Annotated in this window: 53 protein-coding genes (2 of these 53 cut by a window edge); 30 read left to right on the top strand and 23 right to left on the bottom strand. The window is 58.0% G+C overall.

What is annotated here, in order from left to right; genetic code table 11:
* Both J1C59_RS14395 and J1C59_RS14390 read left to right on the top strand, forming a co-directional pair.
* Positions 1-180 carry the final stretch of a DUF4810 domain-containing protein gene (locus J1C59_RS14395; RefSeq protein ID WP_128086869.1) on the top strand. Its footprint begins 180 nt before the window's first position, so 180 of the gene's 360 nt are visible here — the last part of the coding sequence; its start codon lies beyond the left edge, outside the window; it ends in the stop codon at positions 178-180.
* Positions 177-830: a DUF799 domain-containing protein gene (locus tag J1C59_RS14390; protein ID WP_128086870.1), complete on the top strand. Its 654-nt coding sequence runs from the start codon at positions 177-179 to the stop codon at positions 828-830. The genes J1C59_RS14395 and J1C59_RS14390 overlap by 4 nt, the downstream gene beginning before the upstream one ends.
* A gap of 29 nt (positions 831-859) precedes the next feature.
* On the opposite strand, the gene J1C59_RS14385 is transcribed toward J1C59_RS14390, so the two are convergent.
* Both J1C59_RS14385 and sbcD read right to left on the bottom strand, forming a co-directional pair.
* On the bottom strand, positions 860-4,534 hold the full coding sequence (locus J1C59_RS14385; RefSeq protein ID WP_140917124.1) for an AAA family ATPase: 3,675 nt from the start codon (positions 4,532-4,534) through the stop codon (positions 860-862).
* Positions 4,531-5,730 carry an exonuclease subunit SbcD gene (gene sbcD / locus J1C59_RS14380; protein WP_128086877.1) on the bottom strand — a complete coding sequence of 400 codons (1,200 nt, stop codon included), beginning with the start codon at positions 5,728-5,730 and terminating at the stop codon, positions 4,531-4,533. Before sbcD ends, J1C59_RS14385 begins: the two co-directional genes overlap by 4 nt.
* Before the next feature lie 197 nt (positions 5,731-5,927).
* Here sbcD and phoB point away from each other — a divergent pair, with 197 nt between their 5' ends.
* The 6 genes from phoB (at position 5,928) to proY (ending at position 13,288) form a co-directional block, all read left to right on the top strand.
* Complete coding sequence (phoB, locus tag J1C59_RS14375; protein WP_003852491.1) at positions 5,928-6,617, top strand: phosphate response regulator transcription factor PhoB; 690 nt, start codon at positions 5,928-5,930, stop codon at positions 6,615-6,617.
* A 14-nt stretch (positions 6,618-6,631) separates the two neighbouring features.
* Positions 6,632-7,945: a phosphate regulon sensor histidine kinase PhoR gene (phoR, locus tag J1C59_RS14370; protein WP_128086876.1), complete on the top strand. Its 1,314-nt coding sequence runs from the start codon at positions 6,632-6,634 to the stop codon at positions 7,943-7,945.
* Positions 7,946-7,964: 19 nt separating this feature from the next.
* Complete coding sequence (locus J1C59_RS14365) at positions 7,965-8,885, top strand: PstS family phosphate ABC transporter substrate-binding protein (protein ID WP_140917125.1); 921 nt, start codon at positions 7,965-7,967, stop codon at positions 8,883-8,885.
* A 163-nt stretch (positions 8,886-9,048) separates the two neighbouring features.
* Entirely contained in the window at positions 9,049-10,155 is a 1,107-nt protein-coding gene (locus tag J1C59_RS14360) for a cobalamin-independent methionine synthase II family protein (protein ID WP_128086154.1), read from the top strand.
* 390 nt (positions 10,156-10,545) lie between these two features.
* Entirely contained in the window at positions 10,546-11,865 is a 1,320-nt protein-coding gene (brnQ, locus tag J1C59_RS14355) for a branched-chain amino acid transporter carrier protein BrnQ (protein WP_128086155.1), read from the top strand.
* A gap of 70 nt (positions 11,866-11,935) precedes the next feature.
* The gene (gene proY, locus J1C59_RS14350) at positions 11,936-13,288 is read left to right on the top strand and encodes a proline-specific permease ProY (protein ID WP_128086156.1); all 1,353 of its coding nucleotides are present in this window, start codon (positions 11,936-11,938) and stop codon (positions 13,286-13,288) included.
* A 512-nt stretch (positions 13,289-13,800) separates the two neighbouring features.
* Here the strand turns inward: proY and J1C59_RS14345 are convergent.
* The 3 genes from J1C59_RS14345 to J1C59_RS14335 form a co-directional block, all read right to left on the bottom strand.
* The gene (locus tag J1C59_RS14345) at positions 13,801-15,057 is read right to left on the bottom strand and encodes a histidine-type phosphatase (RefSeq protein ID WP_128086157.1); all 1,257 of its coding nucleotides are present in this window, start codon (positions 15,055-15,057) and stop codon (positions 13,801-13,803) included.
* A complete protein-coding gene (locus J1C59_RS14340) occupies positions 15,058-15,870 on the bottom strand; it encodes an inositol monophosphatase family protein (protein ID WP_128086158.1) in 813 nt (270 codons plus the stop codon). It lies immediately after the preceding gene.
* A gap of 205 nt (positions 15,871-16,075) precedes the next feature.
* Entirely contained in the window at positions 16,076-16,657 is a 582-nt protein-coding gene (locus tag J1C59_RS14335) for an ACP phosphodiesterase (RefSeq protein ID WP_128086159.1), read from the bottom strand.
* A 103-nt stretch (positions 16,658-16,760) separates the two neighbouring features.
* On the opposite strand from J1C59_RS14335, the gene queA reads away from it, so the two are divergent.
* The 5 genes from queA to secF all read left to right on the top strand — a co-directional run bounded on the left by queA (position 16,761) and on the right by secF (position 22,242).
* Positions 16,761-17,831 (top strand): tRNA preQ1(34) S-adenosylmethionine ribosyltransferase-isomerase QueA, encoded by a 1,071-nt coding sequence (queA, locus tag J1C59_RS14330; RefSeq protein WP_128086160.1) that lies wholly within the window; start codon positions 16,761-16,763, stop codon positions 17,829-17,831.
* Between the two features lie 78 nt (positions 17,832-17,909).
* Complete coding sequence (tgt, locus tag J1C59_RS14325; RefSeq protein WP_111140010.1) at positions 17,910-19,058, top strand: tRNA guanosine(34) transglycosylase Tgt; 1,149 nt, start codon at positions 17,910-17,912, stop codon at positions 19,056-19,058.
* Positions 19,058-19,390, top strand: a complete 333-nt coding sequence (yajC, locus tag J1C59_RS14320; RefSeq protein WP_009091760.1) for a preprotein translocase subunit YajC — start codon at positions 19,058-19,060, stop codon at positions 19,388-19,390. The genes tgt and yajC overlap by 1 nt, the downstream gene beginning before the upstream one ends.
* Positions 19,391-19,415: 25 nt before the next feature.
* Complete coding sequence (secD, locus tag J1C59_RS14315; protein ID WP_128086161.1) at positions 19,416-21,263, top strand: protein translocase subunit SecD; 1,848 nt, start codon at positions 19,416-19,418, stop codon at positions 21,261-21,263.
* 10 nt (positions 21,264-21,273) lie between these two features.
* The gene (gene secF / locus J1C59_RS14310) at positions 21,274-22,242 is read left to right on the top strand and encodes a protein translocase subunit SecF (protein WP_128086162.1); all 969 of its coding nucleotides are present in this window, start codon (positions 21,274-21,276) and stop codon (positions 22,240-22,242) included.
* 62 nt (positions 22,243-22,304) lie between these two features.
* On the opposite strand, the gene J1C59_RS14305 is transcribed toward secF, so the two are convergent.
* Positions 22,305-22,883, bottom strand: coding sequence for a SadB/YajI family lipoprotein (locus J1C59_RS14305; protein WP_128086163.1), 579 nt, complete (start codon positions 22,881-22,883; stop codon positions 22,305-22,307).
* A 16-nt stretch (positions 22,884-22,899) separates the two neighbouring features.
* Positions 22,900-23,337 carry a peptidoglycan-binding protein LysM gene (gene lysM / locus J1C59_RS14300; protein WP_128086164.1) on the bottom strand — a complete coding sequence of 146 codons (438 nt, stop codon included), beginning with the start codon at positions 23,335-23,337 and terminating at the stop codon, positions 22,900-22,902.
* Positions 23,338-23,523: 186 nt separating this feature from the next.
* On the opposite strand from lysM, the gene nrdR reads away from it, so the two are divergent.
* From nrdR to pgpA, 6 genes are all read left to right on the top strand, one after another.
* Complete coding sequence (gene nrdR, locus J1C59_RS14295; RefSeq protein ID WP_009091750.1) at positions 23,524-23,973, top strand: transcriptional regulator NrdR; 450 nt, start codon at positions 23,524-23,526, stop codon at positions 23,971-23,973.
* Between the two features lie 3 nt (positions 23,974-23,976).
* The gene (ribD, locus tag J1C59_RS14290) at positions 23,977-25,077 is read left to right on the top strand and encodes a bifunctional diaminohydroxyphosphoribosylaminopyrimidine deaminase/5-amino-6-(5-phosphoribosylamino)uracil reductase RibD (protein WP_140917126.1); all 1,101 of its coding nucleotides are present in this window, start codon (positions 23,977-23,979) and stop codon (positions 25,075-25,077) included.
* A gap of 90 nt (positions 25,078-25,167) precedes the next feature.
* Positions 25,168-25,638: a 6,7-dimethyl-8-ribityllumazine synthase gene (gene ribH / locus J1C59_RS14285; protein ID WP_111140005.1), complete on the top strand. Its 471-nt coding sequence runs from the start codon at positions 25,168-25,170 to the stop codon at positions 25,636-25,638.
* 19 nt (positions 25,639-25,657) lie between these two features.
* Positions 25,658-26,077, top strand: coding sequence for a transcription antitermination factor NusB (gene nusB, locus J1C59_RS14280; protein ID WP_009091744.1), 420 nt, complete (start codon positions 25,658-25,660; stop codon positions 26,075-26,077).
* 55 nt (positions 26,078-26,132) lie between these two features.
* Positions 26,133-27,110: a thiamine-phosphate kinase gene (thiL, locus tag J1C59_RS14275; protein ID WP_128084910.1), complete on the top strand. Its 978-nt coding sequence runs from the start codon at positions 26,133-26,135 to the stop codon at positions 27,108-27,110.
* Between the two features lie 25 nt (positions 27,111-27,135).
* Complete coding sequence (gene pgpA, locus J1C59_RS14270) at positions 27,136-27,594, top strand: phosphatidylglycerophosphatase A (protein ID WP_242281391.1); 459 nt, start codon at positions 27,136-27,138, stop codon at positions 27,592-27,594.
* A gap of 60 nt (positions 27,595-27,654) precedes the next feature.
* Here pgpA and J1C59_RS14265 read toward each other — a convergent pair whose 3' ends face one another.
* The 4 genes from J1C59_RS14265 to xseB all read right to left on the bottom strand — a co-directional run bounded on the left by J1C59_RS14265 (position 27,655) and on the right by xseB (position 31,737).
* A complete protein-coding gene (locus J1C59_RS14265) occupies positions 27,655-28,629 on the bottom strand; it encodes an aldo/keto reductase (protein WP_128084909.1) in 975 nt (324 codons plus the stop codon).
* Between the two features lie 81 nt (positions 28,630-28,710).
* Entirely contained in the window at positions 28,711-30,576 is a 1,866-nt protein-coding gene (gene dxs, locus J1C59_RS14260; protein ID WP_128084908.1) for a 1-deoxy-D-xylulose-5-phosphate synthase, read from the bottom strand.
* Between the two features lie 19 nt (positions 30,577-30,595).
* Entirely contained in the window at positions 30,596-31,495 is a 900-nt protein-coding gene (gene ispA, locus J1C59_RS14255) for a (2E,6E)-farnesyl diphosphate synthase (RefSeq protein WP_140917127.1), read from the bottom strand.
* Complete coding sequence (gene xseB / locus J1C59_RS14250; protein WP_111139998.1) at positions 31,495-31,737, bottom strand: exodeoxyribonuclease VII small subunit; 243 nt, start codon at positions 31,735-31,737, stop codon at positions 31,495-31,497. Before xseB ends, ispA begins: the two co-directional genes overlap by 1 nt.
* A 232-nt stretch (positions 31,738-31,969) precedes the next feature.
* Here xseB and thiI point away from each other — a divergent pair, with 232 nt between their 5' ends.
* The gene (gene thiI, locus J1C59_RS14245) at positions 31,970-33,418 is read left to right on the top strand and encodes a tRNA uracil 4-sulfurtransferase ThiI (protein ID WP_128084907.1); all 1,449 of its coding nucleotides are present in this window, start codon (positions 31,970-31,972) and stop codon (positions 33,416-33,418) included.
* A gap of 59 nt (positions 33,419-33,477) precedes the next feature.
* On the opposite strand, the gene yajL is transcribed toward thiI, so the two are convergent.
* Together yajL and panE are read right to left on the bottom strand one after the other, a co-directional pair.
* On the bottom strand, positions 33,478-34,074 hold the full coding sequence (yajL, locus tag J1C59_RS14240) for a protein deglycase YajL (protein ID WP_128084906.1): 597 nt from the start codon (positions 34,072-34,074) through the stop codon (positions 33,478-33,480).
* Positions 34,028-34,948, bottom strand: a complete 921-nt coding sequence (gene panE, locus J1C59_RS14235) for a 2-dehydropantoate 2-reductase (RefSeq protein ID WP_128084905.1) — start codon at positions 34,946-34,948, stop codon at positions 34,028-34,030. The genes yajL and panE overlap by 47 nt, the downstream gene beginning before the upstream one ends.
* A gap of 135 nt (positions 34,949-35,083) precedes the next feature.
* Between panE and J1C59_RS14230 the strand changes: the two genes are divergently transcribed.
* The gene (locus J1C59_RS14230; RefSeq protein WP_111142254.1) at positions 35,084-35,575 is read left to right on the top strand and encodes a YajQ family cyclic di-GMP-binding protein; all 492 of its coding nucleotides are present in this window, start codon (positions 35,084-35,086) and stop codon (positions 35,573-35,575) included.
* Between the two features lie 163 nt (positions 35,576-35,738).
* On the opposite strand, the gene J1C59_RS14225 is transcribed toward J1C59_RS14230, so the two are convergent.
* From J1C59_RS14225 to J1C59_RS14190, 8 genes are all read right to left on the bottom strand, one after another.
* Positions 35,739-37,103: an MFS transporter gene (locus J1C59_RS14225; RefSeq protein WP_128084904.1), complete on the bottom strand. Its 1,365-nt coding sequence runs from the start codon at positions 37,101-37,103 to the stop codon at positions 35,739-35,741.
* Between the two features lie 132 nt (positions 37,104-37,235).
* Entirely contained in the window at positions 37,236-38,123 is an 888-nt protein-coding gene (gene cyoE, locus J1C59_RS14220) for a heme o synthase (RefSeq protein ID WP_111142256.1), read from the bottom strand.
* A 13-nt stretch (positions 38,124-38,136) separates the two neighbouring features.
* On the bottom strand, positions 38,137-38,466 hold the full coding sequence (locus tag J1C59_RS14215) for a cytochrome o ubiquinol oxidase subunit IV (RefSeq protein ID WP_008924889.1): 330 nt from the start codon (positions 38,464-38,466) through the stop codon (positions 38,137-38,139).
* Positions 38,466-39,083: a cytochrome o ubiquinol oxidase subunit III gene (locus J1C59_RS14210; protein WP_111140969.1), complete on the bottom strand. Its 618-nt coding sequence runs from the start codon at positions 39,081-39,083 to the stop codon at positions 38,466-38,468. The genes J1C59_RS14215 and J1C59_RS14210 overlap by 1 nt, the downstream gene beginning before the upstream one ends.
* The gene (gene cyoB / locus J1C59_RS14205; protein WP_128084903.1) at positions 39,083-41,065 is read right to left on the bottom strand and encodes a cytochrome o ubiquinol oxidase subunit I; all 1,983 of its coding nucleotides are present in this window, start codon (positions 41,063-41,065) and stop codon (positions 39,083-39,085) included. The genes J1C59_RS14210 and cyoB overlap by 1 nt, the downstream gene beginning before the upstream one ends.
* A gap of 4 nt (positions 41,066-41,069) precedes the next feature.
* The gene (cyoA, locus tag J1C59_RS14200; protein ID WP_111140967.1) at positions 41,070-41,996 is read right to left on the bottom strand and encodes a cytochrome o ubiquinol oxidase subunit II; all 927 of its coding nucleotides are present in this window, start codon (positions 41,994-41,996) and stop codon (positions 41,070-41,072) included.
* 445 nt (positions 41,997-42,441) lie between these two features.
* Positions 42,442-43,932, bottom strand: coding sequence for a muropeptide MFS transporter AmpG (ampG, locus tag J1C59_RS14195; RefSeq protein WP_128084902.1), 1,491 nt, complete (start codon positions 43,930-43,932; stop codon positions 42,442-42,444).
* Between the two features lie 54 nt (positions 43,933-43,986).
* Positions 43,987-44,565, bottom strand: coding sequence for a lipoprotein (locus tag J1C59_RS14190; protein WP_128084901.1), 579 nt, complete (start codon positions 44,563-44,565; stop codon positions 43,987-43,989).
* Positions 44,566-44,850: 285 nt separating this feature from the next.
* On the opposite strand from J1C59_RS14190, the gene bolA reads away from it, so the two are divergent.
* From bolA to J1C59_RS14145, 9 genes are all read left to right on the top strand, one after another.
* Positions 44,851-45,165: a transcriptional regulator BolA gene (bolA, locus tag J1C59_RS14185; protein ID WP_008924895.1), complete on the top strand. Its 315-nt coding sequence runs from the start codon at positions 44,851-44,853 to the stop codon at positions 45,163-45,165.
* Positions 45,166-45,458: 293 nt separating this feature from the next.
* On the top strand, positions 45,459-46,763 hold the full coding sequence (gene tig / locus J1C59_RS14180) for a trigger factor (protein ID WP_128084900.1): 1,305 nt from the start codon (positions 45,459-45,461) through the stop codon (positions 46,761-46,763).
* A 335-nt stretch (positions 46,764-47,098) separates the two neighbouring features.
* A complete protein-coding gene (clpP, locus tag J1C59_RS14175; protein ID WP_111140963.1) occupies positions 47,099-47,722 on the top strand; it encodes an ATP-dependent Clp endopeptidase proteolytic subunit ClpP in 624 nt (207 codons plus the stop codon).
* Between the two features lie 134 nt (positions 47,723-47,856).
* Positions 47,857-49,128 carry an ATP-dependent protease ATP-binding subunit ClpX gene (gene clpX, locus J1C59_RS14170; RefSeq protein WP_111140962.1) on the top strand — a complete coding sequence of 424 codons (1,272 nt, stop codon included), beginning with the start codon at positions 47,857-47,859 and terminating at the stop codon, positions 49,126-49,128.
* Between the two features lie 186 nt (positions 49,129-49,314).
* Positions 49,315-51,669 carry an endopeptidase La gene (gene lon / locus J1C59_RS14165; RefSeq protein WP_128084899.1) on the top strand — a complete coding sequence of 785 codons (2,355 nt, stop codon included), beginning with the start codon at positions 49,315-49,317 and terminating at the stop codon, positions 51,667-51,669.
* A 213-nt stretch (positions 51,670-51,882) separates the two neighbouring features.
* The gene (gene hupB / locus J1C59_RS14160) at positions 51,883-52,155 is read left to right on the top strand and encodes a nucleoid-associated protein HU-beta (protein ID WP_033731763.1); all 273 of its coding nucleotides are present in this window, start codon (positions 51,883-51,885) and stop codon (positions 52,153-52,155) included.
* Positions 52,156-52,402: 247 nt separating this feature from the next.
* Entirely contained in the window at positions 52,403-54,271 is a 1,869-nt protein-coding gene (gene ppiD / locus J1C59_RS14155; protein WP_128084898.1) for a peptidylprolyl isomerase, read from the top strand.
* A gap of 140 nt (positions 54,272-54,411) precedes the next feature.
* The gene (locus tag J1C59_RS14150) at positions 54,412-54,771 is read left to right on the top strand and encodes a ComEA family DNA-binding protein (protein WP_128084897.1); all 360 of its coding nucleotides are present in this window, start codon (positions 54,412-54,414) and stop codon (positions 54,769-54,771) included.
* 100 nt (positions 54,772-54,871) lie between these two features.
* A complete protein-coding gene (locus J1C59_RS14145) occupies positions 54,872-55,270 on the top strand; it encodes a YbgC/FadM family acyl-CoA thioesterase (RefSeq protein ID WP_128084896.1) in 399 nt (132 codons plus the stop codon).
* A gap of 49 nt (positions 55,271-55,319) precedes the next feature.
* On the opposite strand, the gene queC is transcribed toward J1C59_RS14145, so the two are convergent.
* Positions 55,320-56,015 carry a 7-cyano-7-deazaguanine synthase QueC gene (queC, locus tag J1C59_RS14140; protein ID WP_128084895.1) on the bottom strand — a complete coding sequence of 232 codons (696 nt, stop codon included), beginning with the start codon at positions 56,013-56,015 and terminating at the stop codon, positions 55,320-55,322.
* A 28-nt stretch (positions 56,016-56,043) separates the two neighbouring features.
* Positions 56,044-56,446, bottom strand: the end of a protein-coding gene (locus J1C59_RS14135; RefSeq protein WP_128084894.1) for an SgrR family transcriptional regulator. Its footprint extends 1,328 nt past the window's final position; 403 of the gene's 1,731 nt are visible here — the last part of the coding sequence; its start codon lies off the right edge, out of view; it ends in the stop codon at positions 56,044-56,046.

Below are 56,446 nucleotides of genomic sequence, written 5' to 3'. Positions count from 1 at the left end.
GCGCGCGCGGCGGCCCAGCCCGTGCCGCCAGGCCTGCATGCGCAGCTCGGCCTGCTCTATGCCCGAACCGGCGACACCGGCAAAGCCTTCACCCAGTTCGCCACCGAGAAGCAGCTGTTTCCGGAAGCGGCCCCCTACATGGACTTTCTGATGAGTAAAAAACAAGGAGTGGTGCAGTGAATAAACTGATTGCCCTGAGTGGCGTGCTGATGGTGCTGCTGCTGACCGGCTGTGCGCAGCCGAAAAAAAGCTATGACTACAGTGCGTTCCGCGCCAGCAAGCCCGCCTCGATTCTGGTGCTGCCGGCAGAGAACCGGTCTCCGGATATTAATGCCGCACACAGCCTGGCCTCGCTGGTCACGCGTCCGCTGGCCGAAGCCGGTTACTACGTCTTCCCGGTGGCGGTGGTCGAAGAGACGTTTCAGCAGAACGGCCTGACCAGCGCCCGCGACGCCCAGGCGGTCAGCGCGAAGCGTCTGAATGAGATTTTCCATGCCGACAGCGCGCTTTACATCGACATCAGCGAATATGGCAGCAGTTACCGGGTCATTGACAGTATGACCACCGTGTCGGCGAACGCGCGGCTGGTGGATCTGCGCAGCGGCAAACAACTCTGGCAGGGGTCCGCCACCGCGACTGACGATAATCAGCAGAACGGCAACAACGGTCTGGTCGGGATGCTGGTCAGTGCGGCGATTAAGCAGATTGCCAACAATGTGACGGACAAGGCGCACACCATCGCCGGGCTGACCAGCGATCGTCTGCTGGCGCACAACGAGCAGGGCGGATTGCTCACCGGCCCACGCTACAGGCTTGTCAGCGCCCGCTGATCCATGACCAACGGGCGCAGCCGCGCCCGTTACCCCTGCGGCAGCTCCAGCTGGCTGTAACCCAGCCCGTTCATTTTGCGGACTTTAATCTGCACCGGAATACGCTCTTTCATCGCCTCGACGTGGCTGATCACCCCGATCGTTTTGCCGCTGGCGTTGAGGGCATCCAGCGCATCCAGCGCGGTGTCCAGCGTCCGGGCATCCAGCGTGCCAAACCCTTCATCAAGAAACAGCGATTCGATGCGCGTTTTATGGCTGACCAGATCGGACAGCGCCAGCGCCAGTGCCAGGCTGACCAGGAAACTCTCGCCACCCGACAGCGTGCGGGTATCGCGCGCCGCATCTGCCTGCCAGGTATCGACCACGTCCAGCTCCAGCTGATCCTGAGCCCGGCGCTGCAGCAGATAGCGGCCGTGCAGCCGGTCGAGCTGGCGGTTCGCCAGCGCCACCAGGTGATCCAGCGTCAGTCCCTGAGCGAAACGCCGGAACTTATCGCCGCTGGCGGAGCCAATCAGGTCGTTGAGCAGGCTCCACTGCGCCAGCGTCGCCCCCTCCTGTTCGATCTGCGTCATCAGGCTCTGCTGTCGGGCGCGCAGGCTGGCATCGCTGTTTAGCTGCTGCTGAATCTGCCCCTGCTGACTGGCGTTGTCGCGCAGGGCCAGCCGCAGCTGCTCCAGCTGATCTGCCAGCCCCACGGCCGACGCCGGCAGCGCGGCGGGCCTGGCCTGCTGATGGGCCGCCAGCCGCTGCTCCAGATCCGCCAGGCGGGCCTGCTGCTGCTGACATTGCTGGTCGAGCTGCTGCAGCTGCTGACGCAGTTGCCGGGCCGTCTGCTCATCCAGCAGCGCCGCGCGCAGGTGCTCTTCATCCGCGAAACCGGCGTCCGCCAGGGCCTGACGCAGCGCGGTGTCCGCCTCTGACCGTTTGTGGCTGAGGCTCTGCCGCTGCGCTTCCAGCGCCGAGCACTCACCCTGCAGGCGACTGACCTCCGCCTGAGCCTGCTGCAGGGCATTCAGCTGCTGCGCCAGCTGGTCATCGCACTGCTGAACCCGCGCCTGCATCTGCTGACGCGCGTGCGCGACGTCGCGAGCGCCAAACAGCGTCTGGCGCTGCTGCCGCATTTCGCTGAGCTGCGTCTGACTCTGCTGCTGCTGTTCCAGACGGGCGGCGAGCTGCTGCTGTTCCTGCGCTGCCTGCTGCTGCAGGGCGGCGAGCTGGGTTTCTCCCTTAAGCAGCTGCGGCTGCAGGTTAGCGAGCAGTTGCTCACTTTCCTGCCAGCGCTGCCAGCGACTCTGCTGCGTCGCCAGCCACGCGTCACGATCGGCGGCGGCGGGCAGGGTCAGATCGTGGGCGCTGAACTGCTGCGCCAGGCGGCTCTGCAGCGCCTGCCACGCCTGCTGCTCCTGCTGCTGCCGCTGTTGCAGCGCCTCCAGCGACTGCTGCAGGCTGGCCAGCGACTGCTGAGCGAGCTGTTCCGCCTGCTGATGCTGCTGCCAGGCCTGCGCCTGCTGCAGGTAGTGATCTTTCGCGGCCTGCCGCGCCTGTTCTGCGGCCTCCTGCGCCTGGCGCTGCTGCTCAAGCTGGCTTTCCCGTTCGCTCTGCTGCTGCTGCCACGCGGCCAGCGCCTCGCTATCGGCAATCGGGAAGGTGAGTGCCAGCTCACTGCTCAGCGCCTGCCATTGCTGCTCAAGCCGGTCGAGCTGCTGCTGCGTCTGCGCGATCTCTTCACGCAGGGTCTGCTGCTGCAGCGCGGACTGTTTCAGCTGCTCCCCTCTGGTGGTGCCCGCTTCGCGCAGCGCCTCGGTCTGCTGCTGCAGCGCCGCCCGACGCTGCTGGTTAGCACTTACTTCCAGCGAACGGTAGGCGTCCACCGCGGGATGTGTACAGGAGCCGCAGAGCGGACAGGGCTGATCGGCGGTGAGGCGGGCGCGGTAATCGCTGAGGTCGGCGATCTGCTGCTCCAGCGCACAGATTTTTTCGACATCGTCCAGCTGCTGCTTTTCACGTTTCCACGTCTCGCGCAGGGTCTGCAGCTCCGCCTCGCTCTGCTGATGTGCTTTTTCCAGCGCGCTCAGGCGCTGCTGACGCTGACCGAGCTGCTGGTGCAGCGGCTGCCACTGCGTGGCGAGCAGCAGCAGTTGCTGATGCGCCGGACGGTTATGCTGCAGCTGGCTCAGCGCCGCGCGCAGCGCTGCCGGCGGATGCTGCTCCTGAAGCGAAGTCAGTACTTGCTCCGCCTGCGACAGCGCCGCGCGAGCCTGCTGTTCCGCCTGCTGACGCGGCAGCGCCTGCTCAGCCTGCTGCTGTTGCTGCGCCTGCTGCGCGGCGATCTGCCGTTGCTGCTGTTCCGCCTGCTGTGCCAGGCCCGCCAGCGTCGTCTCACGCTGAGCCAGCAGCGCAAAGTTCTCCTGCCAGACGGGCAGGGAGGCACCCCACTGCGCCAGATCGGCCAGCTGCCGTTGTAACTGCTGCTGTTCAGCCAGCGCCTGCTGCCACCCGGCGACCTGGCGCGTCTGCGCCGTCAGGGCGAGCTGCGTCTGGTCCAGATGCTGCTGCTGGCGGCTGTTCTCCTGCTGCTGTTCTGAGAGCTGCTGCTGGCGTGTCGCAATCTGCTGATCCAGCGGCAGCACCTGGTCTGTCAGCAGACGCTCCTGCTGCTGCTGGTCCTGCAGCGCCTGCTGACGGGCGGTCTGGATGGCGGTGTAGTGCTGCTGATGCTGCTGCTGTTGCTGCTGCGCCTGCCCGGCGGCGGCCGTGAGCTGCTGACAGCGGCTGTCCGCCTGCTGCTGATCGGCGTGCAGCGTGTCGCGCTGCTGCAGGATGCCGCGCAGTTTTTCTGCCGGTTCGCTGCGGGCCAGCCGCTGGCGGTCACCCTCTGCCGCCTGCGAGGCGGCCTGTGCCTGCTGAACCGCGGCCTCCGCCTGCTCACGTTCCTGCTCAAGCTGCTGCGTCTGCTGCAGCCACTGCTGCTGCTGTTGCGCCTGCTGATAGTCTGTGCTGAGCCGCTGTTCGGCGTCGGTCAGATCGGCGAGCTGCTGCTGCAGCGCCGCACGCGCCTCGTCATCCAGCAGGGCCATCGCGCCCGCCTGACTGCGCAGCAGATCCAGCTGGGTCTTCGCCTCTTTGTGGCGCTCATAGATCGCGGTGGAGATCAGGCCGTAGATCTCCGTGCCGGTCAGCTCCTCCAGCAGTTCGGCGCGTTCGCTGGCCTTTGCGTTGAGAAAGGCGGCGAACTGCCCCTGAGAGAGCATCATCGAGCGGGTAAAACGCTCAAAATCGAGCCCGGAGAGGGTTTCGATCAGCTTAAGCTTGTCGCCAACCTTATCGGCGACAATCACGTTGTCGGCGCAGCGCGCCAGCTCCACGCGCGGGGCCTGCAGCTTGCCGTCGGCGGTGCCGCGTGCGCGGTTCTGGCTCCAGAAGGCGCGCCAGGCCTCGCCTTTAATTTCGAACTCCACTTCGGCCAGGCATTCCGCGCAGTCGCGGGTCATCAGCGCATTCTGGCTCTGGGATATCGCCCCCAGGCGCGGCGTCTGGTGATAGAGCGCCAGACAGATGGCGTCGAGCAGGGTAGTTTTACCGGCCCCGGTGGCACCGGTAATGGCGAACAGGCCGTTGCTGGCAAAGGGTTCGGCACGGAAGTCGATGAACCATTCACCGCGCAGGGCATTGAGGTTTTTAAACCGGAGCGTGAGGATCTTCATTGGGTCTCTTCCATGGCGGCCAGCGTCTGGCGGAACAGGGTGGTCATCTCGTCAATCTGCGTCTCATCCAGCGCCTCATCCAGCGCCAGGCGGCGGGCGAAGACCTCCTCCACCTTCAGCTCGTTCAGGGTTTCATTATCGAGCCGCGCCAGGCTCTGCTGACGCTGTTCCCGGCTGCGGCGAAGCAGCAGAACCTCCACCGGCAGCGCGGCGGTCAGGCTCTCAACCTGCCGCTGCAGGTCGCTGAGGTACTCCTGGGTGGTGACCTCGATGTCGAGCCAGGTGGGCTTCGCCTGCGCAACCGGACTGAGGGCGTTGAGCTGATCGGCGATCTGCGCCAGCGATCCTTTCAGCATTCGCATCGGCTGCGTCTGCGGCACCACCAGCGGCGTGACAGATTGCAGGCCGCTGGCCGCCAGCGCCACCAGGAAGACGCTCTTTTCGCTGCCCAGTTCATCAAAACTCAGCGGGATCGGCGAGCCGCTGTAGCGGATATGCTCGCTGCCCGCGACGCGCTGGGCGCGATGGATATGGCCCAGCGCAATATAGTCAGCCGCCGGGAAGGCGCTGGCGGGGAAGGCGTCCAGCGTGCCGATATAGATGTCGCGCACTGAATCGCTCTGGCTGACGCCGACGGTGGTGAGATGGCCGGTCGCGATGATCGGCAGCGCATGGCCCAGCGCCTGCGCGGCGGCGAAACGCTGTTGATAGTGCTCGGCGATCGCCTCCAGCAGCGAGGTCTGCTTGTCACGTCCCGACTGGCCCGCCCGGCTGCGCAGGATGTCGCGCGGACGCAGGTAGGGAATGGCGCAGAGCAGCGCGCCCGGTTCGCCCTGGCGGGTCGTGAGCAGCAGCACGTCGTCGTTCTCCTGCGGTGTGGCGATCACCCGCGTATTAAGGCAGGCCAGCAGTTCACGCGACTCGTTCAGCGTGGCAACGGAGTCGTGGTTGCCGGCCAGCACGATCAGCTGGCAGCCCGTAGGCTGCAGCGCCACCACAAAGCGGTTGAACATCTCGCGGGCATAGCTGGGTGGCGTTCCGGTGTCGAAGAGATCGCCCGCAATAATCAGCGCATCCACCTGATGCTGTTCAATCTGGATCAGCAGCCAGTCGAGAAACGCCTGATGTTCCGCCGCCCGGCTTTTGTTGTAGAAGAACTGCCCCAGATGCCAGTCCCCAGTATGAATAATGCGCATGATGAGTCCCTGCCGTTGTGATTCGCCCGGCGATTATACGGGCTCTGCGGCCAAAGCAAAAAAATGTCGTGGCCCTGTCATAAATGATTACCCACGAGGTTACAGGCAGGTTATGTTTTTCATAAAAGTGTCACAAATCTGACGCATAATGGCGCCGCGAATCTCAGTGACAGCCGTCATAATCTGCAGGAGTAATAATGGCTAAGCGCATTCTGGTTGTGGAGGATGAAGCCCCCATCCGCGAAATGTTGTGTTTTGTTCTGGAGCAGAACGACTATCAGCCGATTGAGGCGGAAGATTATGACAGCGCCGTGGGCAAGCTGATTGAACCCTGGCCCGACCTGATTTTACTGGACTGGATGTTACCCGGCGGCAGCGGCATTCAGTTTATCAAACACCTGAAACGCGAAGCGATGACGCGCGATATTCCGGTGATGATGCTGACCGCGCGCGGTGAAGAGGAAGATCGGGTTCGCGGGCTGGAAGTCGGCGCCGATGATTACATCACCAAGCCATTTTCGCCGAAAGAGCTGATGGCGCGGATCAAGGCGGTGATGCGGCGTATTTCGCCGATGGCCGTGGAAGAGGTGATTGAGATGCAGGGGCTGAGTCTGGATCCCTCCTCGCATCGCGTGATGTCCGAAACCACGCCGCTGGAGATGGGCCCTACCGAATATAAGCTGCTGCACTTCTTTATGACTCACCCGGAACGGGTTTACAGCCGCGAACAGCTGCTCAACCACGTCTGGGGCACCAATGTCTATGTGGAAGATCGCACGGTCGATGTCCACATTCGCCGTTTACGTAAAGCGCTGGAAGTCTCCGGCCACGATCGCATGGTACAAACCGTTCGTGGAACAGGGTATCGTTTCTCTGCCCGCTACTGAACGGAGTTTTCACCGTGCTGGAACGCCTCTCCTGGAAGAGATTACTTGCAGAACTGCTGCTGGCCTGCCTGCCGGGGCTGCTGCTGGGCCTGCTGTTCGGCGGCCTGGCCTGGTGGCTGTTGCTGAGCGTGCTGGCGGTACTGTTGTGGCACTTTCACAATCTGATGCGGCTGTCGCACTGGCTGTGGCTTGACCGCACCATGACCCCACCCACCGGGCGCGCCAGCTGGGAACCGCTGTTTTATGGCCTCTATCAGATGCAGCTGCGAAACCGGCGGCGGCGGCGTGAACTGGGTAATCTGATCAAGCGGTTCCGCAGCGGGGCCGAATCGCTGCCGGATGCGGTGATCCTGACCACCGAAGAGGGAACGATTTTCTGGTGCAACGGGCTGGCGCAGCAGCATCTTGGCCTGCGCTGGCCGGAAGATAATGGCCAGAATATCCTCAATCTCCTGCGCTATCCGGAGTTCTCCCGCTATCTCCGTCAGCGCGATTTTGACAAGCCGCTGACGCTGGTGCTCAACAACAAACTGCACATGGAATTTCGCGTGATGCCTTACAGCGAAGGACAGTGGCTGCTGGTGGCGCGCGATGTCACGCAGATGCACCAGCTGGAGGGCGCGCGCCGCAACTTCTTTGCCAACGTCAGCCATGAGCTGCGCACACCGCTCACGGTGCTGCAGGGCTATCTGGAGATGATGAACGATTCGGTGATGAGCGAACCTTCGCGCAGCAAAGCGCTGCACACCATGTCGGAGCAGACGCGGCGGATGGACAGTCTGGTTAAGCAGCTGCTGACGCTGTCGCGCATTGAGGCCGCGCCAGCCATCGATCTCAAAGAGAAGGTGGATGTGCCGGTGATGCTGAAACTGCTGCAGCATGAGGCGGCGACGCTGAGCGGCGGGCGGCACGAGATCCATTTCCATACCGATCCCCATCTTAAGGTGTTCGGCAACGATGAGCAGTTGCGCAGCGCCATCTCCAATCTGGTTTACAACGCCGTCAATCACACGCCAGCGGGCACGCGGATCGACATCAGCTGGCTGCGCAGCAAGCAGGGGGCGACTCTGCGGGTGTGCGACAACGGGCCGGGCATCGCGCCGGAGCATATTCCGCGCCTGACCGAGCGTTTCTATCGCGTCGATAAAGCGCGCTCCCGGGCCACCGGCGGCAGCGGGCTGGGGCTGGCGATTGTGAAACATGCGCTGAGCCACCATAACGCGCGGCTCGACATCACCAGTGTGCCGCACAGCGAGACCTGTTTTACCTTTACGCTGCCAGCGAGGTTGATTGTCAGCGGCGTGATGCAGGAGAATGCCGTACATTAATCGCCGCCGGATCTTGCTGATGCGCCTCCTTCTTTTACTGTTCATGACACTGCTGCCGGGCCTGGCGATCGCCCAGCCCGGCCCGCTCGCCGGTAACCTCAGCAGCGTGGGCTCCGATACGCTCGGCTATCTGATGACGCTGTGGAGCGAAGATTTCAGCCGTCAGGTGCCGGGCGTTAACGTGCAGGTGCAGGCCTCCGGCTCTTCGACCGCCCCGACCGCGCTGGCGGCGGGGGCGGCGCAGCTGGGGCCGATGAGCCGCCCGATGCAGGCCGATGAACGCCAGGCCTTCGAGGCGCGCTACGGCTATCCGCCGCTGGCCGTACCGGTGGCGATGGATGCGCTGGTGGTGGTGGTCAATCAGCGCAACCCGCTGCAGCAGATTGCGCCGCGTCAGCTCGACGCCATCTTCTCGGTGACCCGCCTGTGCGGCGCACGCGATGTGCCGCTGCGCTGGGGCGATCTCGGCCTGACCGGGGCGCAGTGGCGCAGCCGCCCGATTCAGCGCTATGGCCGCAACTCCGCCTCCGGCACCTGGGGATTTTTCAAGCAGCAGGCGCTGTGCCGGGGCGATTTCCGCAGCGACGTCGCGGAGTTTCCTGGCTCGGCCGCGGTGGTGCAGGCCGTCGCCGGCAATCCACGCAGCATTGGCTACGCCAGTTTCGGCTTTCACCTCAGCGGCGTAAAAATGCTGGCGGTGAGCAGCGATCAGGGACAGGCGATCGTTCCGGATGCCGACGCCATCCGCAGCGGCCGTTACCCCTGGGCGCGTCCGCTCTACCTCTACGTCAATAAAGCGCCCGGTAAACCGCTGCCGCCGCTGGTGGCGGCCTTTCTGCAGCAGGTGCTCTCGGTGCAGGGACAGCGGCGCGTCAGCGAGGCCGGTTATCTGCCGCTGTCGGAAAGTCAGATCGCTCAGGCGCAGGCCTCCCTGAAATAACCCCGAACATGAATTAATTTCATCATCGCTGAATTTTCTTCAGTTGCAGCGGCGTCCCGTGCGTGCCACTCTGTGCGCAGACATTTAGCCATCCAGATGGCTATTTATATCAGAATGCAACTATTTCCTGCCGTCATTACCGGCAGGCGAGAAAGGAGTGATCATGCAAAGAGAAACCGCCCCGTTCCGTGCCGACACCGTCGGCAGCTTCCTGCGACCTGCCGCCATCAAACAGGCGCGCGAACAGTTTGCCGCCGGTGAGATCGCTGCCGCTGCGCTGCGTGAGGTCGAAGATGCGGCGATCCGCGATGTGGTCGCGAAACAGCGTGAAAACGGCCTGAAGGTGGTCACGGATGGCGAGTTTCGTCGCGGCTGGTGGCACTTCGACTTCTTCTATGGCCTGCAGGGCGTTGAGCGTTATGAGGCGGAGCAGGGCATTCAGTTTAATGGCGTGCAGACCAAAGCGCACGGCGTGAAAGTGGTCGGCAAGCTGGGCTTCCCGGCGGATCACCCGATGCTCGACCATTTCCGCTTCCTGCAGAGCATTGCCGGCGATGCGGTGCCGAAGATGACCATTCCCAGCCCCAGCGTGCTGCACTTCCGTGGCGGCCGCAAAGTCATCGACGCGGAGGTTTATCCGGACCTGGCCGACTACTTCAGCGATCTGGCGCAGACCTACAAAGCGGCCATCAGAGCGTTTTATGACGCGGGCTGCCGCTATCTGCAGCTGGACGACACCGTCTGGGCTTACCTCTGTTCTGAGGATCAGAAGCGCGATATCCGGGCGCGCGGCGACGATCCGGAGCAGCTGGCGCAGACGTATGCTCAGGTGCTGAATACCGCGCTGGAAGATAAGCCTGCCGACCTGACCGTGGGCCTGCATGTCTGTCGCGGCAATTTCCGCTCCACGTGGATTTCAGAGGGGGGCTACGGACCGGTGGCGGAGATCCTGTTCGGCCGCGTCAACGTGGATGCGTTCTTCCTGGAGTATGACAACGCCCGCTCCGGCGGCTTCGAGCCACTGCAGTTTATCAGGCCCGGCCATCAGCAGGTGGTACTGGGGCTGATCACCACCAAGGTGGGTGAACTGGAGGATCCGGCGCAGGTGAAAATCCGGCTGGAGGAGGCGGCGCAGTATGTCAGTCTGGATCAGATCTGCCTCAGCCCGCAGTGCGGTTTTGCCTCGACGGAGGAGGGCAACAGCCTGAGCGAAGCCGAGCAGTGGCAGAAGATCCGTTTAGTAGTCGATATCGCGAAACAGGTCTGGTAGGGCTGTAACGTTGTGCAGACAGGCGCGTAAAACGCGCCTTTTGTGTATCTGAACGGGAGTTTATGCGGGGATTTCTCACGCCCTGGCGACTTTCCAGGCACATCATCTGGTGTGCCTGCTGCAAAAATTAACGCTATCCTCTGCCTTTTGGAAAAATGGCGGGATAACCTTCTGGTTTTCCGATCCCGTATTGCCTTTCACCGCTATAAACGTTTTACTTAGCGCCGTTGTCGAATCACCCCTCTGTAACCAGAATAACAGCAGATTAAACCACCTGCGCGCCAGCCCGTGACGGACACCGTGCTCTGCCCGTGTCAGTCGTCGCGGTTCAGACGCAGCGAGGGGGACAACACAAACTCAACTTCCACCGCAACATCAGTGACAGGCCGTATGACACATCGTTTAACTTCGAAGGACATTCTCGCGCTGGGCTTTATGACATTTGCCCTGTTCGTTGGCGCGGGTAACATCATTTTCCCGCCTATGGTTGGTATTCAGTCTGGTGAACACGTCTGGACTGCCGCAATAGGCTTCCTGCTGACCGCTGTCGGCCTGCCCGTTATGACCGTGATCGCGCTGGCCCGTGTGGGCGGCGGCGTGGATGCGCTCAGCACCCCGATTGGCAAAGTGGCGGGCATCGTGCTGGCGACCGTCTGCTATCTGGCTGTTGGGCCGCTGTTTGCCACCCCGCGCACCGCGACGGTCTCTTTTGAGATGGGGATCGCCCCGCTGACCGGTGAAGGCCCGCTGCCGCTGTTTATCTACAGCCTGATCTACTTCGTGCTGGTCATTGGCGTGTCGCTCTATCCCGGCAAACTGCTGGATACCGTGGGCCATTTCCTGGCACCGCTGAAAATTATCGCCCTGACCGTGCTCGGTGTGGCCGCGCTGCTCTGGCCGGCAGGCGGAACCATTACGGCGACCGCCGACTATCAGCGCGCGGCCTTCTCCAGCGGTTTCGTTAATGGTTATCTGACCATGGATACCCTGGGCGCCCTGGTCTTCGGCATCGTGATTGTGAACGCGGCCCGCTCCCGTGGCGTGGAAAATGCGGCGCTGCTGACCCGCTATACCGTGCTGGCGGGCCTGATCGCCGGTCTGGGCCTGACGCTGGTCTACCTCTGCCTGTTCAAACTGGGGGCAGGCAGTGGCGCGCTGGTGGATCAAAACGCCAACGGCGCCGCGATCCTGCATGCCTATGTTCAGCACACCTTTGGTGATATGGGCAGCTTCTTCCTGGCCGCGCTGATCTTCGTCGCCTGTATGGTGACCGCTGTGGGCCTGACCTGTGCCTGTGCGGAATTTTTTGCGCAATACCTGCCATTGTCGTATAAAACGCTGGTATTTATTCTGGGTCTGTTCTCAATGGTGGTGTCGAACCTCGGCCTGAGCCACCTGATTCAGATCTCCATCCCGGTACTGACGGCGATCTATCCGCCCTGTATCGTGCTGGTCGTGCTGAGTTTCACCCTGAACTGGTGGAACAAAAGCAGCCGGATTATCGCACCGGCGATGCTGGTCAGCCTGCTGTTTGGCATTGTTGATGCGATTAAAACCACCGGGTTTAAAGATATGCTGCCCGCTTTCAGTCAGCATCTGCCGCTGGCCGACCAGGGTCTCGCCTGGCTGCCGCCGTCGCTGGTGATGCTGCTGATTGCCGCTGTTGTCGACCGGGTGAAGGGACCTGAACAGGTTGCCGTTCACTCGTAACAGAGAGCGCTGATTCTTCTTTAACCACGGGCTTGCCCGTGGTTTTTTCATTTCACAGGTACAGGTTGTTATGCAAGAAACCAACAAGCTCAAACGCGGACTGAGCACGCGCCATATCCGCTTTATGGCACTGGGATCGGCGATTGGCACCGGGCTGTTTTACGGTTCCGCTGATGCGATAAAAATGGCCGGACCGAGCGTGCTGCTCGCCTATATCATCGGCGGGGCAGTGGCTTACATCATCATGCGCGCACTGGGTGAGATGTCAGTGAACAACCCCCAGGCCAGCTCCTTCTCCCGCTACGCGCAGGACTACCTGGGGCCGATGGCGGGCTACATCACCGGCTGGACATACTGTTTCGAAATCCTGATTGTGGCGATAGCGGATGTTACCGCTTTCGGCATCTATATGGGCGTCTGGTTCCCTGAGGTGCCGCACTGGATTTGGGTGCTGAGCGTGGTGCTGATCATCGGCGCGGTCAACCTGATGAGCGTGAAGGTGTTCGGCGAGGTGGAGTTCTGGTTCTCCTTCTTCAAAGTTGCCACCATCATCGTGATGATTCTGGCCGGTTTTGGCATGATCATCTGGGGGATCGGCAATGGCGGTCAGCCGACCGGCATCCACAATCTCTGGACTAACGGCGGCTTCTTCGCGCACGGCGTGGTGGGGATGCTGCTGTCGCTGCAGATGGTGATGTTTGCCTATGGCGGCATTGAGATTATCGGTATCACCGCCGGTGAAGCGAAAGATCCGGAGAAGTCTATTCCGCGTGCGATTAACTCCGTACCCTGGCGCATCCTGGTGTTCTACGTCGGCACACTGTTTGTGATTATGTCGATCTATCCGTGGAATCAGGTTGGCACTGCGGGCAGCCCGTTTGTTCTGACCTTCCAGCATCTGGGGATCGCGGCAGCGGCTTCCATCCTCAATTTCGTGGTGCTGACGGCCTCGCTCTCGGCCATTAACAGCGATGTGTTTGGCGTGGGCCGAATGCTGCACGGGATGGCACAGCAGGGTCATGCGCCGAAGATCTTTATGAAAGTCTCTTCGCGCGGCATTCCGTGGGTGACGGTGGTGGTGATGATGTTCGCCATGCTGATCGCCGTCTACCTTAACTACCTGATGCCGGAAAAAGTGTTCCTGGTCATTGCGTCCCTGGCGACCTTCGCAACGGTGTGGGTCTGGATCATGATTCTGCTGTCGCAGATAGCGTTTCGTCGCAAAATCGGCAAAGAGGCGGCCAGCAAGCTGCACTTTGCCCTGCCTGGCGGCAGCTGGACGGCTGGCGTTGGCGTCGCTTTCCTCTGCTTTATTATCGCGCTGATTGGCTACTTCCCTGATACCCGCGTTTCGCTCTACGTCGGTATGGTGTGGATCGTGCTGCTGCTGGCAGGCTACAGGCTGGTGCGTAAGCCTCGTTGATCCTCTGTTCTGCTCTCCCGATACCGGGGGAGCAGATCCGGTTATTTCCCGCCTCTGCGTTATCCTCTGTTATTTCTGTGATCCCCTGCACAGCCTTTCATTTTTTAGCCGATACGACACGCCGCAGAAATATTATCGCTTCGCGATCTGCGGGGTATTTTCGCGCCGCTGTGCGGAAGCGTTTATTTCATTACCTGATTATTATCACAGACGCAGAATCCGGATAGCCGGACAGGCGTAATCGCGCGGCAGGGCGCGGCGGGCGGGAGTTGAACAGCAGTGGAGTGGACAGAGAAAATAAAAAACGGCGAAACCAGTCGCCGAAAGATTCAAAGAATTACAGGAAAAAATAATTATAAAGGGATGATTGACGTACTTATCGTAAAACAAAAAAGAGAGGGCTGATAGCCAGCGCGTTTTAAATAAGAAAAGGTCGGAATGACGTTATTAACGGCGGTTAACCTTATTCAGACCGCCGCGAAGCAAGGGGCTGAATTTGATTAGCCACAGACTCAGGGCAATATAACCGAAACCGGCAGCGTAGCGCGGTTATCCAGGTGTTTGCGCAGCTGATTCAGCGTGGATTGATAAGGGCAGAGCAGGCCCACCTCTGTGACCCTGCAGTCGGGCTGATGCCACTCCTGACGTAACAGCGGATGTTGTTCATCAACCGGCTGCAGCTGACGGATCGCATCCAGACTCTGCGCCTGAAAATAGAGGCGCAAAAACCGTTCGCCGCTGCGGGTATCACGCCAGCGCTCCAGCACCAGACTGCTGCCGGGCGGGATGTTGCCGCGTGCATAGCCGGGAAGCTGCCAGCTAAAGCCCATCAGAGTGCGCACCATCGCGATATTGGTGTCGTGGGCGACCAGAATGAACCAGCGGGTGGGCGAATCGTCATCGGCGATGCTCTCCAGCAGGGCGTTAAGCAGGATTGAGCCGCGACGCTGAGCCAGATAGAGGAGATCATTGCTGAGATCGTAGTTGGCGGTCAGCAGGGGCAGCAGCGCGGTAATCTGCGCGGCGGAAGTGATATGCCCCCAGGCGAGCTGATCGAACGGCAGATTTTCGCTGTAACCCAGCCGCAGCGTCTCTACCATGCTCGCCATCGCGCTCAGCCCGTAGACGTAACTGCCGCCGCTGCGGGTCTGCCGGATCGACCAGGGCTGATCGAAGAAGGTGCAGGCACGGCCGGGCGCACAGACGGCGGCTTTCAACTGCTGAATCGCCGGTTGCAGCTGCTGCCGGAGCCGCGCCAGATCGCCCGCTTTCTGCTGTTTAGCGGCCAGCTCCAGAGCCGGGTCGCCGTGGGTGATCGCCAGTTTATCGCTCTGAAACAGCGGATCGGCGTCTCCCGCCACGGAATGCACCGGCACGCCGCAGCCCGGAAAGGCCCCGTCAGTCAGTGCCGCGCCGGTGGCGCGGGTGCGCTGCAGCGGACTGGCGCGCACGTAGACCTGGCTCGCCTCCGGACAGCCGGGTGTCAGCAGGCCGAGCTGGCGATAGTGATCGCCCTCCCAGCGCCCTTTATTGACCACCGCGCTGTAGCCATGACCGGTCAGCTCACCATCGGCCGTACTCCACTGTGTCCAGGGCTGCTCGCTGGCGGCCTCAATCTCTTTGCGGTTACCCGGCGTCGGCGGGCGGACGCCGTGACGGCTCAGTTCGACCACTTTCTCCAGCTGATACGTCGCCGCCTGCGCCGCCGGGCTTGCCAGCCAGAGAGAGGTGAGGATCAGCGCGCAGCGGTACAGCGCGGGCAGCGTCATCTACTCATCCAGCGCGCTGTTGCCGGTCAGCGCCTTAATCTGTGGATAGAGCGTCGCGTTAGCCAGCAGCACCGGATTGCCGTTTTTCAGCCCCTCGTTACGCAGGTAATCGTTGGTGATACCGCCGGCCTCGCGCATCAGAACAATGCCCGGCAGGCCGTCCCAGGCGTGCATATGCGCTTCGTAGTAACCAATCAGGCGTCCGGCCGCCGCCCAGGCACTGGTCAGCGCGCCGGAACCCACGCGGATAAACATGCCGCCCTGGGCGATCAGCCCGTTAATCAGATGCGAAACGCCGTCGCCCGCCACCCGGCTGCCATTGCTGATGCCGAGCAGCCCTTCATTCAGCTGGGTCGCGCCATGCACCGCCATGCGACGTTCATTGACCCAGGCACCCTGACCGGCGCGGGCGTGAAACAGCTCATGATGATTGGGATCGCAGACCACGCCGATAACCGGTTCCCCCTCGCACACCACCGCCAGCGAGACGCACCAGTTTGGCAGCCCGTTGACGAAGCAGGCGGTGCCATCGATCGGATCGACGACCCAGATAAAAGGGGCACCCTGCACCTCGCCGCCGCTCTCTTCACCATAGACGGCATCCTCCGGAAACCGTTCGGCGATTAAGGTCCGGATTAAGGCCTCCACGTTGCGATCGGTCTCGCTGACCACGTCCTGCAAATCCCTCTTATGTTCCACCACCAGTGTCTGACGCTGCTGATACCAGGATAAGGCCCGGCTGGCCGCCGCACGGGCGATGTCGCAGGCGTAACGGTAACGCGCGTCAATTTCAGAATGCGAAGCGGATGACATCTTTTCCTCTTATGATTTTTTTGCCCTATCGAACGGAAGGCGCGCCTGAACAGGCAGTCTGGCTGTGATGTTAACTTAATTACTGTTAAGAAAGGCTTCATTAAGCCGCAGATGCGGTGTAATGGCAAGATGGGGCAGAGGCGGGCGACGGTTTTTCAGCGGGCAAAAACGGACCGTCGCCAGACCGGCAGCAGAGGATCGGGTTTTACAGGGTTTTATCGGTCGCCAGCGTCATTAAACGCGGATAAAAATCGAAAAACAGCGCTTCCAGCTGATCGTAATGCTGGGTGAAATCGTGGTATGAGTCGCGCAGCGCCGCCAGGCGAGGACGACGGCTGGCCATGCCGTGCAGCACCCGCTCCAGCCGTCCGGCCTGGGCATAGTGTTCAAACCAGCGCTCGCGCCACATCACCGCGTTAAGGTGCTGAAAGTCAGGCGGCGTATCGCGCAGCTGCGGCACGATCTCCTGCTCGGCGGCGGCGGAAAATTGCGCCAGCGTCTGGTCAGGCGTGAACTGCTGCCAGTGGCGGGCCAGAAAGTGGTCCCAGATGACATCCAGGGTGATCGGTGCCACGCGGTACGTTTCTGCCCGGAACAGCTGGCGGGCGGTGCGCACCTCCGGCAGCGCATCGGTCATGACGTCGAGACGACGGTGCATAAGAATGCCGTCTGCGACGGGCGCAGACCACTGCTGGTGCGGATTACCCCGCACGAAGTCGGCCATTAAATTGCCGAGTAAAGAGCTGTCGGCCAGCCGGGCCAGATGGAGATGAGCAAGAAAGTTCATGCCGCATTATAGGCTGAACTGCCTTTGCGCAGCCAGTTGTTCAGAATTGGTCGATTTTCCGCTAAACTGTGCCGCCTGTTTTTGCCTGAGAAAGAACATTTCAATGCGTGTCGCCGATTTTGCTTTTGAATTGCCCGAATCCCTGATTGCTCACTATCCCCAGGCGCAGCGCAGCGGCTGTCGTCTGCTGTCGCTTGAGGGTCCCAGCGGTAACCTGTCGCACGGTGTGTTCACCGATGTGCTGGATAAGCTCAATCCCGGTGATCTGCTGGTGTTCAACAATACCCGGGTGATTCCGGCGCGCGTCTTTGGCCGTAAAGCCAGCGGCGGCAAGATCGAGATGCTGGTTGAGCGCATGCTGGACGACAAGCGCGTGCTGGCCCATGTGCGCGCCTCAAAAGCGCCGAAGCCGGGTGCTGAGCTGCTGCTGGGTGAAGATGAGAGCGTGAAAGCGACCATGGTGGCACGCCACGATGCGCTGTTTGAGATTGCGTTCGATGACGATCGCGCCGTGCTCGACATCCTTAGCAGCGTCGGCCATATGCCGCTGCCGCCCTATATCGATCGTCCGGATGAAGAGGCGGACCGCGAGCTCTATCAGACCGTCTACAGCGCCCGTCCGGGTGCCGTGGCGGCCCCGACCGCCGGGCTGCACTTTGACGAACCGCTTTTGCAGGCGCTGAAAGAGAAGGGCGTCGAAATGGCCTTTGTGACGCTGCATGTCGGCGCGGGCACCTTCCAGCCGGTGCGCGTTGAGACCATCGAAGAGCATCACATGCATGCCGAATATGCCGAAGTGCCGCAGGAGGTGGTCGATGCGGTGCTGGCCTGTAAAGCGCGCGGCAACCGGGTGGTGGCGGTTGGCACCACCTCCGTCCGTTCGCTGGAGAGCGCCGCCAAAGCGAGTCAGGATGCCCTGATTGCACCGTTCTTCGACGATACCCAGATTTTTATCTATCCGGGCTATGAGTATCAGGTGATCGATGCGCTGATCACCAATTTCCACCTGCCCGAATCGACCCTGATTATGCTGGTGTCGGCCTTTGCCGGTTACCAGCACACCATGGCCGCGTACCGCGCAGCCGTGGCTGAGCAGTATCGTTTCTTCAGTTATGGAGACGCGATGTTTATCAGCAAAAATCCGCAGGCGCCGCTGGAAAAAGTGGGCGACTGATTTATTAACCGATAGCCGGACTCGCCTGTTACACGACGAAGGCTATCTGCATCGGACTGTTTCTCCGATGGAGGCTTTGTGAAATTTGAACTTGATACCACAGACGGGCGCGCACGCCGTGGCCGTCTGATTTTCGATCGCGGCGTGGTGGAAACCCCGGCGTTTATGCCCGTGGGCACCTACGGCACCGTGAAAGGCATGACGCCGGAAGAGGTGCAGGAGACGGGCGCACAGATCATTCTGGGCAACACCTTCCACCTCTGGCTGCGTCCGGGCCAGGAGATCATGAAACTGCACGGCGACCTGCATGACTTCATGCAGTGGAAAGGGCCGATCCTGACCGACTCCGGCGGTTTCCAGGTCTTCAGCCTGGGCGATATCCGTAAGATCACGGAAGCGGGCGTTCACTTCCGTAACCCGATCAACGGCGACCCGATCTTCCTCGATCCGGAAAAATCGATGGAGATCCAGTATGACCTCGGCTCCGATATCGTGATGATCTTCGACGAATGTACGCCTTATCCGGCGGACTGGGACTACGCCAAACGCTCGATGGAGATGTCGCTGCGCTGGGCGAAACGCAGCCGTGACCGTTTCGACAGCCTGGGCAATAAAAATGCCCTGTTCGGCATTATCCAGGGCTCGGTTTACGAAGATTTACGAGATGTCTCGGTGAAAGGTCTGGTAGAGATTGGCTTTGATGGGTACGCTGTGGGCGGCCTGGCGGTGGGTGAGCCTAAGCAGGACATGCACCGTATTCTTGAGCACGTCTGTCCGCAGCTGCCGCAGGATAAACCGCGTTATCTGATGGGTGTCGGTAAGCCGGAAGATCTGGTGGAAGGCGTCCGTCGCGGTGTCGATATGTTTGACTGTGTGATGCCTACCCGCAATGCCCGAAATGGTCATCTGTTTGTGACGGAAGGCGTGGTGAAAATCCGCAACGCCCGCTACAAAGATGACACTGCGCCGCTGGATGCCGAGTGCGATTGTTACACCTGTCGCAATTACAGTCGTGCCTACTTGTATCATCTCGACCGTTGTAACGAAATACTGGGCGCGCGCCTGAATACTATCCACAATTTGCGCTACTACCAGCGTCTGATGGCAGGTTTACGCCAGGCCATCGAAGAGGGTAAATTAGAGCGCTTTGTAACTGAGTTTTACCAACGGACGGGCAAAGAAGTTCCGCCATTAACGTCTGACAATTCATCAATGAGGGAAATTTAATGAGCTTATTCATTTCTGACGCCGTGGCCGCAGCAGGCGCACCGTCTCAGGGAAGTCCGTATTCTCTGGTGATCATGCTGGTGGTGTTTGGTCTGATTTTCTATTTCATGATCCTGCGTCCACAGCAGAAACGTGCGAAAGAGCACAAGAAGCTGATGGACTCTATTTCCAAGGGTGATGAAGTGCTGACCAGCGGTGGCCTGGTAGGTCGCGTGACAAAGGTCTCTGACACGGGCTACGTAGCGATTGCGCTGAATGACACCAACGAAGTGGTCATTAAACGTGATTTCGTCGCCGCCGTGCTGCCTAAAGGCACTATCAAGGCGCTGTAATTCTTTCTTCCCTAAGGGAACTGCCGTGTTAAATCGTTATCCTTTGTGGAAGTATGTGATGCTGGTCGTCGTGATTATCGTCGGCCTGCTCTATGCGCTTCCCAACCTGTATGGTGAGGATCCGGCCGTTCAAATCACTGGTGCGCGCGGAAGCGCCGCCAGTGAGCAGACGTTGGATCAAATTCAGTCCGCATTAAAACAAGATAATATCCAGAGCAAATCCGTTGCGCTGGAAAACGGGGCGATCACCGCGCGCTTCGCGAATACGGATGTGCAGTTACGCGCCCGTGAAGCGATCATGAAAGCGCTGGGTGAAAACTATGTTGTCGCGCTGAACCTCGCACCCGCGACGCCTCGCTGGCTGACCCTGCTGTCAGCAGAACCGATGAAACTCGGTCTCGATCTGCGGGGCGGTGTGCACTTCCTGATGGAAGTGGACATGGACACGGCGCTCAGCAAACTGCAGGAGCAGAACGCTGACACGCTGCGTAGCGACCTCCGCGCCAAAAACATCCCTTACACCAACGTCAACAAAATCGCGAACTACGGCGTGGAAATTCGTTTCCGTGACGCTGCCAGTCGCGATGCGGCGATCTCCTGGCTGAGCCCACGTCACCAGGATCTGGTGATCAACAGCAGCGGCAGCGATGCCCTGCGTGCCACCATGAGCGATGCCCGTCTGAGCGAAGCGCGTGAATATGCGGTTCAGCAGAACATTACTATTCTGCGTAACCGTGTGAACCAGCTGGGCGTGGCGGAACCGCTGGTGCAGCGTCAGGGTGCTGACCGCATCGTGGTTGAGCTGCCGGGGATTCAGGATACGGCGCGCGCCAAAGAGATTCTGGGCGCAACCGCAACGCTGGAATTCCGTCTGGTTAACACCAGCGTGGATCCGGGTGCCGCGGCCAGTGGCCGTGTACCGGGTGACTCGGAAGTGAAGCAGATGCGCGATGGACAGCCGGTCGTGCTCTACAAGCGCGTGATCCTGACCGGTGACCACATCACCGACTCGACCTCCAGCATGGATGAGTACAACCAGCCACAGGTGAACATCTCACTGGATGGCGCGGGCGGTAACATCATGTCGAACTTCACGAAGGACAACATCGGCAAGCCGATGGCGACCCTGTTTGTGGAGTATAAAGACAGCGGTAAAAAAGATGCCAACGGTCGTTCTGTTCTGGTGAAACAGGAAGAGGTGATTAACGTCGCCAACATCCAGTCTCGCCTGGGCAACAGCTTCCGCATCACCGGTATCAGCAACCCGAACGAAGCACGTCAGCTCTCGCTGCTGCTGCGCGCCGGTGCGCTGATTGCGCCAATCCAGATTGTGGAAGAGCGTACTATCGGACCGACCATGGGTCAGCAGAACATTACCCAGGGTCTGGAAGCCTGCCTGTGGGGTCTGCTCGCGTCGATCCTGTTTATGGTGATCTTCTATAAGAAGTTTGGTCTGATTGCGACCAGCGCACTGCTGGTAAACCTGGTGCTGATTGTCGGCATTATGTCGCTGTTGCCGGGGGCGACCCTGACCATGCCAGGTATTGCCGGTATCGTGTTAACGCTGGCGGTAGCGGTGGATGCTAACGTACTGATTAACGAACGTATTAAAGAAGAGCTGCGCAACGGGCGCTCGGTTCAGCAGGCAATTCATGAGGGCTACAAAGGCGCCTTCTCCAGTATTGTCGATGCGAACGTCACGACCCTGATCAAAGTTATCATTCTTTACGCGGTCGGCACCGGTTCGATCAAAGGTTTTGCGATTACCACCGCAATTGGTATCGCGACCTCAATGTTCACCGCGATTATCGGTACCCGTGCCATTGTTAACCTGGTTTACGGTGGCAAACGCATCAACAAGCTGTCTATCTGAGGAGTGCGTTGTGGCACAGGAATATAACATTGAGCAGTTAAACCACGGGCGTAAAGTCGTCGACTTTATGCGCTGGGATAAGCTGGCCTTCATCATTTCGGGACTGCTGATCCTCGCGGCGATTGCAATCGTGAGCGTGCGTGGCTTCAACTGGGGTCTCGATTTCACCGGCGGTACGGTGATTGAGATCGCGCTGGAGAAACCCGCCGACCTCGACGCGCTGCGCAGTGAGCTGGTGAAAGCGGGCTTTGACGAGCCGCTGGTGCAGAACTTTGGCAGCAGCCGCGACGTGATGGTGCGTATGGCGCCGGTAACCGGCGGTGCCGGAACCGAGTTAGGCAATAAAGTGGTGTCGGTGATCAACCAGACCACCCAGCAGAACGCGACCGTGAAGCGCATTGAGTTCGTCGGCCCGAGCGTGGGCAGCGACCTGGCGCAGGCGGGGGCGATGGCGCTGCTGTCTGCACTGATTGCGATTCTGATCTATATCGGTTTTCGCTTTGAGTGGCGTCTGGCGCTGGGTACGGTACTGGCGCTGGCGCATGACGTGATCATCACCTGCGGCCTGCTGGCGCTGTTCCGCATTGAAATCGACCTGACCATTGTTGCCTCGCTGATGTCAGTGATCGGCTACTCGCTTAACGATAAAATCGTGGTGTCGGACCGTATTCGTGAAAACTTCCGCAAGATCCGTCGCGGCAGCTCTTACGACATTACGAACGTGTCGCTGACCCAGACCTTAAGCCGTACGCTGATTACCTCGCTGACGACGCTGGCAATGATCCTCATCCTCTTCATCTTTGGCGGCGCGTTGCTGAAAGGCTTCTCACTGACCATGCTGATTGGTGTGACGATCGGTACGATTTCATCCATTTATGTCTCTTCGGCGCTGGCGCTGAAGCTGGGCATGAAGCGTGAACATATGCTGGTGCAGAAGGTGGAGAAAGAGGGCGCCGATCAGCCTTCAATCCTGCCGTAATGCGCGTCGCGCACTAAAAAACGGGCAGCCTCAGGGCTGCCCGTTTTTTTTGCATCGCGCACCTAAGGGGTAGAGGATGCCGCAGGAGTGGTCGGGGCCGGGGCGTCACCGGTCACGTTATGCACCCGGACATAACCTAACTGCTCGGGTGTCAGACCGCTGAGCCGCAGCGGGATGGACGCCGAGTGCTGTGGCAGCAGCGAAGCCGGCAGCGCAACCGTCTGGCTCAGACTGTCCCTGTTGAGCGGTTTACCGGTTGCCGGGTCGAGTTCACCCCAGATGACGGTTGCATGCAGGGCGGGCAAAGGCCGATCGTCCATTGAACGAACGGTGAGGGTCGCCCGCGAGCCGCTGGCTTCGGCGGTGACCGGCGACAGCGTCAGCCGCAGCGTGCCGAGCTGGGTCTGCAGTGCCACCGGCGTGTTCGCCTGCGGCACCAGCCACGCACCCTGTTCAGAGTGGCTGTTAAGCTGTCCCTGAATCTCCAGCGCACTGGCCTGCGTGGTCAGATGCTGCATCTGCTGATTCAGCTGAGTGACTTCCTGATGCAGCTCTCTGACCTGCGGATTACCGGCCGTTGTGCTGCAGCCGCTCAGCGTAACCAGCGAAAGTGCCACCGGCGCCCAAACCAACCTGTTCATAAGTTATCCTTGTCCGTTATTTGGGAATACGTAAAACCTGACCAGGATAGATTTTATCAGGATGCGAGAGCATCGGCTTATTCGCCTCGAAAATCTTGTTGTATTCATTGGCGTTACCATAAACCTCTTTAGAAATTGCGCTCAGGGTATCGCCTTTTTTCACGGTATAGAGCGCTGACTCGGTCGCGCCGTCGGTGACGGTAACCTTGTCTTCCACTTTGGTAATGCCTGCGACATTACCCGCCGCGATCAGGATCTTCTCTTTCAGCTCCTGCGAAAGGCCATCGCCGGTCACGGTCACGGTGTCGCCATTGACCTTTACATCAACTTTGTCACTGTCGGGTAAGCCGAGCTTGTTGATGTGATCCTGCAGCTTTTTATCCTGGTCATCGCCGCCATGCACGGCATCCCATAATTTTTCGCCGGCCTCTTTCACAAAGTTAAACAGCCCCATGTAACCTCCAGTGTGTGAGTGGAAAATTTTTAATGTCGCCTGTAAAGCGTAGTCCGTTTTGCGGCAGACGAAATTGAGCGTCGTTTATCCTGCGATGAGAATCCCAGGAAAGGCACGGAAGAGATTTTGTTGATCCGCAGTTCGCGTTACACTGTCTGACCCATCACTCTCGCGTCAGGAAACGTCATGCATTGCCCATTCTGCTCCGCTGTGGACACCAAAGTGATTGATTCTCGTCTGGTTAGTGAAGGATCTTCGGTCCGTCGCCGCCGCCAGTGTCTGATGTGTCATGAACGCTTCACGACTTTTGAAGTGGCGGAACTGGTGATGCCCCGCGTGGTGAAAAGCAATGACGTACGCGAACCCTTCAATGAAGACAAAATGGCCAGCGGGATGATGAAGGCGCTTGAGAAGCGTCCGGTCAGCGCCGACGCGGTCGAGAGCGCCGTAAATCATATCAAAACCCAGCTGCGCGCCACCGGCGAACGTGAGATCCCCAGTAAACTGATTGGCAATCTGGTGATGGATGAGCTGAAAAAGCTCGATAAAGTCGCCTACATTCGCTTCGCTTCGGTGTACCGCAGCTTTGAAGACATTCGTGATTTTGGCGAAGAGATCGCCCGGCTACAGGATTAAACCATGGACGAACGCTATATGGCGCGCGCGCTGGAGCTGGCGCGACGCGGCCGCTTTACCACCATGCCAAACCCCAACGTCGGCTGCGTTATCGTGCGCGATGGCGACGTGGTCGGGGAGGGCTGGCATCAGCGTGCGGGCGAACCTCATGCGGAAGTCCATGCGCTGCGCATGGCGGGCGAAAAAGCGCGAGGCGCAACCGCCTATGTCACGCTCGAACCCTGCAGTCATCATGGCCGCACGCCGCCCTGCTGCGAAGCGCTGATCGCCGCCGGCGTGCAGCGTGTTGTGGCCGCGATGCAGGATCCGAATCCCCAGGTCGCCGGCCGTGGACTCCACCGCCTGCACCAGGCGGGCATCGACGTCAGCCACGGGCTGATGATGGCCGAAGCAGAGGCGCTGAATCGCGGCTTCCTCAAGCGGATGCGCACCGGCTTCCCGTGGGTGCAGCTCAAGCTGGGCGCGTCACTGGATGGCCGGACGGCGATGGCCAGTGGCGAAAGCCAGTGGATCACCTCGGCGGCGGCCCGTCGCGATGTGCAGCAGCTGCGCGCGCAGAGCGCCGCGATCCTCAGCAGCAGCGCCACAGTACTGGCCGACGATCCCGCGCTGACGGTGCGCTGGTCCGAACTCAATGAGGAGAGCCAGGCCCTGCTGGATGAACAGGCACTGCGCCAGCCGGTGCGGGTCATCATCGACAGCCAGAATCGCGTAACGCCGCAGCATCGGATTATCTCACAGCCGGGTGAAACCTGGCTGATGCGCCATCAGCCGGATCAGCAGCACTGGCCGGATGCCGTGACGCAAATCGCCGTGCCGCTGCGCGAACAGCAGCTGGATCTGGTGGCGACGATGATGCTGCTGGGGCAGCGTCAGATTAACAGCGTCTGGGTTGAAGCGGGGGCCGCGCTGGCTGGTGCCCTGTTGCAGGCGGGCGTTGTTGATGAGCTGATCCTCTATGTCGCGCCTAAACTGTTAGGTCATGAAGGGCGCGGCCTGTGCCAGCTGCCAGGGCTCAGCCAGCTGGCTGACGCCCCGGCGTTCCGTTTCAGTGATGTCCGGCAGGTCGGTGACGATTTACGCCTGACGCTGACACCGCAATAGCATGGTCGGAAAAGCGAGAGCACGCCGCCCAAGAGTATGATAGAATCCGCCCCCCTGCGCGGGGCTAACCAAACCCCTGAAAGGATAAGTATGAAAGTTATCGAAGCTGCTGTTGCAACGCCTGAGGCCCGTGTTGCCATTGTCATTGCGCGTTTTAACAACTTCATTAATGACAGCCTGCTGGATGGCGCAGTTGATGCCCTGAAACGCATTGGCCAGGTCAAAGATGACAATATCACCGTCGTCTGGGTGCCGGGTGCTTATGAGCTGCCTCTGGCTGCCCGCACGCTGGCTAACGCCGGCAAACACGACGCGATTATCGCACTCGGTACCGTGATTCGTGGTGGCACCGCCCACTTCGAATATGTGGCGGGTGAAGCCAGCTCCGGTATCGCCAGCGTCGCCATGAACAGCGATATTCCTGTCGCGTTCGGCGTGCTGACGACTGAAAGCATCGAGCAGGCCATTGAACGTGCCGGTACCAAAGCGGGTAACAAAGGTGCCGAAGCGGCGCTGACCGCGCTCGAAATGATCAACGTATTGAAAGCCATTAAAGCCTGATTTTTGTAAGGGGAATTTTGTGAAACCTGCTGCTCGTCGTCGCGCCCGTGAGTGCGCTGTTCAGGCGCTTTACTCCTGGCAGTTGTCGAACAACGACATTGCCGATGTGGAATACCAGTTTCTGGCGGAACAGGACGTCAAAGATGTCGACATTACCTACTTCCGCGAACTGCTGTCCGGTGTGGCGACCAACAGTGCGTATCTGGATGGACTGATGAAGCCTTATCTGTCGCGTCAGCTCGAAGAGCTGGGCCAGGTAGAGAAAGCGATTCTGCGCATCTCGCTCTATGAGCTGAGCAAGCGTGATGATGTGCCCTATAAAGTGGCCATCAACGAAGGCATTGAGCTGGCGAAAGTCTTCGGTGCCGAAGACAGTCATAAATTTGTCAACGGCGTGCTGGATAAAGCCGGTCCACAAATTCGACCCCATCGCAAATAATCAAAAAGGCCGGCTTGCCGGCCTTTTTTCATGAAGGGTTAAGCGGAACGCAATTATGTCTTGTGGTGAATTTGAACTCATCGCACGCTACTTCAACCGCAGAACGCGCAGCCGCCGTGATGTCGAACTCGGCATCGGTGACGATTGTGCGTTACTTAGCGTGCCGGAAAAACAGACGCTGGCGATCAGCACCGATACCCTGGTCGCGGGCGTACACTTCTTACGGGATATCCATCCTGCCGATCTGGGTTACAAAGCGCTGGCGGTCAACCTCAGCGATCTCTCGGCCATGGGGGCCGATCCCGCGTGGCTGACGCTGGCCTTAACGCTGCCGCAGGTCGATGAGAGCTGGCTGTCCGCCTTCAGCGAGAGCCTGTTCGAACTGCTGGAATATTACGATATGCAGCTGGTCGGCGGCGACACCACGCGCGGACCGCTGAGCCTGACGCTGGCGATCCACGGTATGGTGCCGCAGGGCCGTGCCCTGAAACGTTCCGGTGCGAAACCCGGCGACTGGATCTATGTGACCGGCACGCTGGGCGACAGTGCGGCCGGGCTGGCGCTGCTGCAGCATCACTGCCGCATCAGCGATCCGGTGGTGCATGAAGCGCTGATTAAACGCCATCTGCGCCCGATGCCACGTATTCTGCAGGGGCAGGCTCTGCGTTCACTCGCCTCTTCAGCGGTGGATATCTCCGACGGCCTGATCTCCGATCTCGGCCATGTGCTGAAAGCCAGCGGCTGCGGCGCACGCCTGAATCTGGAGGCGCTGCCGCTCTCGGCGGCGCTGCGCGATCACTTCGACCCGGAGCAGGTGCTGCGCTGGGCGCTGAGTGGCGGCGAAGATTACGAACTCTGCTTCACGGTGCCGGAAGTCAATCATGGCGCGCTCGATGTGGCGCTGGGTCACCTGGGCGTGCCTTACACCTGTATCGGGCAGATAGCGCCGGAGTCGGATGGCCTGACGCTGCTGGACAACGGCAAGCCCGCGACATTCCGCCATAAAGGGTTCGATCACTTTGAGACTAAATAACGACGTGGCGAAAAGTCGCCTGCGGATGAGCAATCCCTGGCATCTGCTGGCAACCGGCTTTGGCAGCGGATTAAGCCCGGTGGTGCCCGGAACCATGGGGTCGCTGGCGGCGATCCCCTTCTGGTGGCTGATGACGTTTCTGCCGCAGGATCTCTATTCGCTGGTGGTGCTGGTGGGCATCTGCGTTGGCGTCTATCTGTGCCATCGCACCGCTAAAGACATGGGCGTACACGATCACGGCAGTATTGTCTGGGATGAGTTTATCGGCATGTGGATTACGCTGATGGCGATTCCGGTCAACAGCTGGCAGTGGGTCGCGGGGGGCTTTGTGCTGTTCCGCATCCTTGATATGTGGAAGCCGTGGCCGATTCGCTGGTTTGACCGCAACGTGCACGGTGGAATGGGCATCATGGTGGATGACATCATTGCCGGCGTGATCGCGGCGGTGATGCTTTACGGCTTTGGGGTCTGGCTGGCGGGCTGACCGCTAAGCCGGATCGCTGCAGGAAGGGCGTGACGCCCGGGCAGGGCGTCACGTCTGGTCTTACTCGAATCCCACCGCCTGATGCGGCTGGTAAGCCTCTTCCAGCAGGGTAATCTCCTCGTCACTCAGCGTGACATCGACCGCCTTCACCAGATCCGCAAACTGCTCCGCACGCGACGCGCCGATAATCGGGGCCGTGACGGCTGGTTTGCTCAGCAGCCAGGCGAGCGCCACCTGCGCGCGGGTAACGCCTTTACTCTCCGCAACCTGCGCGAGTTGCCCGGCGATCGCGGCATCATTCTCTTCCGTACTGTCATAGAGCTTCGCCATCACCTGATCGGAGGCGGAACGCGCGGTGTTTTCACCCCACGGGCGGGTCAGCTTACCGCGCGCCAGCGGGCTCCACGGCAGCACGGCAATCTGCTCTTTCAGACAGAGCGGATGCATTTCGCGCTCCTCTTCACGCTGAATCAGGTTGTACTGATCCTGCATAGTGACAAAGCGGTGCCAGCCCTGTTCCGACTGCATCTGCAGGGCGCGGGCAAACTGGCTGGCGTGCATTGACGACGCGCCGATATAGCGGGCTTTGCCCGACTGTACAACGTCATGCAGGGCTTCCAGCGTCTCCTCCAGCGGCGTGTCGTAATCCCAGCGGTGGATCTGCAGCAGGTCAACATGCTCCATGCCGAGGCGCTGCAGGCTGTCATCAATGGATTGCAGGATATTTTTGCGCGACAGGCCCTGAGAGAGATTGCTCAGCGGAAAATAGACTTTAGTGGCAACCACGATCTCTTCACGGCGGGCAAAATCCCTGAGCGCGCGGCCCAGGATCTCTTCGCTGCTGCCATCGGAGTAGCTGTTGGCGGTGTCGAAGAAGTTGATGCCCGCGTCCAGCGCCTGCTGGATCAGCGGCCGGCTGCTTGCTTCGGGCAGCGTCCAGGCGTGATTGCCGCGCGTGGGCTCACCGTAGGTCATACAGCCCAGGCAGAGGCGTGAAACCTGCAGATCGGTGGTACCCAGTTGAATCAGTTTCATGGTGGAGGCTCCTGCGAACGTGCAAAGGTTTTAGCATAGCAGGATGTTGCGCTCCCCGGCGGGGAGCGCAGAGAAGAGCGGTTACTGCGCCAGCCAGCAGGCGATCTGCTGCTGAATGCCCTCCGCATCCAGCTGGTAGTCATGGCGTATTTCATCCTGCGTACCCTGCGGGATGAACTCATCGGGCAGCCCGATGTTCAGCACTGGCACAGCCAGGCGTTTCGCCATGATAAATTCGTTGACGCCACTGCCGGCGCCGCCTTTGATCGCGCCTTCTTCCAGCGTAATCAGCGAGTCGTGCGTGGCGGCCAGGTCGGCGATCAGCGCCTCATCCAGCGGCTTCACAAAGCGCATATCGACCAGGGTGGCATTCAGCGCCTCCGCCGTGGCCGCGGCTTCCGGCAGCAGCGTGCCGAAGTTCAGGATCGCCAGCTTTTCACCCTGACGCTTCACCACGGCTTTACCCAGCGGCAGGCTCTGCAGCGGCGCCAGTGGCGTGCCGACACCGGTGCCACGCGGATAGCGCACGGCGCTGGGGCCATCCTGATAGTGATAGCCGGTGTAGAGCATCTGACGGCATTCGTTTTCGTCGCTCGGGGTCATGATCACCATATCCGGCACGCAGCGCAGATAGGCGAGATCAAAGGCGCCTTGGTGGGTCTGGCCATCCGCGCCAACAATACCACCACGATCGATAGCAAACAGGACCGGCAGTTTCTGGATAGCGACGTCATGGATCAGCTGATCGTAGGCGCGCTGCAGGAAGGTGGAGTAGATAGCTACGACCGGCTTATAGCCGCCAATCGCCATACCGGCTGCGAAGGTGACCGCATGTTGTTCGGCAATTGCCACATCGAAATACTGGTTCGGGAATTCGCGTGAGAAGGCCACCATGCCGGAGCCTTCACGCATTGCCGGCGTGATCGCCATCAGCTTCGGATCGTCTGCGGCCATCTCGCACAGCCAGTTACCGAAGATTTTCGAATAGCTCGGCAGGCCCTCTGCGCTTTTCGGCAGTTCGCCAATCGCCGGGTCGAATTTAGGTACCGCGTGCCAGGCAATCGGATCTTCCTCGGCTGGCGCGTAGCCTTTGCCTTTTTTGGTCATGATATGCAGGAACTGCGGCCCTTTCAGGTTGCGCATGTTGCTCAGCGTATTGACCAGCGTCAGAACATCGTGACCGTCAACCGGGCCGATGTAGTTGAAGCCCAGCTCTTCAAACAGCGTCCCCGGCACGACCATGCCCTTGAGATGCTCTTCGGTGCGTCTGACCAGCTCTTTGATTGGGGGCAGGCTGGTCAGCACCCGCTTGCTGCCTTCGCGCAGGCGGGAATAGGTTTTGCCGGACAGAATCTGCGCCAGGCGGTTGTTCAGCGCGCCGACGTTCTCGGAGATCGACATTTCGTTGTCGTTGAGGATCACCAGCATATCCGGCTTGATATCACCGGCGTGGTTCATCGCCTCAAACGCCATACCGGCGGTGATGGCGCCATCGCCAATGATGCAGGCGGTGCGGCGGCCCTGACCTTCACGTTCGGCCGCAGCCGCCATGCCCAGACCGGCACTGATAGAGGTGGACGAGTGACCGACGCTCAGCACGTCATATTCACTTTCGCCGCGCCACGGAAATGGGTGTACGCCATTTTTCTGACGGATGGTGCCGATGCGATCGCGGCGACCCGTCAGAATTTTATGGGGATAAGCCTGATGACCCACATCCCAGACCAGATGGTCAAAGGGCGTGTTGTAGACATAATGCAGCGCGACCGTCAGTTCGACTACGCCCAGACCCGACGCAAAATGGCCGCTGGAGCGGCTCACACTGTCTAACAGATACTGACGCAGTTCATCACACAGCGCAGGCAACTTCTCTTTGGGCAGGGCGCGCAGCTCCTGAACCGTGTTTGCCAGTGCCAGTGTCGGGTATTTAGCAATATCAAAACTCATCAGAGACTCATTATGGAAGTTATTTGTCGCGTTCAATTATGAAGCTCGCCAGCGCCTGCAGTGCTGTAGTGTTATAAGAGTGCGCAGCGAGCATTTCTAAAGCATCAAGAGCTTCCTGATACAAATCCCGCGCTTTGGCACGGGCATTTTCAAGGCCTAACAATGAAGGATAGGTGCTTTTTCCCAGATGCTCATCGGCACCCTGGCGTTTTCCGATCACCGCCGTGTCACCCACCACATCCAGAATATCGTCCTGCACCTGAAAGGCGAGACCGATCGCTGCGGCATAGCGGTCCAGCAGCGGCAGTGCGTCGCGGCCTGCATCGCCTGCCGCCAGGGCACCTAGACGCACGGCGGAACGGATCAGGGCGCCGGTTTTGTGACGATGGATCTGCTCAAGCTGGCCGAGATCAACCTGTTTGCCTTCGGCGGCTAAATCCAGTGCCTGCCCGCCACACATTCCGGCCACGCCGCTGGCCTGAGCCAGTTCGGAGAGCATCTTCAGACGATATTCCACGCTGACACCGGGCATCGCTTCATCGGCCAGAATAGAAAAGGCCAGCGTCTGCAGGGCGTCGCCCGCCAGAATCGCGGTGTCTTCGCCATATTTAATGTGACAGGTTGGCTGCCCGCGACGCAGTGCATCATCATCCATCGCAGGGAGATCGTCATGAATCAGAGAGTACGCATGAATGCATTCAACCGCGGCAGCGGGCGCATCCAGACTCGCCGGATCGGCGTGGAGCATTTCGCCGGTAGCGTAGACCAGAAAAGGACGCAGGCGTTTACCGCCTAATAATGCCCCATAATGCATGGCATTCACCAGAGGAGAACTCTGAAAAGGAAGTGGCTCTATAAAACGCGTCAGCGCGGCGTTAACCTGCTGCTGACGATCGTCGAGTAAGCGGGCAAAATCCATTAGTTGTTTTCCGGCGTGAAAGCAGTGAGATCGGCGTCTTTGTCGTCGTTCAGCAGAATACGGACGCGCTGTTCAGCCTGCTGCAGCGTCTGCTGGCCGGTGCGCGCCAGCTGAACGCCGCGCTCAAACTCATTCAGGGCTTCTTCCAGCGGCAGTTCACCACTTTCCAGACGGCTGACAATCTGCTCCAGCTGCTGCAATGACGTTTCAAAGCTGGCTGGCTGTTCGGCTTTTTTCGGCATATTTCGTGTCGACTCACGGTTGGGACATTATCTCGCAATCGGTCATGGTAGCTGAGACCCTATGATTAGCAAAATAATCAATGCGGCGGCTGATGAAGAAGCAGTCACCTGACAAAGGTGATATACTCCCGCGCCTCGGATGCGGTTGCGCCTTGCAGCCCGCAATTTTGTGATTTTACCAGCTAAGTGCTGCCTGTTTTAGCACTTATTTGCCCAACGAAGCTGTGTCGCCATGAAGTTTATCATCAAGTTATTTCCTGAAATCACCATCAAGAGTCAGTCGGTGCGTTTGCGCTTTATCAAGATTCTTGCCAGCAATATCCGTAACGTCCTGAAAACCGTGAGCGACGATATCGCCGTTGTGCGTTTCTGGGATCACATTGAAGTGCGGTCAAAAAATCCGGCGCTGCGGGACATTATTCCCGATGAGCTGACGCGCATTCCGGGGATCCATCACGTTTTAGCGGTCGAAGATCGTGAGTACACCGACGTCCATCACATCTTCGAACAGACGCTGGCGCAGTATCGCGACAGTCTCGAAGGAAAGAGCTTCTGCGTACGTGTAAAACGCCGTGGTAAGCATAGCTTCAGTTCGCAGGATGTGGAGCGTTATGTCGGCGGCGGTCTGAATCAGCACATTGAAAGCGCCCGCGTGCAGCTAAAAAACCCGGAAGTCACGGTTCATCTTGAGGTCGAAGAGAACCGCCTGACGCTGGTTACCGCGCGCTACGAAGGCCTGGGCGGCTTCCCGATCGGGACGCAGGAAGATGTGCTGTCGCTGATTTCCGGAGGGTTTGACTCCGGCGTCTCCAGCTACATGCTGCTGCGCCGTGGCAGCCGCGTACACTACTGCTTCTTCAACCTTGGCGGTGCCGCGCATGAGATCGGCGTCCGTCAGGTGGCACACTATCTGTGGAATCGCTTTGGCCGTTCACACCGCGTGCGCTTCGTGGCCATCAATTTCGAGCCGGTAGTGGGCGAGATCCTGGAAAAAGTGGATGACGGGCAGATGGGCGTGGTGCTGAAGCGCATGATGGTGCGCGCCGCCTCGACGATTGCAGAGCGCTACGGCGTGCAGGCGCTGGTCACCGGTGAAGCGGTCGGTCAGGTTTCGAGCCAGACGCTGACCAATCTGCGTCTGATTGATAATGCGTCCGATACGCTGATTCTGCGTCCCCTGATCTCGCACGATAAAGAGCACATCATCCGGATTGCCCGTGAGATCGGCACCGAAGATTTTGCCAGCACCATGCCGGAATATTGTGGCGTGATCTCGAAAAGCCCGACGGTGAAAGCGGTGAAGGCGAAGATTGAGGCCGAAGAGCAGAATTTCGACTTCACCATTCTGGATCGGGTGGTGGAAGAGGCGACCAACGTCGATATCCGTACCATCGCTGAGCAGACCGAAGAGGAAGTGGTAGAGGTGGAAACCGTCGCCCTGCTGAGTGAAAACGATGTGGTGCTGGATATCCGCGCCATCGACGAGCAGGAAGAGAATCCGCTGGAGCTGAACGCCACGGAAGTGAAGTCGCTGCCGTTCTATAAACTCAGCACTCAGTTTGGCAATCTTGATCAGAACCGCACCTGGCTGCTCTATTGCGATCGCGGTGTGATGAGCCGTCTTCAGGCGCTCTACCTGCATGAGCAGGGCTTTAAGAACGTCAAAGTCTACCGGCCGTAAGCGGCGCGTCGCCAGTCAGGCCTGCTCAGGGCTGACTGGCGTCACCGGAACGGCCGGGTTCAGGCCTGATAGTCGTAAATGCCGGGGGCCAGCACCAGCTGTGCCGCAACCTCGCGCGCTTTCTCTTTTCCCGCCAGCAGATCGATCAGCTTCAGCGCAAAATCCATCGCCGTGCCCGGCCCCTGGCTGGTCAGCAGGTTGACGCGCGGATCCCAGACGACGCGACGCTCCATCCACTTTTCCGCCGGAATCGTCTCTTTTAAGCCAGGAAAACCGGTCATGTTGCCGATCGGGAAAAGGTCGTGCGGGATCAGCACCGTGCCTGCGGCGGCGCAGATCGCGGCGACGATTTTCTCGTTGAGGTGAAACTGACGCACCGTTTCGACCAGCAGCGGGCTGTCGCGAAAGGTTTCAGCACCTTTGAGGCCGCCGGGCAGGACAATCGCGGCGAAATCGTTGTCGGCGACCTCGACCAGCGTGACGTCAGCCAGCAGACGCACACCGCGCGAGCAGACGATCTCCCGGCTGCCATCGCTTTCGACGCTGGCGGTGACGACCCTGATTCCGGCCCGGACCAGCAGGTCGAGGGTGGTGACGGCTTCGGTTTCTTCACTGCCATGTGCCAGGCAGACCAGCACCGATGCGTTCGCGCTCATAATGAGACTCCTTGCGTTTAATCATGTCATACAGACGGCTGTTTTCCGTCAGCACCAGGCCGTGCGTCCGGGCGCGGCGCAGCAGAAAACCACTGATATAGTCGATTTCAGTGAGCCGCTGGGCGCGCACGTCCTGCAGCATCGAAGAGGTGTTGGCCGCGGTGCTTTCAATCACGTCGAAGATAATGTCCTGCAGACTTTCGCTGGCGATGCTCTGGCCTTCACGCTCCATTACCCAGCTGATCTCTTCGCAGAGTTGCGCGATCTGCGCCGGATAAGCGCGCAGGGCGCCGTTCTGGCACGCATACTCCACGCTCAGCGGATTGATAATGCAGTTAACGGCCAGCTTACGCCAGCAGGCCGCCCGGATATTGTCATGCCAGGCCACGTCGGGCAGGGCAGGGTGCAGGATATCGGCCAGGTCGCTGTAGGCGGCACTCTTGCGGTTGCCGGGGCCGATGTGGGTGATGCCGCTGGCAATATGTTTGATGACGGTGCCATCGCGCATGGCGGCATGGGTCGTCACGCCGCGCAGCAGCGGCTGCGTCAGCCCTTTCAGCTCCTCCAGCGTGCCCATGCCGTTATGCAGCAGCAGCACCGGGCAGTTCTCCGGCAGAATGCTCTCCAGGTTTTTGACGGCGGGCGAGACCTGCGGCGCTTTAAGCGTGACCAGCAGGAGCTGGCTTTCCGCCAGAAACAGCGGATCGTTGGCGATAAACGTGCGATTTGAGATCGTGCCCTGCGGATCGATCACGTTTGCCGAGCAGTAGGGCTGCGGCACCCGCAACCATCCCTGCACTTCATGTCCCTGGCGGGCAAGCGCTGTCAGCCAGACCTGACCCAGTGCGCCGCAACCTAACACGGTAATTTTCATACTGCCTCCCGCTGGCGGGCTATCCATCTGTTATTTGCTGTCACACCCTTATTATAGCGTTGTGTGCAGCCTGATTTTATTTAGCACCCTAAGACGCGTATTATGCATGTCACTTTAGCGTCAGGAGAAGAAGAGATGCCATCTTTCGATATCGTTTCAGAAGTCGATCTGCAGGAAATTCGCAATGCGGTGGAGAATGCCAACCGTGAAGTGTCGACCCGCTTCGATTTCCGCAACGTGAGCGCCGAGTTTGAGCTCAACGAAAAGAATGAAACCATTAAAATCACCAGCGAGTCCGACTTTCAGGTTAAGCAGCTGGTCGATATTCTGCGTGAGAAACTGCTGAAGCGCGGGATTGAAGGCGGTGCCTTAGAGGTGCCGGAAGAGATTGAGCACAGCGGTAAGAGCTGGACGGTCGAGGCGAAACTGAAAAAAGGCATTGAAAGCGATGTCGCGAAGAAGCTGGTGAAGCTGATCAAAGACAGCAAGCTGAAAGTGCAGACGCAGATTCAGGGCGAAGCGCTGCGTGTGACCGGTAAAGCGCGTGATGATTTGCAGAGTGCGATGGCTATCGTGCGCGGCAGCAATCTGGGGCAGCCGTTCCAGTTTAAAAACTTCCGCGATTAAGCGGAGAAGGCTGCGCGCGATCACTACGCAGGCTGTGCAGTAAAGAAACCCGGCGCAGGCCGGGTTTTTTGTTGTCGTCAGGGGCGTGTCTCTGGGGATGGGGGACTTGCCGATCCGGCCGCTCAGCGAAAAGGGCGGCTATCGCCACAATACCGTTCCGCAGTCAGCAACTGCCCAGCAGCGCCTCCAGCTCCGGACGGCTGGTGACCTTGCTGTCAATTTTGATGTAGGCGCTTTTCTCTTCCGGCACGATAAACACGGCGTTCACCCCCGGCTGCGCTTTCAGACGCTGCTCCAGATTCGGCACGGCCAGTGCCGCGTCGCTCAGCACGATGCGCAGGCTGCTGACATAAGGCGGCTCCTGCATCGTCATGCTGACAAACAGCCAGGCCGCCGCCACCATCGCGCCAACCATGAAGACGGTCTGCGCATCGAAATGCCCGAAGACCCAGCCGCCCATGCTGCCGCCCACCGCGACGCCCAGGAACTGGCTGGTGGAGTAGATCCCCATCGCCGTGCCTTTGTAGCCCGCCGGCGACTCTTTACTGATCAGCGAAGGCAGAATCGCCTCCATCAGGTTAAAGGCGAAGAAGAAGAGCTGAACACCCAGCACCAGCGTCCAGAAATGGCCTTCTGCGCCCCAGAGCACGATTTCGGCGATGACGATCATCCCGACGCAGCCGACAAAGACCCGCTTCATGCGGCGCTTCACTTCGGCATAGATGATGAACGGCACCACGCCGGCAAAGGCGATCAGCATGGTGGTGAGATAGACCTTCCAGTGTTCGGGCGCCGGGAAGCCCGCCTGCTCAAACTGACCCGGCAGGGCCACAAAGCTCGACATCAGCAGAACGTGCAGGCAGAAAATCCCGATGTTCAGCTTCACCAGACGCGGATTCGCCAGCACTTTGCGGAAGCTGCCTTTCACCATGCCGGACTCGCGGTTCAAAACATGGTGGGAGGCGGAAGGCACCACCAGCAGCGTGATCACGATACCCAGCGAGGCCAGAATCGCAATCATCCAGAACAGCGCATGCAGACCCAGCGCGTGCGTCACCACCGGACCAACGACCATCGCGATCGCGAAGGTGATGCCAAAACTGATGCCGATAAACGCCATCGCCTTGGTGCGGTTCTGCTCACGGGTTAAATCGGAGAGGAGGGCCATCACGGCCGCAGCAATCGCGCCTGAGCCCTGGAGCGCACGACCCAGAATAATGCCCCAGATAGAGTCGGTGCTGGCAGCGATCACGCTGCCCAGAACAAACAGCAACAGCCCGCCAACGATCAGCGGCTTACGCCCGATGCGATCGGAAAGCAGACCAAAAGGGATCTGAAATATCGCCTGGGCGAGGCCATAAATGCCAATTGCCAGGCCGATCAAGGCTTCACTCGCACCCTGTAATGCCATGCCATAAGTGGTCAGTACCGGCAGGACCATAAACATTCCCAGCATTCGCAGGGAAAAGACCGTACCGAGGCCCCATGTGGCACGCAGCTCCACCGGAGTCATTTTATTATCGTTCATTCCAACCTCTGTTAATGTGCTGCATTTATTCTAGGGGGCGGGGCAGGGCGGGTAAAACAATAGTTTTTAAGCAGTGGTAACAAAAAGAAAGGGCGCGAAAATCGCGCCCTTTTCATGCCTTTTCGGTGCTGATTACCAGACGTAAGTCAGCAGGTCCTTCGACACCGGTGCCATCGAATCGACCGACATCATCACGCTCAGCGCGGTGATGGTGACGATAGAGAAGACAAACAGTTTACGCGCCCAGACACGGTCATCTGCCGTTTTATAACCCGACAGGGCCATGCCCAGCCACCAGACGCTGACCGCAGCGGCCACCACCAGATATTTGTAGCCCGCATAACCGCCCAGCGTCAGCATCAGCGTGGCAATCATAAACGCCAGGATATAGAGCGTAATATGATTTTTAGCCACCGAGATGCCTTTCACCACCGGCAGAACCGGGATGTTCGCGGCCTGGTAATCTTTAAAGCGGAAGATGGCAATCGCGTACGAATGCGGCATCTGCCATAGGCTGAAGATCGCCAGCAGGATTAATGCGCCTGCATCAAACTGGTTGGAGACAGCGCAGTAGCCGATAACCGGCGGCGCAGCGCCCGACAGACTGCCAATCAGCGTGCCGTAAACGGAGTGACGCTTCATGTAGAGGCTGTAAATGCCCACGTAAACCACGAAGCCCATCACCGCCAGCCACATGGCCAGCGGATTAGCACCGAAGTAGAGCAACGCAAAGCCAGCAATACCCAACACAGTGGCGTAAACCAGGCTTACTTTCGCGGAGATAAGGCCTTTTACCAGCACCCGATTCCTGGTTCTCTCCATCTTGATGTCGATGTCGCGGTCGATCACGTTGTTGAAAACACAACCGGATGCAACCACCAGTGACACGCCCACCAGGGTGATGAGAAACAGGGCGTAATCCGTGTTGCCTTTGGAGGCCAACAGGAATCCGCCGATCACAGAAATTAAATTCCCGAAAATAATTCCTGGTTTTGTAACTTGCAGGTATTGCTTAAACATTACGTGTGACTCTTTAGTGAGGCATCATGTTGTAGTTGAGGTTCCACATGATCCACAGTGAGCCTACTACGACAATCAGGATGATGATGGCCGAGAAGACAATGGCTACCATGTTCCAGCCACCCTCAGATTTGCTGTCTAAGTGCAGGAAGTAAACCAGGTGCACCAGCACCTGAATCACTGCACACACCAGGACAACACCAAGGATCGTACCGTGAGATGCACTGCCATCCATTACCATCCAGAACGGGATCGCCGTCAGGATGATAGAGAGGATGAAGCCGATCATGTAGGACTTCACGCTACCGTGTGAAGCGCCATGTTCGTTAACAGAATGACTCATTACATGGCTCCCATCAGGTAAACAACGGTGAAGACGCAAATCCAGACCACGTCCAGGAAGTGCCAGAACAGGCTCAGGCACATGATACGGGTGCGGTTAGTCGCGTTCAGGCCACGTCTGGAGATCTGGAACATCAGTACCAGCATCCAGATCAGACCGGAGGTCACGTGCAGACCGTGGGTACCCACCAGCGTAAAGAAGCCAGACAGGAAGCCGCTGCGATCCGGGCCAAAGCCTTCGGCAATCAGGTGATGGAATTCATAGATTTCCATCCCGATGAAGCCCAGACCGAACAGGAAGGTCAGCGCCAGCCAGCCGATAACGGCCCCTTTTTGCTCCTTGTTCATGGAGATAACAGCCATGCCGTAAGTGATGGAACTCAGCAGCAGCAGGGCGGTTTCTACCAGAACAAATGGCAGCTCAAAGATATCTTTACCTGCCGGGCCACCGGCAGTGTTGTTGACCATGACAGCATAGGTCGCAAACAGGGTTGCGAAGATAATGCAGTCACTCATCAGGTAGATCCAGAAGCCAAAGACTTTATTGGCTCCTGCATCGTGATGCCCATGCTCCGCATGGGCGTCGTGGTGATGTTTAATCAGAGTTTCAGTTGACATTATTTCAGACCTGCTTTGCTGATTTCGTCAAAGTGCTGGTTTTCAATCTTCTGAACTTCAGCAACCGGAACGTAGTAATCCACGTCTTCGTCGAAGCTCTTCACGATCCAGGTAACGATCATGCCGAGGAATGAAAGACCCGCCATCCACCAGATATGCCAGATCAGCGCGAAACCCATTACCGTTGCGAATGCGCAGATGACGATAGCAGCACCGCTGTTTTTCGGCATATGAATCTCTTCGTACGATGCCGGCTGTTTGTACGCTTCGCCTTTCTCTTTCATTTCCCAGAACGCGTCGCGCTCATGCACATGTGGGATAACAGCAAAGTTATAGAACGGTGGTGGTGAAGAGGTTGCCCACTCCAGCGTACGACCGCCCCACGGGTCACCGGTCAGGTCACGGTTCTGATGACGATCACGTACCGAGACATAGAACATGGTCAGCTGACACAGGATACCCAGTGCAATCAGACCTGCACCGACCGCAGCCACGACCAGCAGAGGGTGGAACTGTGGATCGATGTTCTGGCTCAGACGACGGGTCATACCCATGAAGCCCAGTGCGTACAGCGGCATAAAGGCAACGAAGAAGCCGATAATCCAGAACCAGAATGCGCGCTTGCCCCAGGTTTCGTTCAGGGTAAAGCCGAACGCTTTCGGGAACCAGTAGGTCACACCCGCCATACAACCGAAGACCACACCACCGATAATAACGTTATGGAAGTGCGCAATCAGGAACAGGCTGTTGTGCAGAATAAAGTCAGCACCCGGAACGGCCAGCAGAACACCGGTCATACCCCCGACAGAGAAGGTTACCAGGAAGCCAACGGTCCACAGCATGGCAGAGTGCATCTGAATGCGGCCCTGGTACATGGTGAACAGCCAGTTAAAGATTTTAACCCCGGTCGGAATCGCGATGATCATCGTCATGATACCGAAGAAGGCGTTAACGTTGGCACCCGCACCCATGGTGAAGAAGTGGTGCAGCCAGACGATGAACGACAGAACGGTGATGGCGATGGTCGCCCAGACCAGAGAGGTATAACCGAACAGACGTTTTTTGGAGAAGGTCGCGGTAATTTCTGCGAACACACCAAACACCGGCAGTACCAGGATATACACTTCCGGATGGCCCCAGACCCAGATCAGGTTGACGTACATCATCATGTTCCCGCCCATTTCATTGGTGAAGAAATGGAAGCCGAGATAACGATCAAGCGTCAGCAGCGCCAGGGTCACGGTCAGAACCGGGAACGCAGCGATGATCAGGACGTTGGTGCACAGTGCGGTCCAGGTGAAGACCGGCATTTTGAACAGGCTCATGCCTGGCGCACGCATCTTCAGGATGGTCACGAAGAAGTTAATACCGGTTAAGGTCGTACCAATACCTGAGAGCTGAAGGCTCCAGATCCAGTAATCGACCCCGACGCCGGGACTGTACTCCGCGCCGGATAGCGGCGGATACGCCAGCCAGCCGGTCTGTGCGAACTCGCCCACACCCAGAGAAATGTTAACCAGGATCACACCGACCGCAGTAAACCAGAAGCTCAGGTTGTTCAGGAACGGGAACGCAACGTCACGTGCACCAATCTGCAACGGAACGGCGATGTTCATCAGGCCAACCACGAAAGGCATCGCCACGAAGAAGATCATAATCACGCCGTGCGCGGTAAAGATCTGGTCGTAGTGGTGCGGTGGCAGAATGCCCGCTTCACCGGCCGAAGCCATTACCTGTTGGGTACGCATCATGATGGCATCAGCGAAACCACGCAGCAGCATGACGAACGCCATGATGACATACATGATACCCAGGCGTTTGTGGTCGACTGACGTCAGCCATTCAGACCACAGATATTTCCACTTACCAAAATAGGTGAGCGCAGCGACCAGCGCCAGACCACCTAAGATGATAGCGACGACCGTGACCATGATAATCGGCTCATGGTACGGCACTGCATCCAGTGTTAATTTTCCGAACATCGTATTATTCCTCGGCTCCCGCGGAAGCGGTGTGACTCATGTCCATACCTTCATGCTGTGGCATGTCCATTTTCCCGTGGCTCATCTTGAACTTGTCGATGACTTGCATGAACAGTTTCGGATCAGCTGAAGAGAAATATTCCACCGGGTGATTTTCGCTTGGCACAGCCACCTTCTCGAAATCATCCATGGTAGTCAGCGTGTTAGGGGCTGCTTTAACTTTAGCCACCCACTGCTGGAATTCCGCATCGTCTTTGGTTGCAATGGCTTTGAACTTCATGCCAGAGAAACCACGACCACTGAAGTTCGCAGAGATACCGTCGAAAGTTCCCGGCTCATTCGCAATCAGATGCAGCTTGGTCTGCATACCAGCCATCGCATAGATCTGGCTGCCGAGCGTTGGGATGAAGAAAGAGTTCATGACGGAGTTAGAGGTGATTTTGAAGTTCACCGGAGTATTTGCCGGGAAGGCAATCTGGTTCACGGTCGCAATACCCTGTTCCGGGTAAATGAACAACCATTTCCAGTCCAGTGCAACCACATCGATCTCAACCGGCTTCACATCGGATTGCAGCGGTTTGCTGGGCTCCAGTGCATGGGTCGATTTCCAGGTCAGCACGCTGAGGAAGAGAATGATCAGGATCGGAATGGTCCAGACCACGGCTTCCACTTTGTTAGAGTGTGACCAGTTAGGGCTGTACTTCGCATTCGTGTTGGACGCCCGATACTTCCAGGCAAACACCACGGCCATCAGGACTGCGGGAATCACGACGATCAACATCAGGCCAAAGGCAGTCAGTATCAGCGAACGTTGCTCCAGTGCAATCTGTCCTTTGGGATTTAACAATGCACTATCGCAGCCACTCATTAATAAAGTGCCTGCAATTAATGACAAAATCCCCAAACTTTTATTGTATTTACTGAGTCTCATTTAACGACCTCAATGACAAAGGGCTCTATTGTCGTTTAAGTGTGCGCGCATTTTACGGGAAGGTTTATGCAGTGTAAACCAGCTTAAGAATGTGTCAGATACGTGTTGACACCTTTTGCTAGGGGTGTCACAGATGTTGCGCCAGGTGACAAATAATTAACGCAGACAAGCAGTTGGCACCAATATAACAAAAACCAATGGAAGCCACCGCGAAAAAATCAGGGAAAGGAATAACCCTTACTTTTAACTCCCAAATATTTAACAAGTCTGCATCATTTGTGTGATGAAATTTAACTAAAGTAATTGCTCACCGGTTTTTAGTATTCAGTCTGCGTCTCCTCAGGCCATATTGTTATTTTTTGAAAATAACACGCGATGATAAATGACCGCGGCTTTTTCGGCTGTCAAAAAAATAAGCCACGGTCCGTCAACCTATCGATTTCGCTTAAGCGTCGGATGCAGGGTGCACAGGCGTTTTTTTCAGCGCCCGGTAGTCCAGCAGCACGCCAGCCAGCACCGCCAGCAGGGCGAGCGTCATGCCCAGCTCAAACAGATGCGTCAGCCATGACGAAAGTGCCGTCCAGCCCAGCGCATCCATTGCCAGCGCCACCAGCCAGAGCGCCAGAATACCGCACCCGGTTGCAAACAGACGATTCGTCCAGCGATAGCCATGAGGATAGTAGCTGCGCGTGAGGAATTTGCCACTCCGCTCCACCTGATTCAGCGTCTGACGGCAAAACAGCAGCAGCAGCAGACCCGGCAGACCGGCTACCACTGTGAAAGCATAAAACGTCGGCCAGCCCCACAGCTCGACCAGCCAGCCAGCTGCCGGGCCGACATAGACCCTGCCGACCGCCGAGAGCGCCGAGAGCAGCGCAAACTGGGTTGCCGAAAACGATTTGTTACAGAGTGTCATCAGCAGGGCGACAAAGGCCGCGGTGCCCATCCCGCCACAGAGATTTTCAACGAAGACCGCGCTGGCCATACTCCACAGTTGTTTGTCGGTCACCGCCAGCAGCCAGTAGCCAAAGTTGGACACCGCCTGTAGCACGCCAAAAATCAGCAGCGCGCGGAACAGGCTCAGGCGCTGCATCAGCACGCCGCCGTACAGGGCGCCGATAATCGTCGCCAGCAGGCCCAGGGTCTTGTTGACCAGGCCGACGTCACCGGCGTTGAAGCCGACGCCGCGAATCAGAAAGGTGGTGGTCAGCGAGGCGGCAAAGGCATCGCCCAGCTTGTAAAGAATGATCAGGGTAATCAGCAGCCACGCATTGTTGCGCTGGAAGAAATCCTTCAGCGGATCGACGACCGCCTGACGCAGCGAGTGGGGCGTGGCAATGCGCGTGTCCGGCTCGCTGGCCATCAGCGTCGCGATAATCCCCGGCACCATCATCAGCGCCATCAGCCAGTAGGTGGCCTGCCAGCCCAGATAGCGATCAGCCAGCCACAGCGCCAGCCCGCCCGAAATCAGCATCGCCAGCCGGTAGCCCAGCACGGTGATCGCTGCGCCGCTGCCGCGCTCCTCCGGCGGCAGGATGTCCGTTTTCCAGGCGTCAAACACGATATCCTGCGAGGCGGAACAGAAGGCAATCAGCACCGCCAGCGCGGCCATCAGAGTCAGATCGCGTCCGGGCTGCAGAAAGCCCATGGCGAGAATGCCGCCCACCAGCGCCAGCTGGCTTACCAGCAACCAGCCGCGACGCCGGCCCAGAAACGGCGGCGTGTAGCGGTCCATCATCGGCGACCAGAGAAATTTAAAGACATAGGCCTGGCCGACCAGTGAAAAGAAACCGATGGTTTTCAGATCGACATTGTCCACCGTCATCCATGCCTGCAACGTGCCGGAAGTCAGTGCCAGCGGCAGTCCGGAAGCAAAACCGAGGAGTAACAGGACGGCGGCGTTTTTCTGGCGGAAGAGGCGGAGATAGTGATTCATGCGCATCCTGCAGATAACAAAGTGCCCTGCGCGAGGCAGGGCAGGGAGGAGAAATTAACGGGCGTTCTGTTTAATGAAGTCGTTGACGCTGGTGTCCTGCGCCATATCGGCGATCACGTCGCTCATGGTGGCATTCACGGCGTTGGTAATCTTCTGGTTGCTGGCGTTGAACGCGCCTTCTACGCTGTAAGTCTGGCGGTAGTTTTTAACCTGCTTGTTGCCGTTTTTCGCGGTAGCGATGATAGAGATGTCCGCTTTGGTGGTGATGCTGTAGCGCACGTTACCCTGCGTCACATCGGCATAGAGGTTATTGACCACAATCTGCAGGTCGACCGCGCCATCAGGACCGATCATATATCCGCGTGCGGTCATCTGCTTCTCCAGCACTTCCTGCAGCAGGAAACGCAGATCGCGCGATGGGGTTAAGGTCACTAACTGACCGTCACGGTTCACTTTTGCCAGCGCCTGATCTTTACGCTGGTCGGCGCCGTTGATGCTGACGGTCACGCCCATCAGACCCGGATCCTGCTGTGGCAGCTCAATTTTAGGCTGGATAGTCAGGGTAGTATTGCTGGTTGCACAGCCGGCCAAAACAAACGCAGCCAACAGTGGGAATAACAGTTTTTTCAACATACTTTTTCTCGTTGGTGTCAGGGGGTTGGTTTGCAAAAACTGCGGCCATCATAGCATTGCCCGGCAGTGAAAAAAGCCCTGTCGCAGGTGAAATTGTGTCTGAAATCGATTTAAACGGCGCTTCCGGCGGCGGGGTTGCGGTTCGTTTCAGCTGGGGTATGATGCGCGCGGTTTACGTGCAGATCACAAATGCAAAATTTACCTTCTGCTGACGGGTAAGCGCACAAAAAGCGACTAAGATTGAATGAGATGGGGCACTGCGCTCGCCATTGAGGAGTAATAGCCATGATCCGCGAACAAATAGAAGAAAAGCTGCGTGTGGCGTTTCAGCCAGCTCATCTGGAAGTGCATGACGAAAGTTACCGTCACAACGTGCCCGCCGGGTCTGAAAGCCACTTTAAAGTGGTGATTGTCAGCGACTGCTTTGCGGGCCAGCGTTTTCTGGCGCGTCATCGCCTCATCTACGGCGAACTGGCGGCGGAATTAGCGGGCAGCGTTCACGCCCTGGCCCTGCATACCTACACGCTGAAAGAGTGGGAAGGATTGCAGGATACGGTACTCGCGTCCCCCAACTGCCGGGGGGCCGGTACGCTCGCCTGATCTCCCTTCTCCTGAACGGCCTGCGGGCCGTTTTTTCATTTATTTAGCGATAAACGCGATCCCTGGCTCAAAAAAGCAGCAAAGTTGCTGAAAAGTGGTGAGTTAGCGTCCTCGACTCATTCCGGTGATGTCGCTATAATGCTGCGTCTATTTTTCCGGAATGTCTTCGGGACGCTTCTGGTAACAGGGATCAGGTTCTCTTCACGGAAGCCGTCCCGGTTGTTAGATACGGCGCATTTCACGATGTGTGGTGTCTGAAGTTGACCGAGCACGTGATTTTTTGAGGTAACAAGATGCAAGTTTCTGTAGAGACCACTCAGGGCCTGGGCCGTCGCATTACGATTACTGTCGCTGCTGACAGCATCGCAAGCGCAGTAAAAAAAGAACTGGTTGACGTTGCCAGGAAAGTTCGCATCGACGGTTTCCGTAAAGGCAAAGTGCCGATGAACATCGTTGAACAGCGTTACGGCGCTTCTGTTCGTCAGGACGTGCTGGGCGAGCTGATGACGCGCAACTTCGTTGATGCCATCATCAAAGAAAAAATTAATCCGGCTGGCGCACCAAACTACGTGCCAGGCGAATACAAAGAAGGTCAGGACTTCACCTACGCGGTTGAGTTCGAAGTTTATCCGGAAGTTGAGCTGAAAGGCCTGGAAAACATCGAAGTTGAAAAACCGCTGGTTGAAGTGACCGACGCTGACGTTGACACCATGCTGGACACCCTGCGCAAGCAGCAGGCCAACTGGATCGAAAGCGACGCGGCTGCAGGCCCGGAAGATCGTGCAACGCTCGATTTCAACGGTTCTGTTGATGGCGAAGAGTTCGAAGGCGGCAAAGCCTCTGATTTCGTTCTGGCCATGGGCCAGGGCCGCATGATCCCAGGCTTCGAAGAAGGCGTTGTGGGTCACAAAGCGGGCGAAACGTTCACTATCGACGTGAAATTCCCGGACGACTACCACGCAGAAACCCTGAAAGGGAAAGATGCGAAGTTCGAGATCGTGCTGAAGAAAGTTGAAACGCGCGAACTGCCAGAGCTGACCGAAGAGTTCATCAAACGTTTCGGCGTTGAAGATGGTTCCGTCGCTGGCCTGCGTACCGAAGTGCGTAAAAACATGGATCGCGAGCTGAAAGGCGCAATCCGCAACCGTATCAAGTCTCAGGCTATCGACGGCCTGGTCGCAGCGAACGAAATCGACGTTCCTGCAGCCCTGATCGACAGCGAAATCGACGTTCTGCGTCGTCAGGCTGCACAGCGCTTTGGTGGCAACGAAAAACAGGCGCTGGAACTGCCACGCGAACTGTTTGAAGAGCAGGCTAAACGCCGTGTGGTTGTCGGTCTTCTGCTGGGCGAAGTGATTCGTACCCACGAGCTGAAAGCAGACGACGCGCGCGTGAACACCATGATTGAAGAGATGGCTTCTGCGTATGAAGATCCGCAGGAAGTGATCGAGTTCTACAGCAAGAACAACGAGCTGATGAACAACATGCGCAACGTCGCGCTGGAAGAGCAGGCGGTTGAAGCGGTCCTGGCGAAAGCTAAAGTGACCGAGAAAGAGACCAACTTCCAGGATCTGATGAACCAGACCGCTCAGGCCTGATCACTCAGTTAACCTTCTGTGCTGAGCCCGTGACTGAAAAGTCGCGGGCTTTTTTGTCTTCTGCGTCCGGCGCCGGGTGCTTTGCAGCTATTTGTTTAATTTATCGGCAAATTATTCACGCATCGCTTTTTCCGGGTTAGCGAACAGGCAAAAGATTGTTATGCTTGAAACATGCGTGCAGCATCCCCAGATAATGGGAGTATGCAGAAATGAGAGTGAGGCTGGCTGATTAACCGTCCTGAAGGTGTCGGAAAAGATGCGGCGTGGAGTTTCCCGCGCGTCTTACGTAGAATCGGTACAGAATGTTGCCAATGAAATTTATCCAGGAGACGGTAATGTCATACAGTGGCGATCGTGAATATACTGCACCGCACAATGCGCTGGTGCCAATGGTGGTTGAACAAACTTCGCGTGGTGAGCGTTCTTACGACATCTACTCCCGTCTGCTGAAAGAGCGCGTCATTTTTCTGACCGGCCAGGTTGAAGACCACATGGCGAATCTGATTGTGGCGCAGATGCTGTTTCTGGAAGCTGAGAATCCGGAAAAAGATATCTATCTCTACATCAACTCACCGGGCGGTGTGATCACGGCCGGTATGTCGATCTACGACACCATGAAATTTATCAAACCGGATGTCAGCACCATCTGTATGGGTCAGGCCTGCTCCATGGGCGCTTTCCTGCTGACGGCGGGCACCAAAGGCAAGCGTTTCTGCCTGCCTAACTCACGCGTCATGATCCACCAGCCGCTGGGCGGCTATCAGGGCCAGGCGACCGACATCGAAATCCATGCGCGCGAAATCCTGAAAGTGAAGCAGCGTATGAATGAGCTGATGGCCGAGCATACCGGTAAAACGCTGGAAGAAATTGAGCGTGATACCGAGCGCGATCGTTTCCTCTCTGCAAATGAAGCGGTAGAGTATGGATTAGTCGATTCGATTCTGACGCATCGTCAATAAGACCCGACCTGCCGTTGTTCCTGGTCTATAGTTATCGGGACAACGGTACTGTAATGGGTTGAATGAATTTCGGCCGTCTCTGCACGGCCAGCGCCATACGCGGGTATGGCCTGAGAACAGGAAGAGGTTAACTGATGACAGATAAGCGCAAAGACGGTTCAGGAAAGTTGCTGTACTGCTCTTTTTGCGGCAAAAGCCAGCATGAAGTGCGAAAGCTGATTGCCGGGCCGTCAGTGTATATCTGCGATGAGTGTGTTGACCTGTGCAACGACATCATTCGCGAAGAGATTAAAGAAGTCGCTCCGCACCGCGAACGTAGTGCTCTGCCTACCCCACATGAGATCCGCCATCACCTCGATGATTACGTCATCGGTCAGGAAAGAGCGAAGAAAGTGCTGGCGGTGGCGGTCTACAACCACTACAAGCGTCTGCGTAACGGCGATACCAGCAACGGTATTGAACTGGGCAAAAGTAACATCCTGCTGATCGGCCCGACCGGTAGCGGTAAAACACTGCTGGCCGAAACGCTGGCTCGCCTGCTCGATGTGCCTTTCACTATGGCGGATGCAACCACGCTGACCGAAGCGGGTTACGTGGGTGAAGACGTTGAAAACATCATCCAGAAACTGCTGCAGAAGTGCGACTACGACGTGCAGAAAGCGCAGCGCGGCATCGTCTATATCGATGAAATCGACAAAATTTCACGTAAGTCTGACAACCCGTCGATTACCCGCGACGTGTCAGGCGAAGGTGTTCAGCAGGCTCTGCTGAAACTGATCGAAGGCACCGTGGCCGCCGTTCCACCGCAGGGCGGGCGTAAACATCCGCAGCAGGAGTTCCTGCAGGTCGATACCTCTAAGATCCTGTTTATCTGTGGCGGCGCATTCGCCGGTCTGGATAAGGTGATCTCGCAGCGTGTTGAAACCGGCTCCGGTATCGGCTTCGGCGCAACCGTCAAAGGTAAATCGCAGAAAGCCAGCGAAGGCGAGCTGCTGTCACAGTGCGAACCTGAAGATCTGATCAAATTTGGTCTGATTCCGGAGTTCATCGGCCGTCTGCCTGTGGTGGCCACCCTGAGCGAGCTCAGTGAAGAAGCGCTGATTCAGATCCTGCGTGAACCGAAAAACGCCCTGACCAAACAGTACCAGGCGCTGTTTAACCTGGAAGGCGTTGAGCTGGAGTTCCGTGACGAGGCGTTAACGGCGATCGCCAAGAAGGCGATGTCACGTAAAACCGGTGCGCGTGGTCTGCGTTCAATCGTAGAAGGCGCGTTGCTGGAAACGATGTATGATCTGCCTTCCATGGACGATGTAGAGAAAGTCGTGATTGATGAATCAGTTATTGATGGTCAGTCTGACCCGATGTTGATCTACGGTAAGCATGAAGCCCAGGCATCTGGCGAATAAATAAACAGATCGTCCATGTTGTACTCGTAAAAAAGGGGAAAATCTTTCCCCTTTTGCTTTTCTCGCCTCTGTGACGTTGAATGTCGGACAATCATCCCCATATACTCAGATACCTGTGGGTTTAACTGCATACCTGCCTGATGCGGTTCCCATCACCTGGCGGACATTAAACAAAGAGAGAGCTCTATGAATCCTGAGCGTTCTGAACGCATTGAAATCCCCGTGTTGCCGCTGCGCGACGTGGTGGTTTATCCGCACATGGTAATTCCGTTGTTTGTTGGCCGGGAAAAATCAATTCGGTGCCTTGAAGCCGCAATGGATCATGATAAAAAAATCATGCTGGTCGCACAGAAAGAGGCTTCAACGGATGAACCTGGCATTAACGATCTCTTCTCAGTAGGGACCGTTGCATCTGTATTGCAAATGCTGAAACTGCCGGATGGCACCGTCAAAGTTCTGGTCGAAGGTTTACAGCGCGCCCACATTACGACGCTGGCCGATAACGGTGACCATTTCGTGGCACAAGCTGAATATCTGGTGTCGCCAGAGATCGAAGAGCGCGAGCAGGAAGTCCTGGTGCGCACGGCGATCAATCAGTTTGAAGGCTATATCAAACTCAATAAAAAGATCCCCCCTGAGGTTCTGACCTCGCTGAACAACATTGACGATGCGGCGCGCCTGGCCGACACCGTTGCGGCACATATGCCGCTGAAGCTGGCCGACAAACAGTCTGTGCTGGAGATGTCCGACGTCAACGAGCGTCTGGAATATCTGATGGCGATGATGGAATCTGAAATCGATCTGCTGCAGGTTGAGAAGCGCATTCGCAACCGCGTCAAGAAGCAGATGGAGAAGAGCCAGCGCGAGTACTATCTGAATGAGCAGATGAAGGCGATTCAGAAAGAGCTGGGCGAGATGGACGACGCGCCTGACGAGTATGAAGCGTTAAAACGCAAAATCGACGCGGCCAAAATGCCGGAAGAGGCGCGCGAGAAAGCGGAAGCTGAGCTGCAGAAGCTGAAAATGATGTCCCCGATGTCTGCGGAAGCAACCGTGGTTCGCGGCTATATCGACTGGATGGTGCAGGTTCCGTGGAACGCCCGCAGCAAAGTGAAAAAAGATCTGCGTAAGGCGCAGGAGACTCTGGATACCGACCATTACGGCCTGGAGCGCGTGAAGGATCGTATCCTTGAGTACCTTGCGGTGCAGAGTCGCGTCAGCAAAATTAAAGGCCCGATTCTGTGCCTGGTCGGACCGCCAGGTGTCGGTAAAACCTCGCTGGGCCAGTCGATCGCGAAAGCGACTGGCCGCAAATATGTGCGTATGGCGCTGGGCGGCGTGCGTGATGAAGCAGAAATCCGTGGTCACCGCCGGACATACATCGGCTCGATGCCGGGTAAACTGATCCAGAAAATGGCCAAGGTCGGGGTGAAAAACCCGCTGTTCCTGCTGGATGAGATCGACAAAATGTCCTCCGACATGCGTGGCGATCCCGCGTCTGCGCTGCTGGAAGTGCTCGATCCTGAGCAGAACATCGCGTTCAACGACCATTACCTGGAAGTCGATTATGACCTCTCAGATGTGATGTTCGTGGCGACCTCGAACTCCATGAACATTCCGGCACCGCTGCTGGATCGTATGGAAGTCATCCGTCTGTCGGGTTATACCGAGGATGAGAAGCTGAACATCGCCAAACAGCACCTGCTGACCAAGCAGATCGAACGTAACGCGCTGAAAGCCAGCGAGATTACGGTCGAGGACAGCGCGATTATCGGCATCATCCGTTACTACACCCGCGAAGCCGGGGTACGTAGCCTTGAGCGTGAGCTGTCGAAACTGTGCCGTAAAGCGGTGAAATCACTGCTGATGGACAAGAGTAAAAAGCACATCACCATCAATGGCGAAAACCTCAAGGACTTCCTGGGCGTTCAGCGCTTTGACTATGGCCGTGCCGACAGTGAAAACCGCGTGGGCCAGGTCACCGGTCTGGCGTGGACGGAAGTGGGCGGCGATCTGCTGACCATCGAAACCGCCTGCGTGCCGGGCAAAGGTAAGCTCACCTACACCGGTTCGCTGGGCGAGGTGATGCAGGAGTCGATTCAGGCTGCGCTGACGGTGGTACGTGCCCGTGCCGAGAAGCTGGGCATCAATGGTGACTTCTACGAGAAACGCGATATTCACGTTCACGTTCCTGAAGGTGCCACACCGAAAGATGGTCCGAGTGCCGGTATCGCCATGTGTACGGCGCTGGTCTCCTGTCTGACCGGGAACCCGGTGCGGGCGGATGTGGCCATGACCGGTGAGATCACCCTGCGCGGTCAGGTGCTGCCGATTGGCGGACTGAAAGAGAAACTGCTGGCCGCACACCGTGGTGGCATCAAAACCGTGCTGATCCCGGACGACAACAAGCGTGATCTGGAAGATATTCCACAGAACGTGATTGCCGACCTGGAGATCCACCCGGTGAAACGCATTGAAGAGGTGCTGAATCTGGCCCTGGAAAATGCGCCATACGGCATGCAGGTCGCGACAGCAAAATAGTGATTAACGGCAAAAACCGTTAAAAAGCGGAGCTGGCAAGGCAATTGGCGCTTGCCAGCTTTTTTTTGTGCCGCTAATTTAGGTGGCTGCCGACGCGACGATCTCAGAGAAAACCCGTTGTTTCGGCTCCACAGGCTTGATATAACTTGCTGCGCGTTCGTACCCGGCCGGAAGCCCGGTACGATGTGAAATAATAAAGAGGGGATGAAGAGAGTGAATAAGTCACAATTGATCGACAAAATTGCTGCGGATGCTGATATTTCTAAAGCGGCAGCGGGACGTGTTTTAGATGCATTTATGGGTTCCGTTTCTGATGCGCTGAAAGAGGGCGACGAAGTGGCCCTGGTCGGTTTCGGCACCTTCTCCGTGCGTGACCGTGCGGCACGTACCGGTCGTAACCCACAAACCGGTAAAGAGATCACCATCCCGGCCGGTAAAGTCCCCGGTTTCCGTGCTGGTAAAGCATTGAAAGACGCCGTCAATTAATAAGAACGAATAGATTCATTGACGCATTTTCTTCAGTGGATTAGAGGACGCTTTGCGCGTTCTCATGTAACATACAGGCACATCAATCAGATGTGCCTTTTTTGTTTTAACCGGTGAGAATCGGGCCGTAAAATGGGCCAGGACCGGATTGAGACTGCCAGCGGAGCCAGCAGTTACGTGAGACGCCAGCCAGTGGCGAATTACGACCGAGCTTTACATTCACACTACAGCGGAGTGTTGCCATACCATGATGGACAATTTACGCGCGGCGTCGAACCATGTCGTGCTCAAGATTATTTTGGGGCTGATTATCCTCTCCTTTGTGCTGACGGGCGTTGGCAACTATCTGATTGGCGGCAATAACGACTATGCAGCCAGGGTCAACGGTCAGGAGATCAGCCGGGGACAGCTGGAGCAGGCGTTTAACAGCGAACGCAACCGTCAGCAGCAGATGCTGGGCGACCAGTTTTCGCAGCTGGCCAGCAACGATGGCTACATGCAGCAGATCCGCCAGCAGGCGCTGTCGCAGCTGATCGATCAGGCGCTGCTCGACAGCTACATCAAAGATCTTCACCTCAGCATCAGCGACGATCAGGTTAAGCAGGCGATCTTCAATCAGCAGGCGTTCCAGACCAACGGCAAATTCGACAACGCGAAATATCTGGGCCTGATCGGTAACATGGGCTTCAGCGCGGATCAGTATGCGGAAGCGCTGCGCAAGCAGCTCTCTAACCAGCAGCTGATCAATGCGGTGGCGAACACCGACTTCACGCTGAAAGGTGAAGCCAGCAAACTGGTAGACCTGGTGTCACAGCAGCGTGAAATCCGTCAGGCCACGCTGGATGTCAACGCGCTGGCGGCCAAACAGACCGCCACCGACGACGAAATCAGCCAGTATTATCAGCAGCACAAAAGCAGCTTCATGGCACCGGAGCAGTTCCGTGTCAGCTACCTGCTGATGGATGCGGCCAGCATGCAGCAGGCGGCCAGCGACGCGGATATTCAGGCCTGGTACGATCAGCATAAAGCGGACTACACCCAGCCGCAGCGCAACCGCTACAGCGTTATTCAGACCAAAACAGAAGCCGATGCCAATGCGGTTCTGGCGCAGCTGAAAGCGGGCGCCAGCTTCGCTGACGTGGCGAAAGCCAAATCGATCGACCCGATCTCTGCCCGTAAAGGCGGTGATATGGGCTGGCTGGAACCGTCAACGACGCCGGACGAGCTGAAAAATGCGGGTCTGACAGAGAAAGGCCAGATGTCAGGCGTGATCAAATCCTCTGTGGGCTTCCTGGTGGTTCGCCTGGATGATATCCAGCCAGAGCAGGTTAAATCGCTGGACGACGTCCGCAGCGCCGTTGCGGCCAAAGTGAAGCAGGAGAAGGGGGTTGATGCCTTCTACAAACTGCAGCAGAAGGTCAGCGAAGCGGCCAGCAATGACAACGAGTCACTGGCGGGTGCCGAGCAGGCGTCAGGTCTGAAAGCCAAAGAGACCGGCTGGTTCAGTCAGGACACGCTGCCAGCGGAGCTGAATTTCGACGCGGTGAAACAGGCGATCTTCAATGGCGGTCTGGCAGGCCAGAACGGCGCGCCGGGCAATAACTCCGATATCATCACCGTCGATGGCGATCGTGCCTTTGTGCTGCGTATCAGCGAGCATAAACCGGAAGCGGTGAAACCGCTGGATCAGGTTAAGGCGCAGATCACCGACACGCTGAAGCATGACAAAGCGACGCAGCAGGCTAAAGCTCAGGCCGATAAGCTGCTGGCCGACCTTAAAGCCGGTAAGCAGGATGCGCTGACGGCGGCAGGCCTGACGCTGAGCGCCAGCAAGACCGTAGATCGTAATGCACAGGATCCGGTTGCTCAGGCTGCCTTCAATCTGCCTCAGCCAGCGGATAACAAACCGTCCTGGGGTGTCAGCGAAGATATGCAGGGCAACGTAGTGCTGGTGGCGGTCGATAAGGTTAAAACCGGCAGCATGCCGCAGGCGCAGATTGACGAAATGGTCAAAGGCGTCACGCAGAACAATGCGCAGCTGACCTTTGAAGCCTTACTGCAGAACCTGCGTAAAGAGGCCAAAATCAAGTACGGCGCAGCCGCACAAATGCAGTAAGCCTCGCAGAAATAGCGTAACGACTGTAACAATCAAAGGCCGCACTCGCGGCCTTTTCCATTTCTGTTATCCGGCGTTTGAGCCTTGTGCCGGGCGGTGACACGCTGTCGCTGCTGATTACACACAAGGAGAAACTCAGCATGGCTAAATCTCAACTCGTTACCCTCTGTCTGTCCCTCGCGCTGGGCGGCGCACTCGGCTACAGCAGCCTCTCGGTGGCCACGGAAGCGGAACCGGCCGCCCGCGTCGTTACGCAGAGTGGTTCACCGGCTTCGCCGCGGGAGATCACCCCGCCGCTATTGCAGGAGCAGGTCAGCATCAACCAGGCGACAGCCGAACAGCTCTCTGCCGCCCTGAATGGCGTGGGACTGAAAAAGGCCCAGGCGATTGTGAACTATCGCGAACAGTACGGGCCTTTCAGCGATATTCAGCAACTCGGTGAAGTACCGGGCATTGGCAATGCGCTTATCGAACGCAATGCGGCCCGGCTGAAACTGTGAGGCAACACACATCGGTGATGCTTAATCTCCTGAAGCCAGACCACTCTGCTAAAGTGAACAGGTCCAACCAGTTAACCTAAGCGAGCAGGAGAGCATGACCATGCAGACCACAATAAAAGTGCGCGGCTATCATCTGGATGTCTATCAGCACGTCAACAATGCGCGCTATCTTGAGTTTCTTGAGGAGGCGCGCTGGCAATGGCTGGAAGAGGTCGAGGCATTTCACTGGTTGCTGGAGCAGAAGCTGGCTTTCGTCGTGGTCAATATCAATATCAACTACCGTCGCCCGGCCGTGCTGGGCGACGTGCTGGCGATAGAGAGTGAGATCACCCAGTTAAATGGCAGGAGCGGCATCATTGCGCAGCGGGTGATGCTGGCAGGACAGGAGACCGTGGTGGCGGATGCTGCGCTGACCTTTGTCTGCATCGATCTGCACACCCAGAAGGCGGTTGCGCTGGAAGGGGAACTCCGCGAGCGTCTGATGCGCCTGATGGTCTGAGCCGGAAAGGCGGCAGCCAGGAAGGATCTGCCGCCGTGCCCGGACGGTGTCAGTTCAGGCCGCTTTTTGCCTTCATGGCGGCCATCACGCCCGGCCGGTCGTCGAGATACGCCTGTAAACCTCTGGCCCGTAAATGACAGGCTGCGCACTCACCACAGCCGTCGCCTTTCACGCCGTTGTAGCAGGTCAGCGTCTGCTCGCGCACCAGGGTGAGCTGCTGCCAGTAGTCCGCCAGCGCCCAGGTTTCCGCTTTATTGAGCCACATCAGCGGCGTCTCGAAACGGATGGTGCGCGCCATGCCCAGCGTAACCGCCTGGTTCAGAGCTTTGACAAACTCATCGCGGCAGTCAGGATAGCCGGAAAAATCGGTTTCGCAGACGCCGGTGATCACCGCTTCCGCCTCAACCTGATAGGCGTAAACCGAGGCCAGCGTCAGGAAGAGAATGTTGCGTCCGGGGACGAAGGTGCTGGGCAACCCGCTGGCCGCAGGATCGTAAGCCGGCACCGGAATGTTATCCCGCGTCAGACTGCTGACGGCGAGTTCGTTCAGCATGGTGACGTCCAGCACTTTGTGCGCGCGCGCGCCCAGCGTTATCGCCAGCGCCTGTGCCACCTCGATCTCTTCCCGGTGGCGCTGTCCATAGTCGAAGGTGACGCAGTGGACTTCATCATAAAGCTGCAGAGCCTGGATCAGGCAGGTGGTGGAATCCTGTCCACCGCTGAAAACAACAACCGCGCGTTTCATGGCATTTTCCTGGTAATGAATTTTGCGCCTATGGTAATGCCTCAGTCCCTCGCTGAACAGCGGCAGGAGGATCGACAGGGGGCGGGATCCAGGCACGGCTGAAATCGAACCAGCCCAGCGTGTTCAGTTCAATGCCCTCCACGCCGGGCGGCGCGTGGATCTGGTAGCGATAATTGAACAGGGGCAGCAGGATACCGCCGTGCATCAGCCCATCGTAAAGCTGGTGCAGCGCGCGGCTGCGGGCTTCTCCATCCGCGATCTGCCGGATAGCCTCCAGCTGCGCCGCCACCGCTTCGCCCTGCGCGGTGGACCACAGCGGCCGCCACAGCGGATCAATCTGCAGCCAGCTGGCCAGGGTAAAGATCGGCGCATCGCCAATCAGCCGATCGCCCATCACGATATCCGCTTCATCAGGCGGGGCCAGGGTGTGC

Source organism: Pantoea deleyi (genome assembly GCF_022647325.1).
Lineage (GTDB): Bacteria > Pseudomonadota > Gammaproteobacteria > Enterobacterales > Enterobacteriaceae > Pantoea > Pantoea deleyi.
Note: the sequence above shows the minus strand (reverse complement) of the source record. Positions and strands in the feature narration are given on the sequence as shown.

What these genes read in the sequence shown, in the direction of transcription:
- J1C59_RS14215 (WP_008924889.1), bottom strand. Translation starts at nt 38,466, where the DNA reads ATGAGTCATTCTGTTAACGAACATGGCGCTTCACACGGTAGCGTGAAG.
- J1C59_RS14230 (WP_111142254.1), top strand. Translation starts at nt 35,084, where the DNA reads ATGCCATCTTTCGATATCGTTTCAGAAGTCGATCTGCAGGAAATTCGC.
- ribH (WP_111140005.1), top strand. Translation starts at nt 25,168, where the DNA reads ATGAAAGTTATCGAAGCTGCTGTTGCAACGCCTGAGGCCCGTGTTGCC.
- J1C59_RS14345 (WP_128086157.1), bottom strand. Translation starts at nt 15,057, where the DNA reads ATGACGCTGCCCGCGCTGTACCGCTGCGCGCTGATCCTCACCTCTCTC.
- xseB (WP_111139998.1), bottom strand. Translation starts at nt 31,737, where the DNA reads ATGCCGAAAAAAGCCGAACAGCCAGCCAGCTTTGAAACGTCATTGCAG.
- queA (WP_128086160.1), top strand. Translation starts at nt 16,761, where the DNA reads ATGCGTGTCGCCGATTTTGCTTTTGAATTGCCCGAATCCCTGATTGCT.
- J1C59_RS14145 (WP_128084896.1), top strand. Translation starts at nt 54,872, where the DNA reads ATGCAGACCACAATAAAAGTGCGCGGCTATCATCTGGATGTCTATCAG.
- J1C59_RS14265 (WP_128084909.1), bottom strand. Translation starts at nt 28,629, where the DNA reads ATGAAACTGATTCAACTGGGTACCACCGATCTGCAGGTTTCACGCCTC.
- ispA (WP_140917127.1), bottom strand. Translation starts at nt 31,495, where the DNA reads ATGGATTTTGCCCGCTTACTCGACGATCGTCAGCAGCAGGTTAACGCC.
- bolA (WP_008924895.1), top strand. Translation starts at nt 44,851, where the DNA reads ATGATCCGCGAACAAATAGAAGAAAAGCTGCGTGTGGCGTTTCAGCCA.
- J1C59_RS14225 (WP_128084904.1), bottom strand. Translation starts at nt 37,103, where the DNA reads ATGAACGATAATAAAATGACTCCGGTGGAGCTGCGTGCCACATGGGGC.
- yajC (WP_009091760.1), top strand. Translation starts at nt 19,058, where the DNA reads ATGAGCTTATTCATTTCTGACGCCGTGGCCGCAGCAGGCGCACCGTCT.
- phoB (WP_003852491.1), top strand. Translation starts at nt 5,928, where the DNA reads ATGGCTAAGCGCATTCTGGTTGTGGAGGATGAAGCCCCCATCCGCGAA.
- dxs (WP_128084908.1), bottom strand. Translation starts at nt 30,576, where the DNA reads ATGAGTTTTGATATTGCTAAATACCCGACACTGGCACTGGCAAACACG.
- J1C59_RS14190 (WP_128084901.1), bottom strand. Translation starts at nt 44,565, where the DNA reads ATGTTGAAAAAACTGTTATTCCCACTGTTGGCTGCGTTTGTTTTGGCC.
- thiI (WP_128084907.1), top strand. Translation starts at nt 31,970, where the DNA reads ATGAAGTTTATCATCAAGTTATTTCCTGAAATCACCATCAAGAGTCAG.
- lon (WP_128084899.1), top strand. Translation starts at nt 49,315, where the DNA reads ATGAATCCTGAGCGTTCTGAACGCATTGAAATCCCCGTGTTGCCGCTG.
- ribD (WP_140917126.1), top strand. Translation starts at nt 23,977, where the DNA reads ATGGACGAACGCTATATGGCGCGCGCGCTGGAGCTGGCGCGACGCGGC.
- J1C59_RS14365 (WP_140917125.1), top strand. Translation starts at nt 7,965, where the DNA reads ATGCGCCTCCTTCTTTTACTGTTCATGACACTGCTGCCGGGCCTGGCG.
- J1C59_RS14210 (WP_111140969.1), bottom strand. Translation starts at nt 39,083, where the DNA reads ATGTCAACTGAAACTCTGATTAAACATCACCACGACGCCCATGCGGAG.
- cyoA (WP_111140967.1), bottom strand. Translation starts at nt 41,996, where the DNA reads ATGAGACTCAGTAAATACAATAAAAGTTTGGGGATTTTGTCATTAATT.
- pgpA (WP_242281391.1), top strand. Translation starts at nt 27,136, where the DNA reads ATGAGCAATCCCTGGCATCTGCTGGCAACCGGCTTTGGCAGCGGATTA.
- yajL (WP_128084906.1), bottom strand. Translation starts at nt 34,074, where the DNA reads ATGAGCGCGAACGCATCGGTGCTGGTCTGCCTGGCACATGGCAGTGAA.
- ampG (WP_128084902.1), bottom strand. Translation starts at nt 43,932, where the DNA reads ATGAATCACTATCTCCGCCTCTTCCGCCAGAAAAACGCCGCCGTCCTG.
- J1C59_RS14340 (WP_128086158.1), bottom strand. Translation starts at nt 15,870, where the DNA reads ATGTCATCCGCTTCGCATTCTGAAATTGACGCGCGTTACCGTTACGCC.
- sbcD (WP_128086877.1), bottom strand. Translation starts at nt 5,730, where the DNA reads ATGCGCATTATTCATACTGGGGACTGGCATCTGGGGCAGTTCTTCTAC.
- J1C59_RS14305 (WP_128086163.1), bottom strand. Translation starts at nt 22,883, where the DNA reads ATGAACAGGTTGGTTTGGGCGCCGGTGGCACTTTCGCTGGTTACGCTG.
- cyoB (WP_128084903.1), bottom strand. Translation starts at nt 41,065, where the DNA reads ATGTTCGGAAAATTAACACTGGATGCAGTGCCGTACCATGAGCCGATT.
- clpP (WP_111140963.1), top strand. Translation starts at nt 47,099, where the DNA reads ATGTCATACAGTGGCGATCGTGAATATACTGCACCGCACAATGCGCTG.
- proY (WP_128086156.1), top strand. Translation starts at nt 11,936, where the DNA reads ATGCAAGAAACCAACAAGCTCAAACGCGGACTGAGCACGCGCCATATC.
- J1C59_RS14360 (WP_128086154.1), top strand. Translation starts at nt 9,049, where the DNA reads ATGCAAAGAGAAACCGCCCCGTTCCGTGCCGACACCGTCGGCAGCTTC.
- panE (WP_128084905.1), bottom strand. Translation starts at nt 34,948, where the DNA reads ATGAAAATTACCGTGTTAGGTTGCGGCGCACTGGGTCAGGTCTGGCTG.
- brnQ (WP_128086155.1), top strand. Translation starts at nt 10,546, where the DNA reads ATGACACATCGTTTAACTTCGAAGGACATTCTCGCGCTGGGCTTTATG.
- cyoE (WP_111142256.1), bottom strand. Translation starts at nt 38,123, where the DNA reads ATGTTTAAGCAATACCTGCAAGTTACAAAACCAGGAATTATTTTCGGG.
- nrdR (WP_009091750.1), top strand. Translation starts at nt 23,524, where the DNA reads ATGCATTGCCCATTCTGCTCCGCTGTGGACACCAAAGTGATTGATTCT.
- thiL (WP_128084910.1), top strand. Translation starts at nt 26,133, where the DNA reads ATGTCTTGTGGTGAATTTGAACTCATCGCACGCTACTTCAACCGCAGA.
- tig (WP_128084900.1), top strand. Translation starts at nt 45,459, where the DNA reads ATGCAAGTTTCTGTAGAGACCACTCAGGGCCTGGGCCGTCGCATTACG.
- J1C59_RS14385 (WP_140917124.1), bottom strand. Translation starts at nt 4,534, where the DNA reads ATGAAGATCCTCACGCTCCGGTTTAAAAACCTCAATGCCCTGCGCGGT.
- queC (WP_128084895.1), bottom strand. Translation starts at nt 56,015, where the DNA reads ATGAAACGCGCGGTTGTTGTTTTCAGCGGTGGACAGGATTCCACCACC.
- J1C59_RS14150 (WP_128084897.1), top strand. Translation starts at nt 54,412, where the DNA reads ATGGCTAAATCTCAACTCGTTACCCTCTGTCTGTCCCTCGCGCTGGGC.
- J1C59_RS14335 (WP_128086159.1), bottom strand. Translation starts at nt 16,657, where the DNA reads ATGAACTTTCTTGCTCATCTCCATCTGGCCCGGCTGGCCGACAGCTCT.
- clpX (WP_111140962.1), top strand. Translation starts at nt 47,857, where the DNA reads ATGACAGATAAGCGCAAAGACGGTTCAGGAAAGTTGCTGTACTGCTCT.
- lysM (WP_128086164.1), bottom strand. Translation starts at nt 23,337, where the DNA reads ATGGGGCTGTTTAACTTTGTGAAAGAGGCCGGCGAAAAATTATGGGAT.
- ppiD (WP_128084898.1), top strand. Translation starts at nt 52,403, where the DNA reads ATGATGGACAATTTACGCGCGGCGTCGAACCATGTCGTGCTCAAGATT.